General features: G+C 47.0%; 49 protein-coding genes, 1 tRNA gene and 1 pseudogene (1 of these 51 only partly in view). 21 read left to right on the forward strand and 30 right to left on the reverse strand.

Annotated features, from left to right (window positions below):
• Both HNQ56_RS17070 and HNQ56_RS17075 read left to right on the forward strand, forming a co-directional pair.
• Positions 1-824 (forward strand): LPXTG cell wall anchor domain-containing protein (locus HNQ56_RS17070; protein ID WP_429148750.1); only part of this gene is annotated, 824 nt, incomplete at its 5' end.
• Positions 825-1000: 176 nt separating this feature from the next.
• Complete coding sequence (locus HNQ56_RS17075; RefSeq protein ID WP_429148751.1) at positions 1001-1471, forward strand: hypothetical protein; 471 nt, start codon at positions 1001-1003, stop codon at positions 1469-1471.
• Positions 1472-1541: 70 nt separating this feature from the next.
• On the opposite strand, the gene HNQ56_RS17080 is transcribed toward HNQ56_RS17075, so the two are convergent.
• The 5 genes from HNQ56_RS17080 to HNQ56_RS17100 form a co-directional block, all read right to left on the reverse strand.
• Positions 1542-3695: a CRISPR-associated endonuclease Cas3'' gene (locus HNQ56_RS17080; protein WP_429148753.1), complete on the reverse strand. Its 2154-nt coding sequence runs from the start codon at positions 3693-3695 to the stop codon at positions 1542-1544.
• The gene (locus tag HNQ56_RS17085) at positions 3692-4564 is read right to left on the reverse strand and encodes a type I CRISPR-associated protein Cas7 (protein ID WP_429148755.1); all 873 of its coding nucleotides are present in this window, start codon (positions 4562-4564) and stop codon (positions 3692-3694) included. Before HNQ56_RS17085 ends, HNQ56_RS17080 begins: the two co-directional genes overlap by 4 nt.
• The gene (locus HNQ56_RS17090; RefSeq protein ID WP_429148757.1) at positions 4557-6680 is read right to left on the reverse strand and encodes a hypothetical protein; all 2124 of its coding nucleotides are present in this window, start codon (positions 6678-6680) and stop codon (positions 4557-4559) included. Before HNQ56_RS17090 ends, HNQ56_RS17085 begins: the two co-directional genes overlap by 8 nt.
• A complete protein-coding gene (gene cas5 / locus HNQ56_RS17095; protein WP_429148759.1) occupies positions 6673-7275 on the reverse strand; it encodes a CRISPR-associated protein Cas5 in 603 nt (200 codons plus the stop codon). Before cas5 ends, HNQ56_RS17090 begins: the two co-directional genes overlap by 8 nt.
• Before the next feature lie 84 nt (positions 7276-7359).
• Positions 7360-7485, reverse strand: a complete 126-nt coding sequence (locus HNQ56_RS17100) for a helix-turn-helix domain-containing protein (RefSeq protein WP_429148761.1) — start codon at positions 7483-7485, stop codon at positions 7360-7362.
• A gap of 771 nt (positions 7486-8256) precedes the next feature.
• On the opposite strand from HNQ56_RS17100, the gene HNQ56_RS17105 reads away from it, so the two are divergent.
• Positions 8257-8850 (forward strand): hypothetical protein, encoded by a 594-nt coding sequence (locus HNQ56_RS17105; protein ID WP_429148763.1) that lies wholly within the window; start codon positions 8257-8259, stop codon positions 8848-8850.
• A 115-nt stretch (positions 8851-8965) separates the two neighbouring features.
• Here the strand turns inward: HNQ56_RS17105 and HNQ56_RS17110 are convergent, their stop codons facing one another.
• From HNQ56_RS17110 to HNQ56_RS17120, 3 genes are all read right to left on the reverse strand, one after another.
• Positions 8966-9769 (reverse strand): ExeA family protein, encoded by an 804-nt coding sequence (locus HNQ56_RS17110; protein ID WP_429148765.1) that lies wholly within the window; start codon positions 9767-9769, stop codon positions 8966-8968.
• Positions 9769-11106, reverse strand: a complete 1338-nt coding sequence (locus HNQ56_RS17115; protein WP_429148766.1) for a DDE-type integrase/transposase/recombinase — start codon at positions 11104-11106, stop codon at positions 9769-9771. The genes HNQ56_RS17110 and HNQ56_RS17115 overlap by 1 nt, the downstream gene beginning before the upstream one ends.
• A 118-nt stretch (positions 11107-11224) precedes the next feature.
• A complete protein-coding gene (locus HNQ56_RS17120) occupies positions 11225-11812 on the reverse strand; it encodes a DUF6431 domain-containing protein (RefSeq protein ID WP_429148768.1) in 588 nt (195 codons plus the stop codon).
• A gap of 277 nt (positions 11813-12089) precedes the next feature.
• On the opposite strand from HNQ56_RS17120, the gene HNQ56_RS17125 reads away from it, so the two are divergent.
• From HNQ56_RS17125 to HNQ56_RS17140, 4 genes and pseudogenes are all read left to right on the forward strand, one after another.
• The gene (locus tag HNQ56_RS17125; RefSeq protein WP_429148770.1) at positions 12090-13715 is read left to right on the forward strand and encodes a DNA primase family protein; all 1626 of its coding nucleotides are present in this window, start codon (positions 12090-12092) and stop codon (positions 13713-13715) included.
• 273 nt (positions 13716-13988) lie between these two features.
• The gene (locus HNQ56_RS17130) at positions 13989-14888 is read left to right on the forward strand and encodes a phage major capsid protein (RefSeq protein ID WP_429148772.1); all 900 of its coding nucleotides are present in this window, start codon (positions 13989-13991) and stop codon (positions 14886-14888) included.
• Between the two features lie 75 nt (positions 14889-14963).
• Positions 14964-15167, forward strand: a complete 204-nt coding sequence (locus HNQ56_RS17135) for a transposon-encoded TnpW family protein (protein ID WP_429148774.1) — start codon at positions 14964-14966, stop codon at positions 15165-15167.
• A 57-nt stretch (positions 15168-15224) separates the two neighbouring features.
• Positions 15225-15668, forward strand: a pseudogene (locus HNQ56_RS17140) (recombinase family protein); the annotation flags it as partial.
• Here the strand turns inward: HNQ56_RS17140 and HNQ56_RS17145 are convergent.
• The 4 genes from HNQ56_RS17145 to HNQ56_RS17160 all read right to left on the reverse strand — a co-directional run bounded on the left by HNQ56_RS17145 (position 15557) and on the right by HNQ56_RS17160 (position 18732).
• Positions 15557-16429: a hypothetical protein gene (locus HNQ56_RS17145; RefSeq protein WP_429149044.1), complete on the reverse strand. Its 873-nt coding sequence runs from the start codon at positions 16427-16429 to the stop codon at positions 15557-15559. The pseudogene HNQ56_RS17140 and the gene HNQ56_RS17145 overlap by 112 nt on opposite strands.
• 57 nt (positions 16430-16486) lie before the next feature.
• Positions 16487-16825, reverse strand: coding sequence for a hypothetical protein (locus HNQ56_RS17150; protein ID WP_429148775.1), 339 nt, complete (start codon positions 16823-16825; stop codon positions 16487-16489).
• A 126-nt stretch (positions 16826-16951) separates the two neighbouring features.
• Positions 16952-18133 carry a helix-turn-helix domain-containing protein gene (locus HNQ56_RS17155; RefSeq protein ID WP_429148776.1) on the reverse strand — a complete coding sequence of 394 codons (1182 nt, stop codon included), beginning with the start codon at positions 18131-18133 and terminating at the stop codon, positions 16952-16954.
• Positions 18134-18384: 251 nt separating this feature from the next.
• The gene (locus HNQ56_RS17160; RefSeq protein WP_429148778.1) at positions 18385-18732 is read right to left on the reverse strand and encodes a helix-turn-helix domain-containing protein; all 348 of its coding nucleotides are present in this window, start codon (positions 18730-18732) and stop codon (positions 18385-18387) included.
• A gap of 115 nt (positions 18733-18847) precedes the next feature.
• Between HNQ56_RS17160 and HNQ56_RS17165 the strand changes: the two genes are divergently transcribed.
• Entirely contained in the window at positions 18848-19393 is a 546-nt protein-coding gene (locus HNQ56_RS17165; RefSeq protein WP_429148780.1) for an SLOG family protein, read from the forward strand.
• 63 nt (positions 19394-19456) lie between these two features.
• On the opposite strand, the gene HNQ56_RS17170 is transcribed toward HNQ56_RS17165, so the two are convergent.
• The 7 genes from HNQ56_RS17170 to HNQ56_RS17200 all read right to left on the reverse strand — a co-directional run bounded on the left by HNQ56_RS17170 (position 19457) and on the right by HNQ56_RS17200 (position 26235).
• A complete protein-coding gene (locus HNQ56_RS17170) occupies positions 19457-19873 on the reverse strand; it encodes a hypothetical protein (RefSeq protein WP_429148782.1) in 417 nt (138 codons plus the stop codon).
• A gap of 204 nt (positions 19874-20077) precedes the next feature.
• Positions 20078-20404, reverse strand: a complete 327-nt coding sequence (locus HNQ56_RS17175) for a hypothetical protein (protein ID WP_429148783.1) — start codon at positions 20402-20404, stop codon at positions 20078-20080.
• Between the two features lies 1 nt (position 20405).
• Complete coding sequence (locus tag HNQ56_RS17180; RefSeq protein WP_429148785.1) at positions 20406-20915, reverse strand: hypothetical protein; 510 nt, start codon at positions 20913-20915, stop codon at positions 20406-20408.
• A 275-nt stretch (positions 20916-21190) separates the two neighbouring features.
• Positions 21191-21263 (reverse strand) — tRNA-Ala (locus HNQ56_RS17185).
• 75 nt (positions 21264-21338) lie between these two features.
• Positions 21339-22844 carry a DUF1846 domain-containing protein gene (locus tag HNQ56_RS17190; RefSeq protein WP_429148787.1) on the reverse strand — a complete coding sequence of 502 codons (1506 nt, stop codon included), beginning with the start codon at positions 22842-22844 and terminating at the stop codon, positions 21339-21341.
• Positions 22845-22996: 152 nt separating this feature from the next.
• On the reverse strand, positions 22997-24805 hold the full coding sequence (locus HNQ56_RS17195; RefSeq protein WP_429148789.1) for a glycoside hydrolase family 2 protein: 1809 nt from the start codon (positions 24803-24805) through the stop codon (positions 22997-22999).
• A gap of 35 nt (positions 24806-24840) precedes the next feature.
• Positions 24841-26235, reverse strand: coding sequence for a glycoside hydrolase family 43 protein (locus HNQ56_RS17200; protein ID WP_429148791.1), 1395 nt, complete (start codon positions 26233-26235; stop codon positions 24841-24843).
• 560 nt (positions 26236-26795) lie between these two features.
• On the opposite strand from HNQ56_RS17200, the gene HNQ56_RS17205 reads away from it, so the two are divergent.
• The 5 genes from HNQ56_RS17205 to HNQ56_RS17225 all read left to right on the forward strand — a co-directional run bounded on the left by HNQ56_RS17205 (position 26796) and on the right by HNQ56_RS17225 (position 32798).
• Positions 26796-27776: an ArsR/SmtB family transcription factor gene (locus HNQ56_RS17205; protein WP_429148793.1), complete on the forward strand. Its 981-nt coding sequence runs from the start codon at positions 26796-26798 to the stop codon at positions 27774-27776.
• Positions 27777-27801: 25 nt separating this feature from the next.
• Entirely contained in the window at positions 27802-29571 is a 1770-nt protein-coding gene (locus tag HNQ56_RS17210) for an extracellular solute-binding protein (RefSeq protein ID WP_429148795.1), read from the forward strand.
• Positions 29572-29672: 101 nt separating this feature from the next.
• Positions 29673-30629, forward strand: coding sequence for an ABC transporter permease (locus HNQ56_RS17215; RefSeq protein ID WP_429148796.1), 957 nt, complete (start codon positions 29673-29675; stop codon positions 30627-30629).
• A gap of 61 nt (positions 30630-30690) precedes the next feature.
• Positions 30691-31629 carry a carbohydrate ABC transporter permease gene (locus HNQ56_RS17220; RefSeq protein ID WP_429148798.1) on the forward strand — a complete coding sequence of 313 codons (939 nt, stop codon included), beginning with the start codon at positions 30691-30693 and terminating at the stop codon, positions 31627-31629.
• A 539-nt stretch (positions 31630-32168) separates the two neighbouring features.
• A complete protein-coding gene (locus HNQ56_RS17225; protein ID WP_429148800.1) occupies positions 32169-32798 on the forward strand; it encodes an SOS response-associated peptidase in 630 nt (209 codons plus the stop codon).
• 16 nt (positions 32799-32814) lie between these two features.
• Here the strand turns inward: HNQ56_RS17225 and HNQ56_RS17230 are convergent, their stop codons facing one another.
• From HNQ56_RS17230 to hcp, 5 genes are all read right to left on the reverse strand, one after another.
• Positions 32815-33534: a DNA-methyltransferase gene (locus tag HNQ56_RS17230; protein WP_429148802.1), complete on the reverse strand. Its 720-nt coding sequence runs from the start codon at positions 33532-33534 to the stop codon at positions 32815-32817.
• 78 nt (positions 33535-33612) lie between these two features.
• The gene (locus HNQ56_RS17235) at positions 33613-34425 is read right to left on the reverse strand and encodes a TdeIII family type II restriction endonuclease (protein ID WP_429148804.1); all 813 of its coding nucleotides are present in this window, start codon (positions 34423-34425) and stop codon (positions 33613-33615) included.
• Positions 34426-35061: 636 nt separating this feature from the next.
• The gene (locus HNQ56_RS17240; RefSeq protein WP_429148806.1) at positions 35062-35616 is read right to left on the reverse strand and encodes a hemerythrin domain-containing protein; all 555 of its coding nucleotides are present in this window, start codon (positions 35614-35616) and stop codon (positions 35062-35064) included.
• Between the two features lie 46 nt (positions 35617-35662).
• Entirely contained in the window at positions 35663-36280 is a 618-nt protein-coding gene (locus HNQ56_RS17245) for a hypothetical protein (RefSeq protein ID WP_429148808.1), read from the reverse strand.
• Positions 36281-36630: 350 nt separating this feature from the next.
• Positions 36631-38268: a hydroxylamine reductase gene (hcp, locus tag HNQ56_RS17250; protein WP_429148810.1), complete on the reverse strand. Its 1638-nt coding sequence runs from the start codon at positions 38266-38268 to the stop codon at positions 36631-36633.
• A 195-nt stretch (positions 38269-38463) separates the two neighbouring features.
• Here hcp and HNQ56_RS17255 point away from each other — a divergent pair, with 195 nt between their 5' ends.
• Complete coding sequence (locus HNQ56_RS17255; RefSeq protein ID WP_429148811.1) at positions 38464-39153, forward strand: Crp/Fnr family transcriptional regulator; 690 nt, start codon at positions 38464-38466, stop codon at positions 39151-39153.
• Between the two features lie 17 nt (positions 39154-39170).
• On the opposite strand, the gene metG is transcribed toward HNQ56_RS17255, so the two are convergent.
• Entirely contained in the window at positions 39171-40790 is a 1620-nt protein-coding gene (metG, locus tag HNQ56_RS17260; protein WP_429148813.1) for a methionine--tRNA ligase, read from the reverse strand.
• 773 nt (positions 40791-41563) lie between these two features.
• On the opposite strand from metG, the gene HNQ56_RS17265 reads away from it, so the two are divergent.
• The 5 genes from HNQ56_RS17265 to HNQ56_RS17285 all read left to right on the forward strand — a co-directional run bounded on the left by HNQ56_RS17265 (position 41564) and on the right by HNQ56_RS17285 (position 46666).
• The gene (locus HNQ56_RS17265; protein WP_429148815.1) at positions 41564-42763 is read left to right on the forward strand and encodes an ATP-binding protein; all 1200 of its coding nucleotides are present in this window, start codon (positions 41564-41566) and stop codon (positions 42761-42763) included.
• 207 nt (positions 42764-42970) lie between these two features.
• Complete coding sequence (locus HNQ56_RS17270) at positions 42971-43540, forward strand: glycerol-3-phosphate responsive antiterminator (protein WP_429148817.1); 570 nt, start codon at positions 42971-42973, stop codon at positions 43538-43540.
• Between the two features lie 2 nt (positions 43541-43542).
• Complete coding sequence (locus HNQ56_RS17275; protein ID WP_429148818.1) at positions 43543-44979, forward strand: NAD(P)/FAD-dependent oxidoreductase; 1437 nt, start codon at positions 43543-43545, stop codon at positions 44977-44979.
• A gap of 17 nt (positions 44980-44996) precedes the next feature.
• Positions 44997-46292, forward strand: coding sequence for an NAD(P)/FAD-dependent oxidoreductase (locus tag HNQ56_RS17280; protein ID WP_429148819.1), 1296 nt, complete (start codon positions 44997-44999; stop codon positions 46290-46292).
• 5 nt (positions 46293-46297) lie between these two features.
• On the forward strand, positions 46298-46666 hold the full coding sequence (locus tag HNQ56_RS17285) for a DUF1667 domain-containing protein (protein ID WP_429148821.1): 369 nt from the start codon (positions 46298-46300) through the stop codon (positions 46664-46666).
• 176 nt (positions 46667-46842) lie between these two features.
• Here the strand turns inward: HNQ56_RS17285 and HNQ56_RS17290 are convergent, their stop codons facing one another.
• The 4 genes from HNQ56_RS17290 to HNQ56_RS17305 all read right to left on the reverse strand — a co-directional run bounded on the left by HNQ56_RS17290 (position 46843) and on the right by HNQ56_RS17305 (position 52969).
• Complete coding sequence (locus tag HNQ56_RS17290) at positions 46843-48459, reverse strand: xylulokinase (RefSeq protein WP_429148823.1); 1617 nt, start codon at positions 48457-48459, stop codon at positions 46843-46845.
• 243 nt (positions 48460-48702) lie between these two features.
• Positions 48703-50202 (reverse strand): L-arabinose isomerase, encoded by a 1500-nt coding sequence (gene araA / locus HNQ56_RS17295; protein ID WP_429148825.1) that lies wholly within the window; start codon positions 50200-50202, stop codon positions 48703-48705.
• Between the two features lie 333 nt (positions 50203-50535).
• On the reverse strand, positions 50536-51591 hold the full coding sequence (locus tag HNQ56_RS17300; protein ID WP_429148827.1) for an AraC family transcriptional regulator: 1056 nt from the start codon (positions 51589-51591) through the stop codon (positions 50536-50538).
• 25 nt (positions 51592-51616) lie between these two features.
• Entirely contained in the window at positions 51617-52969 is a 1353-nt protein-coding gene (locus HNQ56_RS17305) for a hemolysin family protein (protein ID WP_429148829.1), read from the reverse strand.
• A gap of 373 nt (positions 52970-53342) precedes the next feature.
• Here HNQ56_RS17305 and HNQ56_RS17310 point away from each other — a divergent pair, with 373 nt between their 5' ends.
• Both HNQ56_RS17310 and HNQ56_RS17315 read left to right on the forward strand, forming a co-directional pair.
• A complete protein-coding gene (locus HNQ56_RS17310) occupies positions 53343-54779 on the forward strand; it encodes a sulfatase family protein (protein ID WP_429148831.1) in 1437 nt (478 codons plus the stop codon).
• An 18-nt stretch (positions 54780-54797) separates the two neighbouring features.
• Complete coding sequence (locus tag HNQ56_RS17315) at positions 54798-56240, forward strand: sulfatase-like hydrolase/transferase (RefSeq protein WP_429148833.1); 1443 nt, start codon at positions 54798-54800, stop codon at positions 56238-56240.
• Positions 56241-56375: 135 nt separating this feature from the next.
• On the opposite strand, the gene HNQ56_RS17320 is transcribed toward HNQ56_RS17315, so the two are convergent.
• Positions 56376-57671, reverse strand: the 3' portion of a protein-coding gene (locus HNQ56_RS17320; RefSeq protein ID WP_429148834.1) for a vWA domain-containing protein. Its footprint extends 180 nt past the window's final position; the window shows 1296 of its 1476 coding nt (coding positions 181-1476); its start codon lies beyond the right edge, outside the window; it ends in the stop codon at positions 56376-56378.

Below are 57671 nucleotides of genomic sequence, written 5' to 3' on the forward strand. Positions count from 1 at the left end.
CGCCTGATCCGACGCCTGATCCGACACCCGACCCGACGCCTGATCCGACACCCGACCCGACGCCTGATCCGACACCCGATCCGACACCCGATCCGACGCCTGATCCGACACCCGACCCAACTCCTGACCCAACGCCTGATCCGACGCCTGATCCGACACCCGACCCGACGCCTGATCCGACACCCGACCCGACGCCTGATCCGACACCCGATCCGACACCCGATCCGACACCTGATCCGACACCCGATCCCACTCCCGGCCCGACGCCTGAGGGCAATTTGTCACTATATTTGCGCAAGGTATTAACGGATGAGGCCGGGAACGCCATTGGCACCGGACTGCCTTTTACAGCACGTATTCTGGATGGAAGCGGGAATGTCGTCTCTCAGGTTAAGTTAATCGCCAATGGAAATATTGTGGAAATAAAAGGATTGCAATCCGGTGCTGTTTATGCCGTACAGGAAATGACGGGTGAACACTTTACATTAAAAGGCTATGATTACGGCGGCGAGACAATGGCAGAACGAGAATGCCTGATTTTTAGATCCACATCTGTGCGAGAGGATTCGTCCGGGCATATTTCCATAACGTTATATAATTTAAGCCGTCCAGAGGATGTGGAATCCATAGAAGACCCGGATGTTCCTCTGTTTCCTGGGTTCCCAACCGATGAGGAAATTATTGAAATTCCTTCGGAGGAGGTTCCTCTGGCAGGACTTCCCCCTACAGGAGACGATGGGCAGAGCATTTATATGCTAGCAGGTATCTTCGTATTGTCTTCTTTGGCACTGACATTGTTGCTTGCAAAAAAACGAGTCAGATAGCCTATTGACCGTTTCCCGAACGGCCATCAGCCAAAAATCCCGCGCATCTGGAAGCGTAACTGGCTGTTAAAGAAAGGTATGAAACATCCCCGTCCTTTTGACGGGGATGTTTCATACTGAGGTGTCATATATAAGCTGAATGTCAACCCCGTTGAACAAAGAGGTGTTTGTAGCATATGAAAAAAGAGCCTGCTAAGCAGCCGGATAGATTATACCATGCATCCATTGGCGTGTTGGTGATCGTTGTTCTTGTTTCCGGCGGTCTGCTGGTATCCAAATTTGTACAAAATCGACAGGAGCTCAGTGCGTTTGCACATTTAGCGGAACAGAAAGCGGCGGTGGATCTGTTAATGATGAATAAAGCCGAACTGCCATCTGGCATGGAGGCAGCGTCTTTTATCGAAAACACGCCGGAATCTGAACCAGAGATATCGGAGGATGCACTGTCGGAATCCCAGCCGCCCCTTTCTGTAGCGATTGATCCATATGACCAAAATAAAGACATGATTGGCTGGATTCGAATTGAAGACAGCGCCGTGGATTATCCCGTTATGTTTACGGGGGACGATTTTTATATAAACCACGGCTTTGATAAAAAGGGATCCAAAAGAAGCGTTCACTTAGGGATTGAAGAAAAACTTAAATAAACAGCTTCAAGCGGGGCAAAAAAAGACCAGTCACAATCAAGTGTAAATGCTTGTTGTGGCTGGTTTCCTTCTATAATAAGGTCTTCATATATCCGAGAAACTGGTCGTATTGACCTTCGGAAAGTGACGGCAAGTCGCTATCATTAATGCGAAGTTGTTTTATCAGAGATTTACGAATGTTAACACTATCACGTTGCAGTTCCTGAGCAGAAACAAAAGCACCAGTACGTAGCTTTTCCGCCAAACCTAAGTCTGCAATAACGGTAATCGTATCATCGGGAATCACTCTGAAATTCCTTGCAACATCAACAAATGCGTGTCTACTTTCATATTTACATATTTTATAAGATAATCCGCCCATTTCTTTGCATTCCATGTCAAAACTTTCACTCACTGCATTTGTTATTGTAAGCCTTGAAAGTTTGTTGGATTGAATTTGCTTTTTAAATACATTCCTAGAGATTTCAAAAGCCGGGTTAAATCCAAAGCCATCAGCCGTTATAGAAAAACAAATCAACGAACCGTCATCATACTCGTTGTTTCTGCTTATTCGTCCTCCAAGTTGTAAATAACTTTGAAGAGAACGCAATTCGCAGAAACCGTAATGAAAGGAAAAGTCCATCCCACATTCTACACAACTCGTAGCAACCAGTGTCCAATCTGAGTTATAATTTGTGGTACGGTTGAGTCGGTGCTTGACTTCATTTATGACGATTTCTCTGTCATTCGGAGTAAGTGCAGTTGACAAATGAAGCACGTCGTGCCCGCAGTTTCGCAGAGTTATTGCTAACAATGCGGCTGTACGAACTGTATTCAGCACAATCAGCCGTGAACCATGATATTGGCTTATACAGTTTATAAGCTCATTTAAATTTTGGAAATGGGGCACATCCTGCATTAGAATGTTAAGGTGAATTCGGTTATTTTCAAACTTCTCCAATTTCTTGGACATCTCGCCTGACACCAAGGGATGAACTTTGGTGTCAGAAATCTTTATAAAACTTGGATTCTCCCAAAACTTAAACGATGTTCCCGAGCAAAGACAAAAACGACAACCCCATTCTTTGGATAGTTCAGTAATCCATTGCCAAGCAGAGGGCAATAATTTTATGGGCAACATAGCATGACTTTCATCAATGATGATACCGCTGCCGGGTAGTTGGTGGAGCTTTCGTAGTTTTGAAGGGAGATTGCTTGCGATTGTTTCGAAAAACTGAACTGCTGTTGTCACTATGATTGGGGCGGTCCATGTGGTTGCCAAGTGACGAAGCTCAGGACTTTCAAAATCCGCTTGATGGTGATGCTCTACAACAATCTCCACTGGGTTTTCTCCGTCAAGAACCAATGCTTTTCGTAGGATATCAACTGTCTGAGAAATGATATTTGTATATGGCATTACAACAAAAATGTGACGTAAACCATTCTCGGAAGCCGATTTCAGCATATGCGCCATAACTGCTGTTGTCTTACCGGTTCCAACCGGACTATCACAGTACACGAGAAATTCTTCTGTAGCTACGTTTCTGCAGTAATCGTAGAGTTCACTGCGCAATTGATTGCGTTCTGACTGTGAATTGTCTGAATCCTTCTGTAAATCTCGGATATAACAATCCAGTTTCTTCAGCCGTTCTTCCCAACGTGTTTCAGGACGATACAGTTGTTTCCCCGCAGTATCCGAATAGTCTGCGTCAACAAGGCAGCTCAAGAGGATACGATACTCCATTGATGACAACTTCGGAGTAGTGTTGTCCGATGTTTGTTCAGTACTGAAGCCGGTTTCCTTACCATGCAAGTCCAGATACTCTTGGAGGTGTGTATCGCTGTCACCCATTGCTTCCGGAAAGCGAAACGGGGATAATTGTGTCTTTTGATCCATAAGATTAGGTAGCCCTGGATAATGATGAGCATAAACAAAAGTAGCCGAAGGATGTTCTGGTTTACAGCCGATCAGATGCTTAACACCCGCATCTCGATGCTCTATAGGAAGGTGTGCAGATTCTGTTTTGCCTGTAAGTACATCTTGATTTTTAACAGATAACTTACCCAAATCATGATAGATTGCTGCGTTTTTTATAAGTTCAGGATAATAATCCGTTTTATCTTGATTAACATAACGAAAAATATCTATTAGATTATTACACGCGCGATTAACCACCCCAGTTACATGTTCACCATATAACTGAGGTGGTTTTCCATTCCTTGCACTATGGGCTAGCATAGTCATAGCTTCTCCATCAGGTCAACAACAGGTGCCGTTTTTCCTTTCAGTTTGGAGTTGAGTTCCTTAATACTCTCTAGTAATGCTACCTCATCGTAATCTTTCCACGAAGTCGCTGGACCAATTCCATTGCCCACTCTTACGGGAGTCAGTGCCTCGATGATTTTGAAATCATTAAACGTACCGCGAGCGCGGTTATGTTCGACATAGAACGCATATCGAATGTCAACTTGTGAGCGAATATAAGAAGCCGTTTCTTTATAGACATGGGGAATCAGTTGCAGAAGCAATTCAATATCCTTCTTTGTACAGCGTGTTTTTTGTGCTGCAGTAGCGTTTATAAAAAACGGCATTGTATATAATCCGTAAGAAACAATTCGATATGCGAGTGGGGCCATGCCCTTGCTTTTGTCATCTTCCACTGGCAGTACTTTAGTGGTTGTCATACGCTCAATTCTAACTGGGTCAAGCGATACTCCTAATCCAAATTGAACAACCCCAGTAGAGATAAATGAGCCGGATTCACCTGATTGCTCTTCAAGAAATGTTGTTCCAAATACACGAACATCCCAGTATTTCTCCAGCAATTCATCAGCTGTTAATTTTTTAACATCAGTGCGCTTAGTGACCTTGCTTTCCAAAATATCATAGCGTGCTTCATTCAAGTCTAGTTCTTTGGCAAGCTCCTGCCAGACAGGAGAATCCTTTGCTGAAACCAAATCACGTAACTTACGTTTAAACGAAACTGGTGAAATTTCGCCGCGCCCATCCTGCCGCGTACGTGGGTCACTTTCTCTGTCGGGGTCACCATTAGGGTTGGAATCTTTTACATCAATTAAAAGTAGCCCTGTTCCTCTTTTGATAAAATTACTCATTGGATTTGACCTCCTTATCATTCTTCTTATCATATGGTATCGATGCCAAGTAACCAAGCAGTACCTGTGCTTGTTCAGCCGCATTAAATTGCTCCGGCAACCCTGAAGCTGCAATTTTTGTACTAACTTCGCCATACCGTGCAAGTATCCATTTTACCAGCCCTGTCCCTTCTCCCGTAGCAGTGTTTGCCCATGCTAAGTAAATTTTCATTCGATCACGCAGACGGTTTAGACCTTCAATGGGATTTTCGGATGCAATGGCCAGCATTTCGTTCCCCATCAATTGTGTAGGTAGCGGTGCTGCTTTATTTCCGCTGTTTCGTACCTGAATGCAGTATTCCTTATGTAGTAAATCAGAAAGCTGCAAAAACTGCCCGACATTAAAAGGTGTCTCTAGCATATAATTCTCCTTTCTGACGCCTAAGCGCCATAACAAAATTGATATCAATGAAATGGATACTGTAACCCGCTTTGCCAGAATATGTGATTCACTTGTTGATGGAAGCGCATATTCCAGATTTAGCTGTTGCCCTACATCCCCAAGCATTTGAGCTGTTTTTTTAATAACCCTACACAAAATATCATAGAGAAAAACATCATCTTGTAACACAACGTTTTTTTGCGGCATATAAAGGCTATAAATATCGTGCAGCGAGACCGCACTTTGCTTCATAGGCTTTGACGAGCCGGAACGTGTATAATTAATTTTTAACAATTGGCAAATATCGTTTGGTCCCGGGCAAATAGGCTTGTACTCAACTATTTCATTCTTTTCACGTACACGTATTTTAATATTTGAATGATTTTTTGCAGCTTCTGACCACAAAAGAATATTATTCCTAAACTGCTTGACTGTCAGTGTATTCTCATAAACAATTTGCTTTCGCCCAGGATCCAGTGTTTCTAACAAAATCAAGTTAATTTGGAACTGCGGGTTCTTATTAATCACAGATTTCATGTTTCCCAGGACTTGCCTACATAGAGCATCAAATGCGGATTCGGTTTCCTCCCTGAGTTCTTCCCCGGATTCGTAATCAGAAGGGTCCCCCAGTATTTGTGCCAGATAAGCATCATTTAGTGGATCAACCGGCAAGTAGGCCAGTAGCAGATTGGGCTTTTCGCTGTTGCTGTCACTCATCGCTTTCCATGATTTGTTCTCTCGATTTCTATCGGTAAGAAACGCAATTGCATCATTGATTGCTATGACCTCGTTTTTACCAGCCTGATAGGCACTAATGCCGCTCAATTTATAACGTGTCAGGCAGGGTATGTCCACATTCTTTGAATATAAATATGTAGGTCCTAGTAAAGGAATTTTTGGCTTGGGATAATTTTTCTCAATCTGCAGACATGGCTTTCCAGTTAGTGGGGACACAATATGTTGGTCTTCAGATTTAATTTTACTTTTATTTTCGCTGTTCAGCAGGTTGATCAGAGCCTGCTGAGTTACAGATGATGCTACTAAGTTGGTAAAATCAGCGGTTTCATACACGTCGTAATAAGTCATACAACTGGCTACATATTTTCTTGTTCTATCATCGAAATTTCCTACTAGCAAATCTTTGATAAAATCAACTTCGGCTCTGCTATTAGAGGTAGCAATCTTTTCATAGAGAAAATTTACCAACACTTTGTTGAAATCAGCACATCCTGAAGCATCTGGAAATACACAAATTAACTGTCTTAACGCTGCCAATTCTGGCTTTTGTGAGTCTATAACCTCTGCAAGCTCATTCAATGTCCAGTCGACAATTTTAATGTCCAAACACTCAGGATTAATGGCATTATAGTTCAGTGTACTTAAATAACTGATTTTTTCACTTAACTTTGCTTTTTTCCATTCTAGATCATTGATTTTTACACTTTCTGTTATTGCGAGAAGAGGCTTTTGAACGCGGATTGCCGGAAAACTGTTGTGGTTTCCATTGCTGTGTTTCCATAACGCCGTGGTTTCTTCTTTTGACAGAAGCCTAGCTTCTCGAGGAAACCCCTCCTTATCAAGTTCGATTAGCAGGCAGAAAGCTTTTCCCACATTGTTTACATTCGGATGTGTTATGGATTGTAACAAGCCATAATGTTCTAATGCCTTGCTCATTTCATATAACTCGTTAAGCATAAAACATCACGCCTCCTTCAACTTTGACATCCTGATCAAATCGCGGAAAAATCTTTCCCTCCGTCGGCCGATTATACATCGTACTAAGCATAGATGGAATTGTTATATTGATGGATTTATCAGCAGTTGTCGTATCACGAATAGGACCCAAATAAGTCGGAACAAATTCTTTCCACCCAAGGAATGGCGTTGTGTGGAATTGACCAACTGAAAGTCTGCGCATAAACACGTCCTGTAATTGATGCTGTGGATTTTGCCCGCTTTTGGGTGGGTAATATCCTAAAATCACTCCGTAAACCTTATAACAGACATTCTCAAGCACAGTTGCAAACAATTGAAAATTCACTGTTCCGCTTTTTCTCAATGGTCCGCCATAATTAGTTGAATACTTGTGGAACACAATAGGGGAGCAAATCTCTACACGTTGCGGTTCAAAATATGCATTTTTAGAAAATGCCACAGATTCAAAAACACTTTTCAGGGCGGATTTTGTCGGTGCTGGATAAGATACCGGCGATGAACCAGTATCAGGCCTTGTGAACATTGCTGCTGGTCCCTCAATTTCAAATGAAACAGGGTAGACTTTCTCAATCATTTTTTTCGCCTCCTCTATTCAGTAATATTTAACAACTACTCATGTCCTACAAACAGCACTCTAACTTTTAAGCAAATACTATTTTTATCCAGTTGAGTCTGGCACTAATTCCATAATATCTTTAAAATCAACGCCAAGCGCCGTACAAACCTTTACAAGAACTTCCATGCTGACATATAATTTCCAAAACTTTTTATAGCTAACGGTCATCTTGGCCACCTCTTTGTATTTTTTTCCATTATAGCACATTTTCTTCAAATATAACATCATAATTCTGTGTTTGCGAAGGAATTATACAATGTTAACAAAAATAATGATAGTTGTATATGCCTTTCATTTTTCGCTTTTATCCAATTTGATACTTTTAGAAAAAAAAGTCGAAAAGTCTAATTGAAAAATCCAAAACTACAGCATTTCAGCCGTCTTTACTGAGAAAAAAGACAGGCTGTTTTTTATTTTAAGGGGTTCGAATCAATAGAATTCTTCGCTTATGGATGAGGAAGAAAAATATTTTTAGAAAATCCTCAACTAATATGCCCTACCAAGGCTATAAGGTGAGGGGAAAATACTTTGCATGGCCTTCCGAGTTAGCTGTTTGTTGTGACATTAGCTAAGGGGTTAATCATTTCGGCTATTAGTAGAGGAAAGCAATACACAGAAATATTTGTTTCGGTATCCAAACCGCAAGCTTATGTCCTGTAGATGGTGAGAAAAAATAACCTTCAAAACAGACCCTGTCGATTTGACTTTCTCGTGAACTATCAATGAAAGCATAGTTTTTCTCTCACTGCTCCTTGACAACTGAATACCCCGAAATGCAAGAGATACTTCAAGGTGAATATGCCATGACGATAATTCCGAGCGTATTCCTTGAAAGATAACGAGGTTGTGTCAAACAAGGCAAACCCTCTGGAACCGTAGCGTTTCGGGTCATTAATAACAGGCAAGGAGGTGAAATAACTGAATACACAATATTATAACTTGCCGCAGATGCTTAAAGATAAGCCACAGTTTTGCTGTTGGAAATATGAAGAGCGAAGTGGCAGAAAAACCAAAGTTCCCTATAACCCGATAACAGGAAAAAGGGCAAAAGCAGATCAAAAGAGTACATTTAAAGATTTTAGTTCGGCCGCAGCTGCTGTAAGTAATTATGATGGTATCGGATTTTTGGTAGGTAATGACATATGTGTTATCGACTTAGATGATTGCTTTGATAGCAGTGGTAAGCTTAAGCCTATTTCCCAAAGTGTTGTAGACGCTTTTAGTGGTTGCTATATGGAATACAGTCCATCCGGTAAAGGGCTGCATATTTTCTTTAAGGCCACTGGCTATGACTTTGACAAAACAAAATACTATATCAACAACAGAAAGCTGGGAGTTGAGGTCTATGTGGCTGGAGCAACAAATCGCTTTGTTACCGTAACAGGCAATGTATTTGTAGATGGTGATATACCAGAGAAATCGAATGAGCTTCAGATGATACTAGACAACTATATGCTGCGCCCTAACCCTGTGAAGCAACTACTGGATACAGAAAGCCAATCCTATTTGTCTGACTGTAAATCGTCAAATTAAAACCGACATGAATCAGATTAAAACAGGCAAATATACATCTTTGTAGTCATTTTATTTTGGAGCATATTCAGATTATGCAGGTAAATCTTCAAATTAAAAAGGAGCCAAAGCTCCTTTATATATCACTTTCCTGATGCGCCTGGTAGATGATCTCATCATCAACCACATCTGTTTTCCTGGCACAGGCTGCTATCAGGGATGCTGTTGCAAGTTTGTTTACCATCCGGGGAATGCCCTTAGTCAGGGTATACATGGCATCAAGAGAGCCTTGGGTGAAGATATTTGTATCCATAGCACCAGCCAGCTTAAGGCGGCTGGTGATGTATTCATCCAGTTCCTCCCGGCTGAGTCCCTGCATGTGATATTTCGTTCCAATCCTCTGTTTCAGTGGTTGATTGACACCAAGCTGCAGACGGTTTCTGAGAGGTGGCTGCCCTGCTAGGATCAGTATGTAGGGGTTCTCGGAGTCCATCTTAAAGTTAAAGAGGATACGGAGGTCATCAAGGACACCGTTACTTAGGGATTGTGCCTCATCAATAATGATGACTGGGGTAATACGCTGCTCATGATAACTGGTAGAGATCAGCCTTTGAAGCTGCTCAAACATACTGATCTTTTTGTAGGAGGGCTCCTCGCCAAGCTTCATTATAATTCCGCGGTAGAAGTCCATTACCGTGACAGTGGAAAGCGCATAATAGCACGGTTTATACAGGCCGGGGTTCAGTCCGTCGACAAAACGTCTGAGGGCAGTAGTCTTACCAGTACCGGCTTCCGCAGTAAGAAGAAAAATACCCCGTGCTGATTTTATGTATTTAAATCTGGCATCCAGTTCCTTTGCGTCCTGCCCGATAAATAAATCGGAGGTAGGAAGCTCTTTGGTGAACGGATTTGCCTTAAGTCCGAAATGCTGGGTAAACATCACATCACCTCCATATCAGCATAAGAGATGGCATTGACGGGAGGAAGACCTGCTACCTCCGGTAAAGCAGAAGGGGAGGTTCCATTCTTCTCTGCCCGTGCTTTTCCTGCCCGTTTTATATGAGCATTATCGTGGAAGAATACTCTCTTTGCAGTTCCGACCGGTTTGTCCTCACGATAAAGGAATACTTCGCTTATGCCGTGATCCAGCTCATCCGGGTCATATTTTACGGTAATTCTTGCTCCGGCGAGGGAAGGGGCGGTCTCATACAGGTTGCCATGCAGACTTAGGGTTGCGTCCTGTTTGATTTTACGTTCTGCCTTTACAAGGAATTTCTCATTAAAAACGGATAGATCGGAGACAAGGGAAATACGGTCGGACTGACGGAGGAAGGCTTCCAGCGGAGTCAGTCCATCCAGGGCAGAATGAGGCTTTTTCTGATAATCATCAAACAGCCATTTGTGGAAACGGTCGTTGAGTTCATTTAGATCATTTAAGGTATCGGCTTTCAGTGTGGACAGGAACCGGAGGCGGCAGCTTCTGAAGAAGCGTTCTATCTTCCCCTTTGATGTCGGGGTATATGGTTCCGCGCGCAGGAGTGTCACACCGATGTTGGCACAGAGATATTCGAAGGCCTGGCACCGGTATATCTTGCCGTTATCCGTATAGAGAAGCTTAGGTATTCCTCTTTTTAAAAGTGCCTCCTTGAAGGAATGGCGCAGGCTCAGGATATCCTGTGACAGATAGAACTGGGCATGTGTGATAAGGCGGCTGGAATCGTCAATGTATGCCATGAGGTAAGTCTGCTGCTTGCGTCCGTTTACCCGGATATAAGGGCCATACATTACATCGGTCTGCCAGAGCTGGTTTACTGTTTCATGGGAGAAACGACGCAGTTCCTTCTGCCGTTCATCCGCTATGGATGCCTTACCGGTACGGTTGTAGAACCTTGTAACAGTGGACAGGGAGAGATCTTTTCCCGTGATAATACCTTCGTTAAGAAGAAGGTCGTATATTACGGTAATGGGTGCCCTCGGATAATCCAGACGTTTGCGCAGGAGGATATCCTCCAGTTCCGATGAGATTTTGCGGGTTCCGCCTTTATCTGCACGTGCTTTGGGTTTCAGGGCATCCAGACCTTCCCGGACATAATCGGTATACCAAGATGCTATTGTTTTGGGTGAGTATCTGCGCATACCATAGTGTGGCATTTCAATTGGGTTATCCGCAGCCATGGCGCAGTATTCACCGATGGAGGTTACCTGTCCGTTGATAATCGGACTGATAATCGAAAACTTTTTAAGCGCAATTGCACTTCTTGCTGCATCATCAATCATAATGAAAAACTCCCTTCAGGTTTATGAAGAAAGTTTACCATTAAAGCCCTGTGGGACACAGGAAAATCAAGTGTTGCAGGGATTTAAAACAGGGCATTCACAAAACGGCAGAAAACTGTTATACTCTAAAGTGAAGTCGAGTCAGATATGAGTGCCCGTTTCTTTGAAACAGCCAGAGTGATACATCAGGAGGGGTCCAAGCCGTATGATGTATCAGGGAGAGCACCTGTCTGGCTCTTTTTCTGTCCTCTTTTTCATAAATAAAGTTCTTCAGTTTCAGGACATGGAGGAGTTCCATGGACAGGAAGTTAAGGTTTGAGATAAAGCGTTTCCGATAGCGGTAAAGGAGCTGCCTTGAACATTCGACCTTATAGTCATGGACAAATGATGAAACACATGCAGAAAGAGTCGATGTTCTATTGAAGAACCTGGAAAGTACACGGATAATAAAATCGGAGGAATAAGCCCTGCGGGGATGGCAGAAAAAAGGGATAGAAGAAACCGTTCTGTGGCATACCGGACAGATATGTCTGCGGATCAGAAGGATACCGTAGAAATCCACGGAAATATAGTAACGTCTGTAAAAGCCGTGCTTCTTCAGATGACTTTTCCTGCAATGGGGACATAAGGTCAAAGTAAGGTCAGGGAAAGAGAAGGATTTGCCTGACCGGTGGTAATCAGGGGCTGAAACTTTAGGGTTAAACATGATCTGCAAGTTTAGTAGTTCCTTTCGATGAATATACAGACCACAGTATAACAGATATGCTATAAAGTGACAAAAGGTAATCACATTCTACTGGAATGAAAACTTACAATTGGAAAAACAAAATGACTATAAAAGGATGATTTTGAGATATTAATTTAAAGATTTACAGTCTGACAAGTCTGTTATTGAGAAGGCTTTAAAATCGGTAAACGGAGAAAGGTTCAAAGCATTATGGCAGGGAGATACATCAGGCTATCCTTCCTCAAGTGAAGCTGATTTGGCACTTTGCGGTATGCTGGCATTTTGGTGTGGCAGGGATATTGGACAAATGGACAGACTTTTCCGGAAGAGTGGTTTAATGCGAGATAAATGGGATAGAGTGCAGTCTGGCAGTACTTATGGAATGATAACCATAGAAAAAGCCATCGCAAATGTTACCGAAATATACAAACCAGGTGGTAAGCGTTCATTAGCCACAGAAGATTTTAATGAATGCTCCCTTGCTAACTTTAAGCCTGAGAGTAATAATCGCTACCCATGGACAGATATTGGGGCAAGCAGGCTGTTTGCTGATTACTATAAATCTTTTGCCCGCTATGTTCCCGAAAGGAAGATGTGGTTTTGCTATGAGAATGGCATTTGGATTCCCGATGTCGGTAATCTCAAAGTGATGGAAATGTGCAAATCATTGGCCAACCAACTACTAGCCTATGCTTTGACTATTCAGGATGAACATCAAAGAAAGGCATACATTGACTATTGCCGAAAGTGGCAGTCAAGAAGATACCGAGAAACGGTGCTGAAGGATGCACAGAGCGTATATCCCATATCAATGGCTGAATTCGACCAAGACCCGCTTGTGCTCAACTGTGCCAATGGAACATTGTTTTTATTATCCATGGATTTTCGTCCCCACAACAGCGAGGACAGACTTACAAAGATAGCTGGTGTGAAATATGACCCGGAAGCAAAAAGCGAGCGCTGGGATAGATTTATTCATGAGATTATGAGCGGAGATGAGGAAAAGGCAAAATTTCTCCAAAAAGCCTTTGGCTACAGTATCAGCGGAGACACTCGGTATGAATGCCTGTTTGTTCTCTATGGTGCTACAACTCGAAATGGTAAAGGTACGCTATGTGAGAGCGTTCTTAAGGTATTAGGCAGTTATGGCTGTACCGCAAGGCCAGAGACTATCAGTCTGAAAAAGAACAATAATAGTTCAAGTCCAAGTGAAGATATTGCCCGGCTTGCAGGAGTACGCTTTGTGAATATCTCCGAACCTAGCAGAGGACTTGTCTTAAATGCTGCACAGGTAAAAAGCATGACGGGTGGTGACACCATCAACGCAAGGTTTCTACATGAGAATTCTTTTGACTTTTCGCCAAAGTTTAAGCTGTATATCAACACCAATTATCTGCCCGTCATTACGGATATGACGCTGTTTTCCAGTGGCAGAGTGGTGATTATTCCTTTTGAACGACACTTCGATGAAAGCGAGCAGGATAAAAACTTAAAACGTGAATTCGCCAAACCGAAGAATCAGAGTGCTATCCTCAACTGGCTAATTGAAGGCTACCAACTGTTGAAGAAGGAAGGCTTGACTTTGCCCGAATCCGTTAAGACAGCAACGGAGGCTTACAAGCATGATAGCGACAAGATAGCATTGTTCTTCGAGGATGCCTTGGAAGAAAGTCCTAACAGTGAGGTGCGGACATCCGAAGTGTATGCCCGGTATCAGCGCTGGTGTAGTGCCAATGGCTGTTATTCGGAGAATGCAAGAAACTTCAAACAGGCATTAACAGCTATCGCCCGTGTAGAACGGAAACGACCACGTTCTGGTGGTGGAATGACCACAATGCTTATCGGATATAAGCTGACTGAAGAAGAATTTTTTCTTATTTAAACACAGTGTAGCAGCTTGTAGCAAGAAAAACAGGTTATATAAAAAATTGCTCTCGTATAGAGAGTTTAGTTTTTACCTGCTACATCTTGCTACAAAGCTTAAAACCACTAAAAACACTGGATACAACTCCATGTGTTAATACCTGCCCATAGGGGAGGTCAAATCTCCACACCTTTTCATCTGGACAACGGGCGTGGGGCAACGCGTAAAAAAACGCGGTTTCAAACGGGGTATATACCCCACAATCAATTTTAATTTAGGAGGTAAACGATTATGGCAACATCAACAACCTATAACAGAGCGTTCTGGAACGTTATGAAAGGCAAAGACGAAAATTATCAGAATTTGAACGAGGGCTATGATAATGCCGGAGCATATGTCGCACCGGACGAATTCAGAGAAGGCTTCAATGTAGCTTTGGCAAAGGAGAATCTATTCCGCAGATTTGCTACTGTTATCAATCTATCTTCTGCAGAAGGTAAAATTCAAGCGGTATCTTCAACGGGTACAGCAGATTGGGTTGAAGACGGAGATCCAATCCCCGAAAGTGCCGATACATTTACACAGTTTCTGGTGAAATCATACAAGCTGGCATCTCTTGTCAAGCTAAACCGCTCATTTGTCACCGATATGAACTTTAATCTTGAAAAATATCTGATAGGTGATTTTGCGAAGCGCTTTGGCAAGGCTGAGGAAAATGCATTGCTAAATGGAAATGGCACAACACAGCCAACAGGTATCCTTACGGCAGACGCGGATGTAACTACAGCAGATAGCGCTACCATTTCTTTTGATGAGATGATCTCTCTGTACTTTTCATTAAAAGATGAATACCGAAATAATGCTGTGTTTATCATGCACGACAATACAGCCATGCTTCTTAGAACTCTTAAGGATACAAGCGGCAGTTATCTGTGGAATTCTTCGGATAACACCATCTTCGGAAAGCCTGTAGTTACCTCTCCATATATACCTACAGTATCAGCAGGAGCAAAAAGCATAGTATTCGGAGATTTATCATACTACTGGCTGATTGAGCGTCAACCACTAACAATAAAAAAATTAAGTGAGTTATATGCATTGCAGGGGCAAATTGGATTTTCTGCTTACGAGAGATTGGATGGCAAGCTAATTCAACCAGACGCTCTGAAAATATTACAAATAAAAGCTTAAATAATGGATTAGGCACTGAGTCATCAATTCGGCTCAGTGCCAGTTCCTTCAAAACATCGGACAGGAGGTCACGATATGGAAAATCAAATTAACAGCCGCACAACCAAATCTGATATCGGAGGTACGGTCTATGTGGTGGAATCACGAATAAGTGATTCAGCAAAGGAAAGTGCATATTCCAAGCTAAAACGACTAATTACAGTCAACGCAAAAAGCCTTTCAAAGTTATCAGATAGTTCATATAAACCCACGGAAATCAACTCGACTTCTTCAAGGTAATACGGTAATATACATAGTGCTAAACCGCTTGAAGACTGTCGGAAATGGAGGACAAAAATGAATAGACAGTCAACATTTAGCACTATACGTAAATCAACATTAGCATTTGAAGAAGCGAAAATTACTGCTCTGTACTGCAGGCTCTCACGCGATGATGAGCTTGCAGGAGACAGCAACAGTATAGTAAACCAGAAGGTAATTCTAAAAAAATATGCTGAGGACAACGGTTTTCGCAACATCGAATTTTATGTGGATGATGGGGTCAGCGGTACAACTTTTGATAGACCAGACTTTAACCGCATGATTGCTGACGTGGAGAACGGTAGAGTCGGAACGATAATCATCAAGGATATGTCCCGTTTCGGTAGAGATTACCTTAAAGTAGGCTATTACACAGAGATTATGTTTCCTGAAGCAGATGTACGATTCATTGCTATTAACAACGGTATTGATAGTGCAAACCAAGCAGACAGTGACTTTACACCGTTTCTTAACATTATTAAGGTAATGGTTTTCAGCACGGCGGAGGGGTGGGATGTGATTTCAAGGGCGGGACGGAATGAGCAATTATACGAACTATACGATGCTGGGTCGCCGGACGACACTGCGCCGGGCGACAAGAACCACCACCAGTCGGCGGCGTAATACCCCCGCAGGGAACGATACAGGGGAGAGGGAGTATTGTAAAAAACCGTATCCTGCCCCCAGGAAGCGCCGTTTGTCCCCAGGAAGTTTTTAATATAGCTCCGGTCCTTGGCCAGGATTTGGTCCCATTCGTTGTTGGCCTGTGTCACCGGAATATCCCGGCCGGTGAGCTGGCTGCCCGCGGACAGGGAGCGGAGGATGTAGGAAACGCCGCCGTTTTGGTAGTCCCTGCCGAAGATCAGGTTCTGGCTGTTCAGGGTGTTCCAGGAGACCTGCGTGGTCACCGGGTATTCCGCCACGAACAGGCTGCGGTCGCTGGGCGAGGCGCTGGCAGCGGTCGAGGCCGAGAAATCGCCGTTGGCGCTTGGGTCCAGGGAATAGGCGTTGATGGTTCCCACATAGGTGAAGGGCGCCCATCTCAGGCTGGTGTCGGGCAGCCAGTCGTTTGCGGTGCCGGGAAGGCTCTCCCCCGACAGGTCGAAATAGTAGGTATGGCCGGGGGTCAGGCTGCTGTACTGCTCGGTTACGCCGCCCTCGGCGTGCGCCGTTGCCGGCAGCAGCGCGAAGGTCATGGCCGCCAGCAGCAGGCTGAAAATTAGTTTTTTTGCCGTTTTCATATTTTTAAGACCTCCTTACATTGAACTGTGATGAAAAAATCATCCTTTGCTTTCATGTCATTCTTTTTCCTCCTTCAGTGATTCAGGTTCGCGCCGCCGCACATCGCACATACAGACGCCGATGGGGTCATAGGGCGTCTGCTCCCGGTAAAACCAGCCGCAGCCGCCGCAGTCGCTGGGGGGCGCCTCCCCCGGTATGGCGGGTTTGCAATGGGGGCAGCTCTCCTGCTCCGCCGTGGCGAAGGGGCGGCCCTCGCCGGTATATTCCGGGCGTTCCTCAAAATCGGGGTAGGCCGGGTAGCTCTCGTCAAGCTGCTCGTCGTACTCAAGGTAAACGGGAAACTCCCGGCCTCCCGCCCGGTACACCTTATAAGGCTCCTTTTGCTCCAGGCGCATCCTTTCACGCTCCTTTCCGGGGCGGGGATATAAAAACCCCTATGATAGCTTTTCATTACTATCATAGGGGCAAATACCTGTTTCCGGTAGTGACTTTTCACCCTCAAAAAGTCACGTTTTTTTAGCTCATAAAATGTATTTTGCAAGCTCCTCCCGGCCGGATATATATAGCTTTTCGTAAATCTCCAGCATGATGTTCTTGAGCCTGCCCACGGAAATACCATGCTGCCTGGCAACTTTGGCGTAAGGAACGCGCTGCGCCACAAGCAAAGCGAGGTGATATTCCCGCAGGGTCAGCATAAGCGTGATATTATCCTTCGTAAATTGGTTATGAAAAGTGATCCAGTTTTTCCAGGTGCGGTTCCATTGTCCGAGAACCGCGTCACGGCAGGCGGGAAACTCCCGTTCCAGACACTGCTCCATCAGACCTCCCAGCGCGGTAACGACCTCCGCGAAGGGCGTGATAAAGCCGTGGGGCAGACAGATACGCATGGCGGAAAGCAGCCAGCGCCGGGCCTCGTCGTCCTGTCCGAGACAATGGCAGGCGACGGCACAGGTCACCCTCAGATAAATATCGGTCGTCGTGAATCCCTGCGGCTGTGCGGACAGGGTCAGGGCGGTCTGCGCCACGGCCAGCATGGCGTCATACCTATGTAAGCAGTGAAAATACTTCGCCCGCAAATAGAGGGCGTTGGGCTTCGCTTGCGGAGCGAGGGCGCTGAAATCTCCCTCCTTCAGCCAGTCGGGGGCCATGTTCGGCGCAATGATGCTCACGGCGGCGGTGGCAAGGGCCTGCTCCGCAAAAGCGGCGGCGGCACTGCCCTTGTGGATCTCCGCGCATTTTTTCAGATAAGCGTCGATCTCGGTGTAGGCGGGGTAATCCCCCAGGCTGACGGCCGCCGCAATCGTTATCGGGCAGGCGCGAAGCCGGGCCGCGTCGTCTCCCCGGGTTTTCTGAAAGCAGGCCATGGTCGTTTGAAAATCTCCCCGCAGATAGGCTATTTCGCCCTCGTATTGAAGCCGCATCCTTTCTTCCTTCACGGTATCCAGAACCGCGTCCGGCCTGTCGTGCGGCATGGTGTCGGGGGTAAACGCCAGAAGACGGGTAAGCTCGTCCGAAAGCGAGGGCCGGGGAGCCGGCTGCTCACGGCGTCGTTTATCGGCAGGCCGCCCGGCATGCTCCGGTATCAGCCACAGATTGCCCCTTTTGACAACGCCCTCGATTTTATTTTCCGCGCAGTATAAGGTTATAATCCGGGTGCCCAGCCCCCATTTCTCCGCGGCCTCCTTCACGGTCAAATAAAGCATACCGCCCACCTCCTTCATCCGTAACTATACAATCAATATACTACTTTTATTTGCATATTGCAATTAAAAGAAATATACAAAAATAAATTGAAAATAAAAAATTGCCGGATGGTTTCTTTACCTCTGTCCGGCCAGCGCCCTGTTGCCGGAGCAATATGTATCTTTCACTTGGCAGACTGCGCCCATATAGAGCGCAAAAATAAACGGGCAGGCGTTTCGTGCCTGCCCGCTCATTTTATGTACCGCATGGCTCAGTTCTCTAATCTCCGGCGCATGCTTGTTTTAAGCGTCTTTGCCATGTCCGCGATAACCCGGATCTCCAGCTCGTCACAGTCGTCAATCGTCCTTGCGAGCTCGCCCTGGAACACAGCCTTGGCCTTGATGATGCTGTCGCATACCAGCTCGTCCAATGAAACCCCAAGCGCGTTTGCGATCTTCACAAGCGCGGGGAGGCTTACCTTGGTATTGCCGGTTTCAATATGGCTGGTATGGGTGGTGGACAAGCCGGCAAGCTCCGCCAGCCGCTCCTGACTCATATTATCCCTTCTGAAACGTGCTTCCTTAATCCGCGCGCCTATGGCGCCGTAATCTAAAACCACTTTAACTCACCGTCCTTGATTTAACTCAACACTTGTATTGTAGAAACACTTGGCTTACAATGTAACGGCGTGTATGCACACCGCGACCGTGTACTTAAATCAAGAGGTGAAAAATATGCTGACAACTTCCTGTGCCTTCACAGGACATCATCCCATGCGCTTTCCCTTTGGCTATGACGAGGAGGACGATCTATGTTTGCGTATACGAAATGCCATGCTCGTGCAGATCCTTGCTCTCTATGAAAACGGGGTAACGGACTTTTACTCGGATTGCGAGGTCGGGCCTTCCATGTGGGGAGCGGAGCTGGTGATCAGGCTGATGGAGAAATGCCCGCAGCTCCGGCTGTTCTGCATCCTGCCCTTTGAAGAACAGGCAACAAAATGGACGCCGGAGCTGCGGGAGCGGTATTTCGTCATCCTCGAAAAAAGCACCTCCAACCACCTGGTCACCACCCGCCCCACCAGGGATTGCCGCGCCCGGTGCAACCGTTATCTCGTCGACCGCGCCGGTTTCATCATCGCGGTCTATCAGAACGGCGAGGTGGCGCACCTTGAACCTGCCGCCCATCTTATCACATACGCCAGAAAAAAAGGACGGGGAATCATCACGATTGATCCGAACACGGCTGTCGTGACTCCCATCACCTTAAAGGTGGAGTGATTTTTATGTTTTTTACTCTGCCGTTGAGAATTCTTAGAGTGGGAGCTTCGCCTTCACGGTCCATCATGAACCCTCCCATGGTTCACAATAGGTGATATTGCTCTTGTTGTACATGTAATCGTGATTGGTGTAATAATACATTTCCAACTGGCTGTAAACGCCGGGCGACAGGGAGCGGGTAAACGTAATGCCGTTGGTAGTCGTGCCGTAGTCGAGCTGGTCCCACTGGCCGGTCAGCGTCATGCCGCCGCCTGAGTTGGGGTCAGCCACAAAGAAAACAATGGCAGCCCAGGATGATTCGGCTCCGGTGGAGTCAACGGCTTTGACTCGGACAGTGTTCTTGCCCAGCGGATAGGCCGAGCTGGTCTGCGCCGGCCGCCCCTCCCAAACATAGGTGATTGCGTCGCCATCGGGATCGGTGCTGGAAGCGGTGATGGTGATCGCCGTGCCGGGAGGCACCGCGTTGCCGCTGCCCGTCACTGATCCGGGCGCGGTCCATCGCGTCCTGTATCTCATCCCGGCTCGCGGGGAGATTCAGGTAAGCGCCTGCATAACCGGCCGCGTCATACAGGTCCGACCGCATGAGGGTCACGACCATCACTTTTTCTTTCTCTGACATTTGATCATCTCCATTCGGTTGAAATACAAAAAGAGCCTTTCAGCTTCATCAGAAACCAAAGGGCGCTACATATTTAATTGCATACCCTGGTCAGGGTACAGGATGGCGTAGCGGGAAGTTTGGACGCAGGCGACGTCCTGACTTTCTATGAGCTCCGGATGATTCTTGATCCATTCCAGATCCTCGGCGGTGATATCTTCGGGTTCGCCCTCGCCCCAGCGGTAGGATTTCACGATGACCGTGATGTAATCGAAGCAGCCGCAGTCCTCCACCAGTTCTCTGTAGAGCGTGGAATTCTGAATGTCCTCCACTTCGGGGACGCCGCTCACGATTCCGGCGTCGCGGATGCCGGTGTTGGTTTCCAGCCCGACCAGCGAGAATACCTTGCTCAAGCTACATCCCTCCCAGCACAGGGTCTCCGTATTCGGGATCGGAAAAGCTGTTTTTGAATTCCTGTTCCGGCTTGACGGAATAATTTTTGCCGCTGTCCCAAAAGCTGACGTAGATTTCACCGTCCTGCGTTTTAATAGGACGCTGTTCGAAGCCCTCTCCATACCCATCAGAGTTCTGACCGTACACATAATCCAACAGCTCGGCCGTTTCCTCTCCGGACAGAGGTTCCGTCAGTCCCGCGGTCATGACGCCCCACAGCTCTCCGTCGTGGACCTCCACCGATGGGTACAGGCTGTGGACCTTTTCTTTCAGAGGGCCGTCGTCAAGATATTCCGCAAGGCCGCGGTCGTTTTCAAAATGCCGGTTCTCCCTGGCGATGGCGGCGAGGATCGCGTCCTCATGTGCCACAGCTTCCGCGGGAGTGATTTCCTCCGCAAAGTCATCCGACCCGTATTCGGGATAGGTGACGATCTTCAGAGGGAAAAAGATACGCATCATCTCGTTTGCCATTTTGTTTTCCTCCGATCTTTTTGTTTTCAATGTGACGCGATTTTGAAAAAGGGCATAAAAAAAAGCGGGCGTATCTTCGTTTGAAAATACGCCCGCTCATTATGCCTGTTTTCCGTATTCAGTTGTTTACGGTGGTTCAAATCCCTCCAGTATGCCGAAAATAGCCGATGTCATCTGTGAAATTAAGGGGTGAAAAATCGAGGGTGAAAACCCCCGAAAAGGCAGATGCCATGCGGCTTTGACCGCATGGCATCTATATACACCTAAAATTTTGCTGGACCCGGTGGGGATCGAACCCATGACCTCCGCATTGCGAACGCGGCGCTCTCCCAGCTGAGCTACGAGCCCATATATAATGCACATAAATCATTATAAAAGATGCCGGGATATCAGTCAACAAAAATATTAATCCGGAGTAAAAAATTAAATATAATATAAATTCTCGGAAGGATATACCGCATCACAGGTAACATCAATTCCAAGCTTCTTTAAAATCTGCTCATCATTGCGGTTCAGCATTACGGTGCAGTGAGCCTGCACGCCGGAAAGTGCTGATAATTTATCGTAAGCCAGCTGGGCCGTGGGATTTGTTACGGCACAGATGCTCAGGGCAATGAGGATTTCATTGGCATTCAAACAGGTGATCTTGCTGCGCAGATCCCGTTCCTTCAGGGTCCGGATGGTATTTAAAATCAAGGGTGACAGCAGGAAGATCTCATCCCCGATTCCGGCCAGGTATTTGATGGCATTCAGCAGCGCGGCAGAGTTGCAGTCCATGGTTGCGGAGCCCTTGCCGGTAATTATGGTCCCGTCCTCAAGCTCAAAGGCAATTACCGATACGGTTTCGTTATCAGAGGAGGCTTCTTTTAGCTTGGCGGCATACTCCCTGGCGGGAAGAACACAGCCCCGGTCCTCCTGCTTCAAGCCGACTTCCTCCAGAATTACCTTCATACGGGTAACGGCTTCCTCATCCAGCAGACCCTTCTTAAAATCGCAAATAGTCGAAAAATAGCGGCGGATGATCTCCTGCCGGGAGGCTTCAATCACCGTGGCATCATCGATAATACCATAGCCCACACGGTTTACACCCATGTCGGTGGGAGACTGGTAGATGGATTCCTTGCCGGTAATCTTCTCAATAATGCGTTTGATCACCGGGAACATCTCCAGATCCCGGTTGTAGTTCACACTGACCTCATGATAGCGCTCAAAATGGAAGTTATCAATCATATTGACATCCTTCAGATCCACGGTGGCGGCTTCATAGGCAATGTTAAGGGGGTGCTTCAGCGGCATATTCCACACCGGAAAGGTCTCAAACTTGGAATAACCGGCATTGCGTCCCCGTTTATATTCGTGATAAAGCTGGTTCAGACAGGTGGCCAGCTTACCGCTGTTGGCGCCGGGCGCGGTCACCACCACAATGGGCTTCGTGGTCGTGATATAAGGATTGATGCCATAACCGTTCTCGCTTACAATAGTATCCACATCGGCAGGATAGCCGGGGATGGTGGCGTGGGTATATACCTTAATATTGCGGCGCTCCAGCTTGTTAATGAATACAGTGGTAGCAGGCTGCTTGCTGTAGCGGGTGATTACCACGCTGTTAACCTCCAGGCTGTAGCTGCGCAGGTCGTCCAGCAGACGAAGCACCTCCATATCATAAGTAATACCAAAATCACCGCGGATTTTATTCCGTTCAATATCGCCGGCGTAGACACAGATGATGATCTCAGCCTGATCCTTCAGCTTTTGAAGTAATTTGATTTTAGCGTCCTCGTCGAAGCCCGGCAGTACACGCTTGGCATGCTTGTCCCCGATCAATTTTCCCCCGAATTCCAGGTAGAGCTTATCATAGTGATTCACCCTTTCCAAAATAAACTGGGACTGCTCATCAATATATTTTTGCGGATCAAAACCGATTTTCATACAACATTATCCTCCTTTGATTATACACCATTATTATATAATAATCTAAAATTTAAAAATGTCAAAGGACTTTTTTGTTTTTCGTAGAATTGCACTATAAAAAGGCCTGAGGCAAGCAATGGCCTCAGACCTTTTGGTGAAGAAAGATGATTCTAATCCCGAATTACAACATTATGACGGTATTGGCTGTTAATCTCCCGAATCTTTTCGGGGGAACATTTCGGCTCCCGATGATAGGTCAGAAGCCCGTTGCTTTCCTGTTCCACATCGGAAAGCTGGGTATAGCAGAAGCCGTAAATATAATCCGATTGCATAATATTATCAATGACAAAGCGGTATTGCTTTAAGAACTCCTCTTCACTGTCCGCACTGGTGTAGCCCCAGCTGTTCTGTTCCGAATTGTTGTAACGGATTCCGCCGCATTCTGTAATGAGAATGGGCTGTCCTTCGTATTTATAAGGCGGAGCGAAGATGCTCCTTCCGGCGGAGCAGGGGGAGAGCATGACGGGAAGCTCCCTGGTAAAGCGCTGGAAGAGCTTTTGTTTGCCCGGCTCCTTTTCTGTGCCATGAGAATAGTTGTGAATGGCACAGATATCGGTTTTGGTAAGCTCCCATCCGTCATTATTGATCACCAGCCTGGAAGGATCCAGGGCTTTCAACATATGATACACAGAAACGGTATAGTCCTGCTGGAGCGCGTTTCGCCCGATATCGGGAACCGCCCAGCTTTCATTAAAGGGAACCCAGGTTATGATGGAGGGGTGGTTGTAATCTCTTTCAATAATCTCCATCCATTCCTTCATATAACGCATGACAGCGCTGTCGGTAAAGAGGCAGGCGGCGGGAAGCTCTTCCCAGACCAGATAGCCCAGCCGGTCCGCCCAATAGAGGAATCTGGGGTCTTCCGTCTTCTGATGCTTCCGGCATCCGTTAAAGCCCATTTCCTTCATAATCGTAATATCATACTGAAAGGCTTCATCGCTGGGGGCCGTCAGGATTCCTTCGGGCCAGTATCCCTGATCCAGAACCAGCTTCTGATAATAGGGATGGTTGTTCAGATAGACCATTCCGTTTTCTGTATGAATCTTTCTCATGCCGAAATAGCTTTCTGCCCGGTCCAATTCCCTGCCGTTTTGTTTCAGCACAAAGCGGATATCATAGAGGGCGGGATTTTCGGGAGTCCAGGAGCGGTTGGCGCCGTGGGTGTTGGTGTGAAAGATCTTATCTCCTGCCAGATGGATACTCCTCTTAAATACGGTGCTGCTGGAAACGGAGTAGCAGTCATTGGAAATGATCTCTTCGCCAAAGGTAATTACCGTCTCCAGGGTCATGCCGGGAAGCAGTCCGCTGAAGGTGCATTCCAGATTCAGAATATCCTGATCGAAATCGGAAGTCATTTTAATTCTGGTGATATGGATGGGATCCACCGGCTCCAGCCAGACGGTCTGCCAGATTCCGGAGGTCCTGGTGTACCAGATTCCGGCGCTTTTCTCCTCCCAGAACTGTTTTCCCCTGGGAATGGTCTCGTCGGCAGCGGGATCCTCAACATAGACGGCAATACTGTGCTCTGTCAGGGAGCTGTCGAGACAATGAGTGATGTCAAAGGCAAAGGAGGAGCTTCCTCCCTCATGCTCTCCGCACAGGGCTTCGTCGATGTAGACCCTGCAGCGGTAATCCACACCGCCGAAATGCAGCAGGATATTCCGATCCTGCCATTTTGCGGGAAGGGTAAAGGTCCGCCGGTAAAAGCACCGGTTATGGACGGAAGTGTCCTGTATCCCGCTGAGCTTGCTTTCAAAACAGAAAGGAACCTCTATCTTTCGGGACAGGGGATGGGAGAGCTTCTCCCAATGGCAGCTTCTGGCCTGATCCAGATCATCAAAGTCAAAATCCCAGGTGCCGTTCAGGCATTGCCATTCCTTCCGGACGAATTGGGGACGCGGGTATTCGGTACGTAACATAAGTAAAACCTCCTGGTTAAAAAATGGTTGTCAAATTAATTCTGTCTTAATAGCATGATCTCGGAGAGAGCGATTTCTTTTTTGCCCTCTCTTGGCACAAGGATCAGCTTCACTTGAGTGACGGTTTGTTCAGAAAAGCTCAGGATAGCGCTCCGCTCTTCCGGATCCTCGGAAAGCAGGCATTCCTCCGTAATCAGGCTGTCGTCAAAAACTGCCTTTACAGAAGAAAAGTCTCCGCTGCCCCCGGTGCCCTTGTAGACAAGGATATGGGAAAGAGTAACGGGTTCCTGGAATTCCAGAATAATTTCCGCCGTATCTGCGTTAACCGGAATCCTGCAATCGTAATGGGCGTCCTTCTTGTGCAGGGTAAAGATGTCATCGCTCAGGAGAGCGCTGTCCGGGATATCGGATACAATCTTTGCCTCCTTTGCCAGGTTTGTGAAGGAACCGTCGGCAGGAACGGGCTGTAAGCATACAATCGGGCCGTTAACCCGCAGCTCGCCGGTATCGGTAAAAAGAACCCGGCCAATATTGACCTTGCGGTTGCCGCCGCCGGTTTTCGGATCCACATGGGTATGGTAAGCCATCCATAGCTCGCTGCCGTCCGGCGATACGGTAAAGCTGTGATGTCCGGGACCGGATATCACCTTAGAGGTACCGGCGGTAAGAATGGGGTTGTTTTCATATTTTTTGTAAGGCCCCAAGGGGGAGGAGCTGGTGGCGTAGCCGATGGAATAGGCTTTATCTGCGTAGCAGTTGGCGGAATAGGAGAGGTAATAGGTGCTGTTGCGGACCATAATCTCCGGCCCCTCATTCCAGAGGGGATTTGTTGAGGACAGCTCCCATGGCTGGTCAGGGGTGAGCAAAAGCACCGGCTCCCCTACGATGGAAAGCATGTCGTCGCTTAAGGCGACTCCGTAAATCTCACTCTTTCTAACGTTTCCGATTTCATTCTCAGAACAATCCCTGGAGAAATAGAGATATTTGGAGCCGTCCGCATCGATCAGCACGTTGGCATCGATGGCGGCATAACCCAGGTCAAAAAACGGACGATTTTCTACATCCAGAAAAGGTCCCTGGGGCTGGTCGGAAACCGCAAGGCCGATACGAAGGCTTTCGCCTCCGCTTCTGGCGGTATAGTACATATAGTATTTATTGTTATATTCTACCACTTCCGGTGCCCAAAAGCTATCGGTACACCAGGAATCGGATTTTTTCACATAACATAGCTTTTTGCCGGACCAGTGAACCAGATCCTTGGACTTCCAGCAGTAATATCCGCTGGCTGCCGAAGTGCAATATAAATAGTAGGTATCATCCGAAGCCTTTAAAATAAAAGGGTCACCGATCTGTGTGATTCCCAGATCATTTTGAAAAAACAGGCCTTCTTCGGCAGGGGACAAATTGATGGTGGTATAGGTTTTTTCCATAGGACTGCATCCTCCTAATAAAAATAATACGACACAAAATGCCAAAAAGCAAGAAAGCCTTTGGCGGAGTATTTTCATAATGTAATCGTTCCTCCTTCTTACAACTTATATTACAGGAACAATAATGCATGTTCCTGTAATCGGGGTGTGTTATACAGGTGCAATTGTTCTTGCAATTTACATTATATTACAACAAGCTCCAACAGAATTGTAGAATTATCTCATGAGAAAGACGTAAATTACAACAATAAAACTGTAGGATATAAAATACAGTAATTTCCGTGGAGCTTGTTAAGTAATAAGTTACATTAAAATCAATAGGATTACTAGCTAAAAAACATCCAAAATACAAGAGTATATTTTGTGCAGATTGACACCTGCAGGTAAAATAGCTGAAAACACAAAAGGAAATAAAAAAATATATGAAAAATTAGTCAAAAAAAATACAACATAAAAATTGTAACAAATGATTGACTATATTCCAAATAAGTGCTATATTGGAATTATGAGAGACGTTAAATTACATGAATAATGTAATAATCAAGAAAGGAGGAATGTGTTTGAAGATCAAAAAGAAAAGGATTGCACTTGACTTTGATAACAAAGAAAAAATCGTACAGGTGGGAAAGGCGCTGTCTTCGGATATAAGACTTGATATCTTAAAGCTTTTGATTGATAAGTCGGCGAATATCAGTGAAATAGCAGCAACCTTCCAGCTTCCGCTGTCGTCTGCAGCGCTGCATGTTAAGGTATTGGAAGAAGCGGGTATGATCACGGCCACGGAGCAGCCGGGGCTGAGAGGAGCCCAGAAGGTATGCGGGATTGCGTTTGAGGATATTTATTTTAATGCATTCCGTCATAAGATGAACCGGGACAATACAAAGATTTATCATTTTCCCATGGGGATCGGTAACTACTATAACTGCGCGGTGAATGAGAACTGCGGAATCATCAGCGAACGCTCCTATCTGGGAGTGGAAGATTCACCCTACGGTTTTTATGCGGAGAACCGCCATGAAGCCCAGCTGATCTGGTTCATGTCCGGATACCTGGAATACCGTTTCCCTAATTATATGTTAAAGAAGGGCAAGATACAGGAATTATCCTTTTCTTTTGAGGTCTGTTCGGAGGCGCCGGGATATCAGAACGACTGGCCTTCCGATATCAGTGTATGGGTTAATGAGAGGGAGATTGCAACAATTTATTCAAAAGGAGATTTCGGAGGCAGGAGGGGGCATCTGAATCCGGATTGGTGGAGCGATACCATGACCCAGTACGGGGTACTGAAGAACGTGACCATCAACGGACAGGGCTGCTTTGAGGACCTGGTGAAAACGTCGGATGATACCATTGATACCCTTGGAATCTGTGACGGCTATTATATCAGCTTCAAGATCGGAGTAAAGCCCGATGCCAAGAATCTCGGGGGAATGAACCTGTTCGGGGAAAGGTTCGGCGATTTCGCCCAAGGCATTGTCATGAGTGTTCGGATGGACAGCAGCGGAGAAGAGGACGAACCTGAGACGGAGGAAGAATTTTAGAAAGTATGAATTTATGGAGGATTCGATGATTATGACGATTAGGCTTAAGAAATTGGTAAGCTGTCTGTTGGTTGTTGTATTGGCATTTACGATGCTGGCAGGCTGCAATAAGAGTGATACGAAGGATGCGAATAAACCGGGCACGGAAGCAACCAAGGCACCGGCACAGGATAAGAATGAAGACCCCGCCAAGCCTGCGGAGGCCAATCCCCTTGCTTCAGGGATCAGAGGAAATACCGCACCCAGCGAGGAAGAGAAGGCTATGGTAAATGATACACTGGAAGACAGCTATCTGGGAGATGTTTTTGATACGGTAATACCCAATGACTATTCCGCCTATCCCATGGACGCTACTCTGGATATTTGGATGCCCTCCAACTCCATTCTGGCTTCCGTATGCGATGATCTGAATAACCAGATGGTATTGGATCAGATGGAGAAGCTGACCGGAATTAAGGTTAACTTTATTGTTCCTCCCTTGGGAGAAGAAGCTACTAACTTTAACATGATGATAGCCTCCCAGGAGCTTCCTGATATTATTATTGATGCCGGAAGATATGTAGGCGGTATTGCAGCCGGTGTGGCAGAAGGCGCTTACCTTCCTTTAAATGATATTATTGAAGAAAAGATGCCTAACTATTCCGCATGGCGTAATTCCGATGAAGAAAGACGTGTGACCTCCGTATTGGATAACGGAACCATCGGTGCAGTGTACGGTCTTGCGCCCTATAATGAATGGTGCTGGTTCGGCATGCTGATCAAGCAGGAAGCTCTGGACAAAACAGGCATGGCGCCTCCGGAGACCATTGACGAATGGCATGATTTCCTGGTGGCCTGCAAGAAGGCGGGATACAACGAGCCTCTCAATTATGGTTCTACATACGGACAGATTTTTACCGGTATTATTAATGGTGCCTATGGTGTATGGGACTGGGTCTATGTGGATAAGGACGGCAAGGCGGCCTGGGGTCCCGCGGCACCCGGTGCAAAGGATTATCTTACCACAATGCGGCAGTGGTATGCAGAGGGTCTTCTGAACAAGGACTGGGCTACGGCAGACTTTAACCAGAGAATGGCAGAAGCAGCCTCCAGTGACTGTGCAGCTATGATGGATTCCCCGGATACCATGTGGGGATACTGGAAGCAGGATAATAATATCGATTTCGTAGGAGTATTAAACCCTGTATTAAAGAAGGGGGATAAGCCCCAGCAGACCTATAAGAACTTCAAGTCCACCGGAACAATCGCAGCCATTACCACACAGTGCGACAATCTGGACGCAGCCTGTGCCTTCCTTGATTTTGCCTATACCAAGAAGGGCTGGGAGCTTCTGAACTTTGGTTCTTACGGCGATGTACATCTGGTTGATGACAAGGGTATGCCTTATTTCCCGGAGGACGGACTGATGTATAATGATCCCGATCAGCAGCCCTTATCCAATCTGATCTGGAAATACCGCATCCATGTATTCTCCAATATCCGTGACGAGCATAATTCCAACCCTCTGATTACCGCAAAGGGCAGCTACTCCGGTGATATCCGTGAATACTGGACCAGCAATACCGATGATTCCGTGACTATGCCTCCTATAAGCTTTACCTCTGAGGAAAGCGCAAGAGAGGGCGAGCTTGGCACCATACTTTCTACCATGAGAAACGAATATTTTGCAAAGATTATTATGAATCAGCTCCCGGTCAGCGCCTATGACGAGTTCCTGGAGAAGGCAAAAGCCCAGGGCATGGACGAATTTGTCTCACTGTGGCAGTCCGCTTTGGACCGTTATAATGCAAGATAATTTATAATTCACAGGATTTTAGGGGAGAGCCTTCGGGCTGTTCATGATAACAGCCGGAGGCTCTCCTGCTAAATGGAGGTAGAAACAGGGGGGTGCCATTTTTGGGTAAGAGAAATGGGAAGGAAATTGTAAAAAGGAAAAACAGCTTGACGATGGGAATGGTGCGCAAGGATTTTAAAAAGAACTATTTTGCCTATCTGCTTATAATACCTGTTTTGGCCTGGTACATCATTTTCTGCTATGGGCCCATGTGGGGCATTGCCATAGCCTTTAAGAATTACAAGCCCCTGCTGGGCTTTGAAGCGAGCCAGTGGGTGGGCTTTAAGTATTTTGCGGAATTTTTCAGAGGACCTTTCTTCTTCAGGACAGTAAAAAATACGCTGATGTTAAATCTGTGGGGTCTGGCCTTTGGCTTTACCACGCCTATTCTGCTGGCGCTGCTGTTGAATGAGGTGCGGGGAAAGTTCTTTAAGAAGACGGTTCAGACCATTACCTATATGCCCCACTTTATTTCCCTGGTGGTCATTGCGGGTATTATTCATATCTTTACCCAGTCGGGAGGGGTTATTACCGAGCTTGTAAACTTTATCACAGGGACGGAGCATTCCTCCTTGCTGGGCTATTCCAATATGTTCCGGCCGATCTATACCTTCTCCGGCATCTGGCAGAATGTGGGCTGGGACAGTATTATCTATCTCTCCGCCATGAGCTCCATCGATCCGGGGCTGTATGAGGCGGCGGATATTGACGGAGCGGGACGTTTGAGAAAGATGTGGCATATTACTCTGCCGCAGATACGTCCTACTATCATTATTCTCTTCATATTTGCCGTGGGCGGTCTGATGGGCTCCGGCCATGAAAAGATTATTTTGCTGTATAATTCATTGACCTATGATACTGCCGATGTTATCGCATCCTATGTCTACCGGAGAGGCTTGCAGGAAGCAAGCTACGGCTTTGCCACAGCGGTGGGGCTTGTGAGTGCGGTGGTCAACTTCTTCCTGCTCTGGATGACCAATAGGGTTGCCAGGAAATACTCGGAGATCAGTATATGGTAAAGCGGGCAGGCTGCTTTTGCAGAGTGGATTTGGAACAAAGTGAGAAAGGCGTGATATTAATATGAAGAGTACAGCTTTAGGATATAGGGAAAAACACTCAATTGGCAGACGGAAATGGAGCAATGTGATCTTTAATCTGTTTAACTACGGAATTTTAACCGTGTTTACGCTGGCATGTCTCTATCCGATTCTGCATATTGTATTTGCTTCCGTCAGCGAGCCCAATGCACTGATGCAGCACAGGGGTCTGCTTTTAAAGCCCATTGGTTTTACTTTGAACGGATATAAGCTGATTTTTAAGGACAACAGTATTTTCACGGGCTTTCGCAACACGGGAGCCTATGTTTTGCTGGGAACGCTCATCAATATGCTGATGACGATAATGGGGGCCTACACACTTTCCAGAAAAGAGCTGCTGTGGAAGACGCCGATCATGCTTCTGATTACGGTAACGATGTTTTTCGGAGGGGGACTGATTCCCTGGTTCCTGCTGATGAAGCAAATCGGACTTTACAACAATCTTCTGGCCATGCTGCTTCCTACGGCGTTGAACACCTGGAATATGATTATCCTGCGCACGGGCTTTCAGGCGGTGCCCCAGGAATTGGAGGAAGCGGCGGTAATGGACGGGGCATCTCAGGCCAAGATCCTGCTGAGGGTCATCCTTCCTCTGTCAAAGCCTGTGCTTGCGGTAATTCTGCTGTATTATCTGGTGGGCAACTGGAATTCCTGGTTTAATGCCATGGTTCTTCTGAAGGACAGGGTGAAGTATCCCTTGCAGCTTCTCTTGAAGGAAATCCTGGTAACCAATGATTCCTCCACTGCAACGGTTGGAAGTGCGGGAGGAGTTTCTATCAACAGTGTGCAGGGAGCAACCGCTTACCGTGAGCTTGTGAAATATTGTGTTATTGTAGTTGCGACTGCTCCGATTTTGATGATATATCCATTTCTTCAAAGGTATTTTGTGAAGGGTGTGTATGTTGGGTCTATTAAAGGATGAAAGACGGCGTTCCTGCACGGTTCGATGCAGTTACAGGAAGCGGATGATGTTTTCTGTTAATGTATGCGCCAATATAATTATAGTAAGAGGCTTCCGTCTGTAAGGTCTTGAACAGGTGCGGAGCTTCTTTTCTATTAGAATAAAGTGTAAGAAAGGGAAAAGAAGGGAAAGAGAAGATAGGAATGTATTTAGATAGTTTAAATGAATGGACAATCGGCGGATATCATGATATTTTAGATTTAAAGTATATTATTTATAGAAGGAGATTGTGAAGAATACTATGAGGAAAGTCAAAATATCGTTACTTATCTCTGCGGTTTCCGTTATTATTTGCTTGGCAGGAATTATCGTTGCTGTAATGAACCTAAGATACTCAGCAGTTAACGGAACGCCGACAGGGAGTGCTCTTACTGTATTTTTGTGTATAATTGCCATCCTTTGCTCAAATTTAACTCTGTTCATAATAAATATAAATAAATACAAAACGGGGCGAAAAGACAAAAAGAAAAGATAAGGAGAAAAAATAGGGAGGATATCTTATGTGTGGCAGATATATGTTTATGTTGGAGAAGAATGATGAAATCATAGAGTTGCTGGAGCAGCTGGAAGCGGAAACCTATGAAAGAAAGGTTAAGACCGGAGAGATTCGTCCCACGGACCAGGCATTGATTTTGATTTCCACGGATCAGGGGATAATACCGGCAGCCGGGATATGGGGATTCCCCCAATTTAACGGAAAAGGCGTTCTCATTAATGCAAGATCGGAAACAGCCTTTGAGAAGAAGACCTTTCGGGATAGCATGATAGACCGCCGCTGTATCGTTCCCTCCACGGGCTTCTATGAGTGGGACGCTGGGAAGCGGCAATATCTATTTAACATGGAAGGGGATAAGGTGCTGTATCTGGCGGGACTTTATAACTTTTATAAGGGAGAGCTGCGTTATGTCGTCCTGACTACGGAGGCCAATGAATCCGTGAGGGAGATTCATGACCGGATGCCCGTGATAATACCCCGCCAGGAGATTACTGCCTGGCTGACGGATCAGCAGGCATCCGCCGAGCTTATGAGAAGGACTCCTCCGCAGCTGGCGAAGACCGTCAAGAGCTCCGGGAAAGGGACTGGAAGGGGGAACTACGGCCAACAATACCGGATGGATTTGTGGCCCTGAGAATCAGGCAAGGATGCTATTTGCAGTTCTTCATCCGGTTTTCACATGCCTCATAATAGGTGTCATCTATCTCAATACCGATAAAACGGCGTTTCATTTCTACGGCAGCCACTCCGGTGGAGGCGACGCCCATGAACATATCCAATACCAGGTCATTCTCGTTGCTGGCGATTTTGATGATCTGCTTCAGCACCGAGAGGGGCTTCTGGGTGGGATGCTTGGGATTCTTCAAGCGTTCGCTGCCCATGCAGATAGGGCTCTCAATGAAATTATGCATCTCGTTCTGCTTGGAGAAATTCCAGGTATGTCCCTTGTTCCACATGCATACAATCAGCTCACAGCTGTTTAAGAAGGAAGATTTGCGAATGTTGGGAACCGGGTTTGTCTTATGCCACACCATGAACTGGAAGGTATCGAATTCATTGTCGAAGACCTCATGCCATTTGCCGATCAGGTTATAGCTGGTGAAGATAAAGATGTTGCCGGTGGGGGACAGCACCCGTTTGAATTCATCCAGGAAGTCAATGGGAGTGAGCTCTTTCAAGTCCCATTTAGCCACGTCGTTGTTGATCTCGCTCCTCCAATCGAATTTCATATTGCCGGTGGAATATTTGGCCAGGTTATAGGGGGGATCGCAGAGGATGAGATCGATACTTCCATCCGGGATTTCCTTTAACTTCTCCATGCAATCACCGTGCATCAGCAGGTATTTATCTATGGTACTTACGTCTATCATAAGGGGTTCTCCTCTCGTTTCTATGGGAAGTAAATATAGTGAATGCATGAAATCAAACAGAAATCGTACCGCCTGTATTCAGGAATGAAAGTATAGCTGCTTGATCCGGTCCAGGGCGGACTTCATGTATTCGGCGCTGATGCGGTATTGGTCGGAGATAATCCGGTAGCCGTCGGGATCATCGCATACAAAGTTCCAGTAAGCTTTGCCGATCAGCAGCTCTTCGTCCGCAAAGAAGGTCTGAACCCGTTCCTGCCGCCAGGGGGTATCCTCGCCGAATTTGTTATAGGCGGTGGCGAAGTAAATACGGACGGTTTCGTCATTGCGCAGGGAATTGCGGAGGATGAAGAACTCGTTCAGAAGGGCGATTTTCTCCGATTTGGCCTTCTTATTATCCAGATCGCCGCCGGCTTTTAATTCAATTAAATAATGGCAGCCCTTCTCCTCGTCATAGAAATAATTATCTGTCTCATGGGAGGTGAGGTAACTGGTGAGGTTGGAGGGAATCAAGCAGTTGAAATTCATGTAATCCTCCACCCTTGGCCGGGCATCCCGTTTCTCATAAGCGGTCATGAGAAAGTCAATGTGCTGGGTCTGCTGGGGGAGGAGATAGGATTCGATCCTTCCCCGGACCGTGTAAGAGATTCTGGCAATGGCATTCCCCATGTTCTCCAGCACCTTGCCGAAGGAGCTGTCGAAGGAGCGGACGAAGGCGGAGTAAAACATGAATTCCTCGCCCAGCTGGGATATAAAAGCGTTGTTTTTCTTGGCGTTGATAACTCCCTGGGGATCATCTACCTCTTGGCGGTAGCGGCTTTCCATGGTATCAACAAATTGCCGTATATGATAATCTGTAATGTCTCTGATCAATTGTTCCTTTTCTATGTTCATGGAAGGACTCCTTTGTTATGTACGAGCGGGTATAACATCTGCGGATTAGGAAACAAGAGCCATGTCTTTTCGTTCACGATGCATTCACTTACGTTGGCTATGGCATTGATTCTGGCAAGCGTGATCAGCACCGGACCCGTCATGGACTAATCTGCTCATCCTGGATATTATAACATGTATTTTCATATCGGGGAAGGGATATATGAACAAATTTTCGTGTATGAGAAATTTGGGTAGAGGATAAAAGAAGCGGATTATTCTTGAGGTTGAATCCTTTACAGATCTGACCTCTACAAAAATTTGACAGTAAAAAATTATGTATTATGATAGTTCTAATCTATTTGGGGAAATGGAGCCTGTTTTATGAAAATTGAAAATCCGGTAATAGGTATTTTATTAATTATAATGATATATATGGGGTTGGGGATACTGTACGGGAAATTGATGCGTTTCATGGGAGGATTTATTCATAGTCTGATACAAAAGATTAGAAGCAGTCTGAAATGAAATGCTGTGATCCCGTAAAATGAGAGGATATACGAGGAATGGGACTAAAAAAATCTGCCCCCGGAAACGAATGGACTAAGCTTTGTTTCCAGGGGCAGGAGTGATTCGGGTATATGATACACAACTAATTTACCGGTATTTCTTCTCCATCTTTATGACCAGCTGCTCATAATAATTCTTTGTATCTTTTTCCAATGCAGCCTTCTCGAATTCCGCAGTATCCTGGTTGACCTGATTGATAATGTCGGGAGAGAGCTGACGCTGGGCGAAGGTATAGACTACGGTATCTTCCTTCTCAATATGGCGTTTCAGCAGATGAGTATAGCTTACGGCATTGGCGATAACGTCCAGGCGGCTTTCTTCCTCTCCGCCCTTTACCCGGGCCAGGGCTTCCCTTAATTCCTGTATGAAAAGGCGGCCGGAATCATGCTCTACCAGCATGCCGTGGGTAATTAATTTATTTCCCAGGGCGCCGAGATGGGTGACCATTTCGTGGAAGAGTATCTTCTCCTCCTTGCCATGGTGGTGGGCATCGGCATAGCTTCGGATAAAGTCGATCATCTGGTCAAAATCCTCGTAATTGATCTCTTCTCCTTTCAGAATGCCGTAGCAGGCTTTGCGGACAACTGCAAGCATGCGGAGTATATATTGATGTTCTTCCATCATAAGTTTAATGCTATCCATGGTTTACCTCCTGTTTTCTAATTTTCTAAAGGATGCAGGTGTTTTCTTAAGCGGCATAAATCCGGTAAGTGACCGCATCGGTTTTTTCAAAGGAGTAGTAGAACTCCCTCAGAAAGCCTCTCATCCAAGCTTCTCTTAGTTCATAATAATCTGCAATATTACCGCCCAGCTCCTCCCAATAAGGAGAGTGGACGCAGAGCTTTCTAATCCAGACAGCCTCCGTGCTGTTTTGGGAAACCAGCTGGTTGGCGCGGTCACAGGGCATGCCGTCCAGAAGCTGATCCGACAGCAGGGTGTAGATATGGCTGGGGCTTGGCTGTTCTTCGGCTTTACGGACGATCTTTGCCTGGTTATTGCCGGCTTCCCACAGGAGCTGGAGAAGCTGCTCCCGGAGCTGGGGAGCTATTTCTAATAATGTGGTCACGGTGTAAGCATATTTATATTCAACCTGGGAGACGCGCTCCTGCAGCCACCCGTGGATATTGCCCAGGTCAATCATTTTATCCAGGGGCTGATTGATATATTCACCATAGCGGGAGTCGCATTCCGCCCGGAGATCCCGTCCGTATGAATCACCCAGCGGATAGAGCCTGTCCGTGATATCTTGCTGAATATTAATTTTATTGTAGAGCCAATAATGAATTGGGCCTAAAAATGCACTCATGTTCAAAACCTCTTTTCTATTGATGTAAATAATGTAAAATAAAGAATCCAACTAAGTATTACAAGGAATATATATAATAAAAGTAATGAATATTGTTTTGGTACCAGTTAAGTATAGTATAGACAGAACAAGAAGACTGTAGCCAAAGCTACAAATAAAAAAGGAAATCAGAGAGCAGCAGAGCAATAGATGCAATCAGGCAACCTATGGGCTCTATGGGAGCCTTCGGTTGCCTGATCTATCTATCATTATTTAGGAGAGGGTGGGCATGATCTTATCATACATGGTGCCGATACATTAATCATGGTACTTATCCGCTTTAAAATGCTAACCTGCAAATATTTTACCTATTATGCAGTGAATAACTTAATGTCGTCCTCTACCGTTCCAATTCCGGCAATACCAAAGGTTTCAACGAGAACCTTTGCCACATTAGGAGAAAGGAAGGCCGGCAGTGTGGGCCCTAAGTGGATGTTCTTCACGCCTAAGTAGAGAAGGGCAAGGAGAACGATAACGGCTTTCTGCTCATACCATGCGATATTGAAAGCAATCGGGAGCTCGTTGATATCCTGAAGCTCAAATACCTCCTTCAGCTTGAGGGCAATGAGAGCCAGGGAGTAGGAGTCGTTACACTGACCCGCGTCAAGCACTCTCGGAATACCGTTGATATCACCCAGATTTAGCTTATTGTATTTGTACTTTGCGCAGCCTGCGGTCAAGATTACCGTATCCTTAGGCAGTGCCTGTGCAAATTCGGTGTAATAATTTCTGGACTTCTGACGTCCGTCACAGCCAGCCATAACAAAGAATTTCTTAATAGCGCCGGACTTGATGGCACCAACTACCTGGTCAGCCAGAGCAAGCACCTGGTTGTGAGCGAAGCCGCCGATGATCTCACCCTTCTCGATCTGGGTAGGTGCAGCGCAAGTCTTGGCCAGTTCAATGATCTCTGAGAAGTCCTTATTGCCGTTCTCATCCTTTTCAATATGAGCACAGCCGCTTACGCCGGATGCTCCGGTGGTGAAAAGTCTGCCTTTATAGGAAGCGGCCGGGGGAACCACACAGTTGGTTGTCATCAGGATCGGTCCGTTAAAGCTCTCGAACTCTTCCTTCTGCTTCCACCAGGCATTGCCGTAATTGCCTACAAAGTTGGAGTATTTCTTGAAAGCAGGGTAGTAGTGGGCGGGAAGCATCTCGGAATGGGTATAAACATCCACGCCGGTTCCCTGAGTCTGCTCTAACAGTTGTTCCAGATCCCTCAGATCATGACCGGAGATCAGGATACCAGGGTTGGTTCCTACGCCGATATTAACCTTGGTAATCTCAGGATTGCCGTAGGTGCTGGTGTTGGCGGTGTCAAGGAGCGCCATACCGTCCACACCGAATTTGCCTGTCTCCAGGGTAAGAGCAACCAGATCATCTGCGCCTAAGGTATCGTCCAGAGTTGCGGCAAGAGCCTTCTGCATAAATGCGCAAACCTCTGCGCTGTCATGCTCTAATTCGTTGGCATGCTTTAAATAAGCAGCCAGACCCTTTAATCCATAGGTGATCAGCTCACGAAGGCTTCTTACGTCTTCATTTTCGGTGGCAAGAACTCCGACAGTAGTGCTCTTGGCATCTAATTCTTCTCTTGTGGAGCCCTTCCATAAAGCTGCTTCCGGCAGAACGGAGCGATCAGCCACCTTGCTTAAAAGAGCTTCCTTCCGATCCAGGGTCTCTAATACTCTCTTATAGAAAACCTCGTTATCAAAATTTGCGTTTGTAATGGTAGTGAACAGGTTAATCGTCACATAGTGGTCGATCTCAGCCGGGATTGCTTCCCCCTGCGCTCTGAGAGCAGTCGTAACTGCGCTTAAGCCCTTAGTCACATAGATTAATAAATCCTGCATTCTGGCAAGATCGGGAGTCTTACCGCAAACGCCTGAAATAGTACAGCCGCTGCAATTGGCTGTCTCCTGACATTGATAACAAAACATTTTGTTCGCCATTTAATACCTCTCCTTTTATAAATATGATTATGAAAAACATTTGGTTTTTTGCATCATCTTACTGCATTGATTTTTAAGAACAAGTTGAGTATAATACAAATACAGAAAAGAAAATGTAGCTACGGCTACAAAATGAAAAAACTATTCATTCTGCACATAAATTTCTGCACATAGATTTGAGAAAGAAGGGTTGCCATGGAGAATGATCAAGAGGTGTTAAAAAAATGCGCTCTGTTCCGAAGGATTGAAGAAAAGAATCTGGGATCGCTGATTCAGTGCTTGGGAGCCCAGGTCAAAAGCTTCCAGGCGGAGGATTATATTTTCTTTGCCGGGGATGAGATCAACCACATCGGAATCGTGCTGTCGGGTGTGGTCGAGGTTATGAAGGAAAGCCTGGCAGGCAACCGGCATATCGTGGCGTTTCTGGGATCGGCTGACCTGTTTGCGGAGGGAATCGTCTGCACGCTGCGGCGCATCTCCCCGGTAACGGTGCGAGTTAAGGAAAGTGCCAGAATCATGCTGATACCCTATGAGAGGGTAATCAAATCCTGCGGAAACAGCTGCAGCTTTCACATTGACTTAATCCAGAATATGATGGTGGTTCTGGGGGAGAAGAATGTGAATCTGAACCGGAAGCTGGAGCTGCTGACTTTAAAGGGAATGAGGGAAAAGATTGCCGGATACCTGCTGAATGAAGCGGCAGAGCGGGGAGCCGGGATGTTTCAGATTATGTTAAACCGTACGGAGCTGGCGGATTATCTCAATGTAGCCAGAACCTCCATGTGCCGCGAGCTGGCCCGGATGAAGGACGAAGGACTGATCGACTTTTACGGTAACAGCTTTAAGATTATGAATAAGGAAGAGCTGGCCCGGTGCCTGGAGTAGGGGCCAGCCCTTTCTTTTTATCGCTTCAACTGTTCCAGTTCATATTCTACAATCTTCTTATCCAGACGTTCAAACAGAAGCTCCGGTTTAGGGATGTGAAAACCGCTGCCAACAAATTGTGGTTGCCACCGGGTGTCTAATTCCAGCCAGCCGTGTACCTTCTCCGAGGAAAAGGGCAGATAGGGCGCAAGCAGGACAGATAAATTGGCAATCAGCTGGACACAGTTAAAAAGGGTGTTCTGGCAGGCCGCCGGATCATGCGTTCTTGTGTCCCAGGGCTTCTCTGTGTCAAAATATTTATTTCCAAAGCGCACAAGCTCAAATATCTCGTCCAGAGCATCCCTCAGATTGGTTTTTTCAATCTTCCCGCCGACGCTGGAAAAGGCTCTGCCGATCCTTTGTTCTATATCCCCGTCCAGGGTTCCTTTCGGAACAATACTGTCAAAATACTTTTCTACAAAGGCAAGGCTTCGGTTGATGAAATTGCCGTATGCGCCCAGAAGTTCGCTGTTATGGCTGTTGAGGTATTCCCGCCAGGAGAAGTCCGAATCCCTGCGTTCCGGTCCGCTGGCCGTGAGATAATAGCGCAGGGAATCCGGGTGATACCGGCCAAGGATATCCTTCAGCCATATGGCCCAATTACCGCTGGTGGAGATTTTCCTGCCCTCCAGGGTCAGATGCTCGCTGGACACAATCTCATCCGGAAGATGCCAGCCTTCCCCGTTGGCAAAGAGCAGTGAGGGAAGAATAATGGTATGAAAAGGGATATTATCCTTGCCATGGACATAGTAGTGCTTCGCGTCCTCGCCCCAGAGCTCTGCGAAATCTTCCCCGCGTTGGAGGCACAGCTCATGGCTCTGGGAGAGATAGCCCAGCACATTTTCCGCCCAGATATAGATTTTCTTGTCCTCATAGCCTTCCTTCGGCACATCAATTCCCCAGTTAAGATCCCGGGTAACGGCACGGTCACGCAGCCCCTCGTTAATATAACGGCTGGTAAAGGCAATCGCATTTTTGCGCCAGTGAGGACGGGCTTTTAGAAAGGACTTAAGCTTATCCTCCAGCTGGGAAACGGCAATAAATAAATGCTTGCTTTCCTTGAAAACGGGAGTACAGCCGCAGACGGAGCAGGTCGGACTGATTAAGGCTTCCGGCTCCAGCACCTTGCCGCAGGCATCGCATTGGTCTCCGCGGGCTTCCTTGCCGCAGGAGGGGCAGAGGCCGTGAACAAACCGGTCGGCAAGAAAGCTGCCGCAGGTTTCACAGAAGGCTTGAGGAACGGATTTTTCATAGAGATAGGGGCTCTGGTACATTTTAGCGTGAAAGTCTCTGACAAAGCTCTGGTGCTGCCGGGAGGAAGTCTTTCCGTACAGATCATAGCTGAAGCCCAGCTTGTCGAAGCAGTCACAGAATTCTTTGTGGTACAAATCGCTGATTTCCTGGGGAGTGCGGTTTTCCTGCTTTGCCCGTATGGCGACCGGCGTACCGAAGCAGTCGGTGCCTGACACGAAATACACCTCATCCCCTTTGGCCCTGTGGTAGCGGGCGAGAATGTCGGCGGGCAGGAGCCCCGCCAAATGTCCGATGTGCAGCGAGCCGTTGGCGTAAGGCCAGGCGCTGCCGATTAAAATCTTCATAAATAATACCTCCATTTCCACGCATTTTGCTGCGCATAGGGGGTTGAAACTGAATCTCAACCCTTGAGTCTGATAACGGTAATAAAACGGTATCCAAATCCCTTGCAGACATGTCACGGTCCTGAGTGTAATCAGCCAGACAATGCGGTCTGTTTTGCTATCCACCAGCAATTTGGATAAAAAAATAGCCCTCCTCTCCGAAAAATTAATTTCGGGGACGAAAGCGCCGCTTCGTGTTACCACCCCAATTCGCCCCTACCTCACGGTACAGGGCCTTATCAGCTGCGGGCAAGAAATGGTTTGCCGATAGCCTGGCACGATAACGGGTGCACCCGTCGCAGCCTGTAAGAATTCCCATTCTTAGTCGGTGCGCAGCTCCAAGACCATGTTCTGCAAATTCTGACCTTACCCGTTCTCAGCCCTCCGGGTTCTCTGTAAAAGCATCCTTTGCGTACTCTTCTTTTCAATGCATTTGAAATATCATACTATATTATATAATATTGTCTGAGATTATATCATAGGAAGAAAAAAGAATCAAATAAAAATTCGTAACCTGTGCGTGCTTTATATCCGTGGGTTTTTACCTGGAATTGCTTTTAGGGAAGGGGTAAAAAGTAAACTCAGCTTGCAAATTCCTCTGATATGAATAAAGAAGAAAAAGTTGTTGATAATTAGTACAAGTACTTTTCCGCATTAAAAAGTTATTACAATTTTGACAAAAATATGCTATGCTACTTATAGAAAGAATTTATCCATTGAAAGGGGCGGTTTCCATGAAGTTAATAGAGCGCAAAGGATATCTCCGGCAGCTTGCCATGTGGCGGGAAGAAGAGATGATAAAGGTAGTCACCGGCGTACGCCGCTGCGGCAAGTCAACACTGTTTGAACTGTATATGGAAAAGCTCAAGGCCGAAGGGATCAGCGATGAGCAGATTGTGTCCGTCAACCTGGAGGATATGGATTATGCTGAGCTGCTGGATTACAGAAAGCTTCACGAATATATAAAGACCAGGCTTGTTCCGGACAAATGGACTTATGTGTTTATTGATGAAATACAGGAATGTGAGGAGTATGAAAAAGCGGTGTCCAGTCTTTTTCTAAAAAAGAAGGTTGATCTGTATATCACCGGTTCAAACGCCTATATGCTTTCCGGCGAACTGGCCACCAAACTCACCGCCCGCTATATTGAGATCGGCATGCTCCCGCTGTCTTTTGCGGAATATGGAGAAGCGGTTGCTATACCTGATAAACGTGACCGCTTTGCGCAATATATGAACATGGGCGCGTTCCCGTTTACCGCCCGTTTTGCTGACAATTCACTTGCGCATAGCCAATACCTTGAGGGCGTATACAATACCGTTCTTGTCAAAGATATCATGAAGCGTAATAAGCTGAACGACATTACGCTCCTAAAGTCTATTGCGAGTTTCCTTGCCAGCAATGTGGGAAGTCCGGTATCAGCCAAAAAAATTGCCGACACGCTGATTTCAAACGGCAGACCGACCGGGGTTGTCACGGTGGAAGCCTATCTGGAAGCTTTGTCGGACAGCTATCTGTTCTATCATGTTCAAAGATACGATATCAAAGGCAGGATGCATCTCAAATCGGAAAGCAAGTATTATATCTGTGACACCGGATTGCGCAATATGATACTCGGCACCACGAACAGAGATATCGGGCATCAGATAGAGAACATCGTATATCTTGAACTGCTCCGTCGTGGATATACTGTAAATATCGGCAAAGCGGGACGGGGAACGGAGATTGATTTTGTCGCCGTGCGTGATAAGCAGACCGAGTATTACCAGGTATCCGCAAGCGTACTGGACGAAAGCACACTGGATCGGGAGCTTACACCCTTGAAACAAATTAAAGATAACTATCCCAAATTTCTTCTCACCCTTGATGACTATCCGGCAGATCACAGCGGCATTAAGCAGCTGAATCTCATAGACTGGTTATTGGGGAAATGACGGTTACGCCAAATCAATTATTTGCAGAAAACAGCATTGCGAAATGAGCTGATTTATGCTATATTAAAGATAGAATATTGGTATGCGGAGTCTGGAGAGAGCATAAGCAAGTAGGTAGAGATACCTGTTTGTTATTGTGCTCTCTTTTAAAATGTAAAAATAGAAACCCTCACCGTTGATGGGGGCTTCGGGATGGGAGGCTTCAGGATGAGCGAAGGTCTTTATGAAATGGTGGAGTCCGGCCCTGTTATTGCGGCCATTAAAGACGAAGAAGGTCTGAAGAAATGCTGTGAACTAGAGGAAATCCGTGTGGTGTTCATTTTGTACGGGGACATTCTGAAGATTGAGGAGATTGTTAAAAAGGTAAAAGAAAACGGAAAGGTAGCTATCGTACACGTGGATCTGCTTTCCGGGCTTGCGTCGAAGGAAATAGCAGTGGACTTTATCAAAAGGAATACCGTGGCGGACGGGATTATATCCACGAAGCCTGCGCTGATCCGAAGAGCCAAGGAAATCGGACTTTATACGGTGATGCGGTTTTTCCTCCTTGATTCAATGGCATTTGACAGTATTGAAAAACAATTGTCCCAGGTGCGCCCGGATTTTGTTGAAGTTCTTCCCGGAGCCATGCCGAAGGTTATTAAGAAGCTTTGTGAAAGCCATAAAACTCCTATTATTGCAGGAGGACTGATATCGGATAAGGAGGATATCATGAGCGCGCTCAACGCAGGGGCCATAGCGGTATCTTCCACAAATGCAAAGGTTTGGGGGATGTAGATATGCGGTATGATGTGATTATTATCGGGGCGGGAGTTTCGGGATGCGCCGTTGCCCGTGAGCTATCCCGCTATGAGCTTAAGGTGTTTGTACTGGAAAAGGAGGAGGATGTCTGTTCAGGCACCTCCAAGGCGAACAGTGCCATTATACATGCCGGATATGATGCCGAGGAGGGAACCCTCAAGGCAAAGCTGAATGTAGAAGGAAACCGGATGATGGATGAGCTGTGCCGGGAGCTGGAGATTCCCTTCAAACGCAACGGTTCCCTTGTGGTATGCACGGATGAGAACGATTTGGAGAGGTTAGATCGCCTGTATCAAAGAGGGCTCAAAAACGGAGTAAAGGGTCTTAGAATCATAGGACGAACGGAGCTTCTATCCATGGAACCCAATGTGTCGCAGGAAGGGATAGCGGCACTTTACGCCCCGACGGCAGGCATCATTTGCCCTTTTACTTTAAATATTGCCATGGCGGAAAATGCCTTCGAAAACGGAGCGGAATTTTCCTTTCATACGGAAGTAACCGGAATAGAAAAATCTCAGGAAGGCTATCAAATAACCACAACAAAAGGAATTTTCACTTCCCGGTGGGTTGTAAACGCGGCGGGAGTCTATGCGGATACCATTCACAATATGATAAGTGAAAACAAGATAAAAATCAATCCAAGAAGAGGCGATTACTATCTTCTTGACAAATCTGCGGGAGATCATGTTTCGAAAACCATATTTGAACTTCCAGGGAGATACGGAAAAGGAGTTCTGGTGGCTCCTACGATCCATGGAAATCTGCTTGTAGGTCCTACGGCAATCGAGGTTTCTGATAAAGAAGGGACGGATACTACAGCCGAAGGAATGTCACAGATCAATGGAAAAAGCAGGCGTACCGTCAGAAACCTTCCTCTTAATACGGTAATTACCTCCTTTGCAGGGCTTCGGGCCGATGCGGGGAAGGATTTCATGATCAAAGAACTGCAAGAAGCGGAGCGGTTTATTGACTGCGCCGGAATAAAATCGCCGGGCCTTACCGCCGCTCCGGCCATAGGTAAAATGGTGGCGGACATGATAACGGAAAAAGCAGATCCAAAGAAGAAGGCCAATTATATATATACAAGAAAGGCTGTACCGCAATTAAATGAAATGAGCTTCGAGGAGCGTAAGGCGCTCATCAATCAAAATCCCGCCTATGGCAATATCATTTGCAGGTGTGAGATGATCTCGGAGGGAGAGATTGTAGACGCAATCAACAGGCCGTTAGGAGCAAGAACCCTTGACGGGGTCAAGCGGAGAGCCAGGGCTGGCTCAGGCCGCTGCCAGGCAGGCTTTTGCATGCCCAGAACCATGGAGATTATTGCAAGGGAGCTAAACTGCAGTATCGAAGAGGTAAGAAAAAACGGTATGAATTCCAACATAATTCTCGGTAAAAATAAGGATAGTCTGTAGACAGGGAGAATAGCACAATGAAAAACGTAGATATTGTGATAATTGGCGGCGGCCCTGCGGGACTTGCTGCGGCGATAGCAGCAAAAAATAACAAATGCAAAAGCGTCCTCATCCTTGAACGGGATAAGGAGCTGGGAGGGATACTGAATCAATGTATCCATAATGGATTTGGCCTTCATACCTTCCAGGAGGAGCTGACCGGGCCGGAATACGCAGCGCGCTACATTGAGCAGGTGAAGGAGCTTAACATTGAATATAAGCTGAACACCATGGTTATTGAGATAAATAAACAGAAGCAAATTACAGCAGTAAATCAGAGGGACGGACTATTCCAGATCGAAGCGAAGGCGATTATACTCGCAATGGGATGCCGGGAACGCCCCAGGGGAGCCCTTAATATACCGGGCTTTCGTCCCGCGGGAATATTTTCGGCGGGCACTGCCCAGCGTCTTGTCAACCGGGAAGGATATCTTCCGGGGAGAGAGGTGGTTATCCTGGGTTCCGGCGATATTGGGTTAATCATGGCAAGAAGAATGACGCTGGAGGGGGCAAAGGTAAAAGTCGTTGCAGAGATTATGCCTTATTCGGGAGGGCTCACCCGAAATATCGTACAATGCCTCGATGATTTTGGAATACCGCTGAAGCTAAGCCATACACTGACTGAGATTCAGGGGAAGGAAAGAGTTACGGGAGTCACCATAGCCCGGGTGGATGAAAACAGAAAGCCGATTCCCGGGACGGAGGAATATTACCCGTGTGATACCGTGCTTTTTTCGGTAGGGCTTATTCCCGAAAATGAGCTTTCCAGAGGTATGGGTATCGCTTTAGATCCCGTTACTTCAGGGCCGGTAGTGAATGAACAGCTTGAAACAAGCATGGAAGGGGTATATGCCTGCGGGAATGTACTTCACGTACATGATCTGGTGGACTATGTGTCAGAGGAAGCTGCCCTGGCCGGTGAACATGCCGCCAGGTATGTAACCGGAGAAAGCAGGCTTACTTCTGGAAAAGAGATACCGATTTGTCCCGGTTCCGGAGTCCGCTACACGGTTCCTCAATCTCTCTCCCCAAAAGCAGTGAGTGAGAAAACAATGAATGAGAAAGCAGCGGACGGGGATGTGACGATTCGTTTCCGGGTCGATGCGATCTATAAGAATGCAGCTATCGGTGTATATTTTGATCATGAGCTGGTATTAAAGAAAAGGAGCCCCATACTTACACCGGGGGAGATGGGACAAATAAAACTGAGCGCCCGGAAACGAAGGGAATATCCTGATCTGAAGTCTGTCACTGTCAAAGTGGAGGGGAATTAACCATCATGGAGAAGAGAGAATTGATTTGTATCCGATGCCCTTTGGGATGCCGTATGGAGGTTGCCCTGAAGGAGGGTGAGATTGTCAGTGTGACAGGAAACTCCTGTAAGCGAGGGGATTTATACGCCAGAAAGGAAATTATAAATCCCACCCGTACTGTCACCAGTACAGTATTGGTGCAGGGAGGGGTTGACAGGTGTGTCTCTGTTAAAACCCGCTCTGATATCCCGAAGGATAAGATATTCGACAGCGTCAGAGCTCTGAAAGATATTAGAGTATCTGCTCCCGTTTGCATAGGGGATGTGATCCTTGAGAACGTATGTAATACTGGAGTGGATTTTGTAGCTACGGGAAATGTAGCTACGGGAATATAGCTAAAAGGAGTGTAACGGAGGAAAGTATGGCTGTGGGTAATGCGCCCAAAAAGAGGGCTTTAGTGTTTCACAGACACAATAAAACTGGTTCTCTTGATGAAAAAAGAGAACCAGTTTTATTTCCTTTATTAACCTAAATATATCAGTTTGTTTTCTTAAAATCAGAACACAATGATTTATCTCAGTGAATCTACCGCTGCACGCTCAATGGCAAGTCCTGCTCTGTAGCGTTTCATGAATGCATCATAGCCCTCCACATCTTCGGGAAGAGGAGCCAGCTTCGTGCCTGCGCTGTTGGAGAAGACCTTGCTGCCCAGGAAGGAGCTAAGAGTTTCGGAAGTCTCCTTGCGAAGCATGTAAGCGGCTAATAACGCCATACCCCAGGGGCCGCCCTCACCGGCAGTCTCCATAACGGATACGGGGGTGTTCATGGCAGCAGCCATGATGCGCTGCCCCACACCTGCTGTCTTGAAGAAGCCGCCATGTCCGTACATATTCTGAATCTGAACCTGCTCCTGCTGGGTCAGAATATCCAGGCCGGTTTTCAATACGCCGAGGGAGGTCATGAGATGCACTCTCATGAAGTTGGCCAGATTAAACTGACTCTCAGGGGTGCGGACAAATAAGGGACGGCCTTCCTCAAAGCCGGTAATATGCTCGCCGGACAGATAATTGTAAGCCAGCAGTCCGCCGCCGTCCGGTGCTCCCTCCAGAGCCTTGCGGTACAGGGTTCCGTAGAGCTGGTTGGCGTCTAATTTCATCCCCGTGATATCGGCAAATTCCTTGAAAACGGATACCCAGGCATTCAGATCCGAGGTACAGTTATTGCAGTGCACCATGGCTACCAGATCCCCGGAAGGAGTGGTTACCAGATCGATCTCAGAATGAACCCTGGACAGCTCCTTTTCCAGCACCACCATGGCAAATACGCTGGTTCCGGCGGAAACGTTGCCGGTGCGGACCTTTACGCTGTTGGTGGCGGTCATTCCGGTTCCCGCATCACCCTCGGGAGGGCAGAAGGGAATGCCGGAGGCAAGCATACCGCTGGGATCGAGAAGACGGGCGCCTTCCTCAGTCAGTGTGCCGGCGGACTCGCCTGCCACAAGAACCTTGGGGAAGATATCTTCCAGCTTCCAGGAATAGCCATTGGGCGCCACCAGCTCATCAAACTGCTGCACCATTCTGTGATTATAATTCTTTGTTTCGATATCGATGGGGAACATTCCTGAGGCTTCCCCTACGCCCATTACTTTCTCTCCCGTGAGCTTCCAATGGACATAGCCTGCCAGGGTGGTCTGAAATGCGATATCGGCCACATGAGCTTCCTGATTCAGAATCGCCTGATAGAGATGGGCAATGCTCCAGCGCTGGGGAATCTGATATCCAAAGAGCCCGGTCAGCGCTTCGCTGGCCTGTGCCGTCATGGTATTGCGCCAGGTGCGGAAGGGAGTCAGAAGCTCTCCGGCTTTATTAAAGACCAGATAGCCGTGCATCATGGCGCTCACGCCGATGGCTCCGACAGCCTTAAGCTCCAGGCCGTACTGTTCCCGGACATTCTCACACAGCGCCTGGTAGCTGCTTTGCAGACCGCTCCAGACATCCTCCAGGGAATAAGTCCATACATTATTGATAAAACGGTTCTCCCATTCGTGGCTTCCCGAGGCGATGGGCTGATGGCTCTCATCAATGAGGACGGCCTTGATTCTGGTAGAGCCCAGCTCGATTCCCAGTGCGGTGCTGCCGGAGGCAATAGCCTGCTTTCTTACAGTAATATCTTTGTTTTCCGAATTCAATTTGATTAACCCCCAATTCATATGATGTATTGATTATATGATTAAAGCGTCAAAAGGTACTGCGCACATTTCCGGATATAATATATTGATATGCAAGCCTGCTTGCAATAGCAATATATTGTATCTGGAAAGCACCGAAGGTGCTTTTGACGCTTTAATCATTATATCGAATATTAACAGAAAACGCAAAAAATAATTTGTGCTATTATTTCTTGCGTTTTCTTGATGATATAAACTTATAGCCTACCGGTAAGCAACCGAATTCCAGCGCATCTCGTTCTTTAGGGCACGGATATCGGTGTTCTTGTCAATGACAATGTTTTCAATACCCATTGCATCGGCCCAGTCCACCATCTGATCCACGCTCAGATCATAGGAGAATGCGGTATGGTGAGCACCGCCGGCAAGAATCCAAGCCTGCGCGCCGATCTCCAGATTCGGCATGGGCGTCCAGAAAGCAGTGGCAACGGGAAGCTTCGGCATCGGCTTCTCCACCTTCTTGCATTCCACCTCGTTGATGATGAGACGGAAGCGGGTGCCCAGATCCACCAGGGAGGTAGCCACACCCCTGCCGGTCTTGCTGGTGAACACCAGACGGGCGGGATCTTCACGATCACCCATGGAGAGAGGCTGCTCCTTAATGGAGATCTTACCGTCAGCAATGGTAGGACAGATTTCAAGCATGTGAGCCTGGAGAATACCCTCCTTGCCCGGAACAAAATTATAGGTGTAATCCTCCAGGAAGGAGGTTCCCTTGGCGTTCTTGACGCCGGCGGTCATAATCTTCATCAAACGAACCATAGCAGCGGTCTTCCAGTCGCCTTCGCCGCCGAAGCCGTAGCCCTTTTCCATCAGACGCTGGATGGCAAGTCCGGGAAGCTGTTTTAATCCGCCCAGCATTCCGAAATGGGTTACGATAGCATGATAATTGCGCTCTGTGAGGAAGCGTTCAAAACCGATCTCGATTCCGGCCTGCACCGCAACATGCTCGCGGAACTCCTTCTCATCCCGGCCTTCCAGCAGGATATCATATTTGCTGTAGTATTCCTCTACCAACGCGTCGACATCCGCTTTGCTCACATTATCTACATATTCAACCACGTCATTGATATTGTAATGATCGATCTCCCAGCCGAATTTGATCTGGGCTTCCACCTTATCGCCCTCGGTAACGGCAACATTGTTCATGTTGTCGCCCACGCGGCAGACACGGATATGGCTGGATTCAATCACGCCGATGGCGGTGAGCATCCAGGATGCCAGTTGCTTCTGTACGCTTTCCTTTGCCCAGTGGCCTACTACCACCTTACGCTCAATGCCCATGCGGGTTACAATGTGGCCGTATTCCCGGTCGCCGTGAGCAGACTGATTCTCATTCATGAAATCCATATCGATGGTGTCATAAGGAATTTCCTCATTGAACTGGGTATGGAAATGAAGCAGGGGCTTGCGGTACTCCTGTAAGCCAAGAATCCAGGACTTGGCGGGGGAGAAGGTGTGCATCCAGGTGATGACACCGGCGCAGGCGGGATCTGCGTTTGCCGCATTGAAGGTCTTACGGATTACCTCGTTGGTAATCATGGTAGGCTTCCAGATCACCTCGAAGGGGAGCTGGCCGGATTTGTTCAGCTGATCCACGATGATTTGGGAGTGCTCGGCAACCTTGGCCAGGCAGGCATCGCCGTAAAGATCCTGGGAGCCTGTACAGAACCAGAACTTATAATCTTTTCCTGTTTGTAACATATAAAATACCTCCTTTAATTGATAGATGGTGTTAGGTTTCGTCTATACCTGCGCTGCCCAAAGGGAGTGCGCATATTGGCATGTAGTGCCATAGTATAATCAATTATAATGATACTATACCATCTTATCAAGAAAGGAGGCGGACAGCAATCTCTTTATCCTACTGAATGAACAGCAAAAGTTACCTATTCCGACTTTATAAGGCAGATAACAATAAAAAAGAATCAACATATAAGAGGGCAGATGGCGCTCATACCAGTATTTCGGGAGGATTTGCGGGTAAAATGCATAAACATACCGGTAGGAGGATGATGGTCTTCAAAGCAGACCGGGTCATAACTCCCCGGACTGCTTCATAGCCCGGAATCTGGCGGGTGTCATACTATATTTTTCAATAAAAATCTTATAAAAATAGCCCTTGTTACGATAGCCGCACTGCTCAATAATTTCGTCAATCCCCAGTTCACTTTCCTCCAGAAGCTCCCTGGCTTTCTCAAGGCGGAGCCGCTGCAAATATGCGCTGTAGGTAACTCCCTCCCTCTTTTTCAGAAGGCGGTTGAAATAATCTTCATTATAGTGAAATTTATGAACCAGCTCCTGAATAGTAATATCTGCGGCATTTTCCCGAATATAGCGAAGCACCTCGTCGGCAATCAGGACGTTCATCTCCTTGGTCTGCTCCCTGGAAAGGCTGAAATCATAGGCCAGGCACAGATGCCAGAGAAGGCGCTTGATCAGCCCTCGGCAGACGTATTCCGAGCCCACATCCAGGTTTTTCAGCTCTTTTAACAGGCTTCCCAGAATCTCTTCAATCCGCCCATCGGTTTCATCCTTCGGCTTCAAATGAAGAAATTGCTTGACTTCCTTCTGCGACAGAAGGGCCGTTCCGAAGAATTCCGCCAGGATGCCCTCGGGAATATTCTCCCGGAGCACCTTATGGAAGACATAATTGGAGATGCCCAGGAAGACCACCCTGGCATTCTGTCCCCCCAGATAGTCCTGATGGGTACAGTTGGTATCGATGAGGCAGCATTCCCCCTTGCAAAACCAGACATCCTTCCCCTGAATGTTCTGGCAGAACTCGCCCTCCAGAACATAGGCGATCTCCAGATAATTATGGGTATGGCTCTGGGTCCTGCGGGCATCGCCCAGCAGGTAACGGAAGGCGGCCGTATGATCCTGGGAGAGGCTAAAGGCGTTCAGCTGACCGTCCTTCATCTCCCAGCCGATAAAAAAAATCTCCACGGGATCTTTTTGCGGAAAGCTCTTGATCTCCGTATATTTACTGTCATACTCCGGACGCATGAGCCGGTTGGTCATCTCGTTCTTCTCTGTTACAGACCGGCAGCTGCGATACAGATCATCTAAAATCTGACGAAAGGAGTTCATGGCAGCATCCCCTTTCTATCTTACGTTAGGTTGCCGAAGTGACCGGATTGGTTTTCGATTTGGTGTCAGCCAGGCATACCAGCGCACTTTCCAGGCGGTGATCCTTAATGTTCTGAACCTTAATGACCAATCCGAATTCCTCCACCTCGGGAGTGCTTCCATCATCAGGAATGGTTCCCAGAACACCGAATACGAAGCCGCCGAAGGTGTCATAATCATCCTCCGGAAGCATTACCCCGATAGCGTGGGACACTTCATCCAGAGGAGTGGTACCCTGGATCATCCAGGTATTGGAATCAATACGTTCAATAGGAGGCAGCTCTTCCGGGGCTGTGATGTCATCCTCCAGATCACCCACCAGCTGCTCCAGCAGATCGTTAATGGTTATAATACCGCTCATACCGCCGTATTCGTCCAGCACCACGGCAAAGTGGCTGCGGGATTTCTTCATGTTACGGAACAGCACGTCGGCTTTTACCGATTCAGGAACGAAATAGGCAGGCTGGACGGCATTTTTCATTACATTTTCCCGGGATTTATCCTTCATACGGAAATAGTCCTTGGAATTCAGGATACCGATGATATTATCCGGGCTTTCCGAGCAGATGGGGTAGATGGAATGCTTGCTTTCGTGAATGGTCTGCTCCCATTGCTCGTCGCTTTCATCATTCCAGAGCAGGGACACCTCTGTTCTGTGGGTCATAAGTTCTCCGGCAGAGATATCGTCGAATTCAAATATATTCTGCAGCATATCCTTTTCATCGGGATGAATCGTACCTTTTTCACTGCCTGCATCTATCATCATACGGATTTCCTCTTCCGTATTCTCGTCTTCCTCGTCATGGGGGTTAATGCCAAGCAGGCGCAGCAGGCCGTTTGCAGAAACAGTCAGCAGCCAGACCACCGGGGCGAAGAGCTTTGAAATAAAGTAAATCAGCTTTGACATACCCAGTGCCAGCTGCTCGGACTTCTTCATGGCAATCCGCTTGGGAACAAGCTCTCCCAAAGTCACGGTGAAATAAGTTAATATAAGGGTAATTATGATTACTGACAGGGTACTTAGGACGGACACAGGAATAGGAACCCCCATGGACACCATGGCATCCACCAGCCGTCCTGAAAAGTTGTCTGCCGCAAAGGCACTTCCTAATAAATTTACAAGCGTAATACCGATCTGGATCGTAGCAAGAAAACGTCCGGGCTGCTCCAGCAGCTTCGTCAGCCTGACGGCCCGTTTATCCCCGCTTGCGGCAAGCTTGGCAAGCTTGTTATCGTTCATAGAGATAACCGCAATTTCCGCACATGCGAACAACGCATTTAAAAGAATTAAGAAAAGCTGTAATATAATCTTTCCTATGATTGGCTCACCTTCTGGCAAAAAAATAACCTCCTCTGATTAGTCCCATCTGTTATGGGAGCTTTGATCTTTCTGTTATTATAAATGTTGTAAAAAGGAAATATGTATCTGTGTACGGGTGTTATTTGTAAGCACTACAAAAAGGACAATATTATTATTGTCCTCCTAACGGGCGTTTATATTAATCATTAAATATAATGTGCCGCAATAACACGGGCTGGCGTCTTCGTCCACGGAAATATACCTATCCTTTCCTTTTGCTTATTATAGCAAAGAGAATCGGTTCAGTCAAGCCATACTAAAGAATATACCATAATATCATAAGATATTTCTATGTTATAGAGATTGTCTTTGGGATATACTGAAAGAAAATCAATGAAGGATGGGGGAAAATATGAGTAATATTGTATATCTTTTAACGGATCAATGGCGGTATGACTGTGTTGGGGTGAACGGCGCCAAGGTGTGCCTGACACCAAATCTGGACCGCATTGCAAAGGAAGGGACCAGGTTTTCCTGCGCTTATACGGCAAACCCTCTCTGCTCACCGGCGCGCGCATCCATATTGACGGGGCTGTACCCCCATCATCATGGGCAATTGACGAATACCGGCAATTTTAACGGAGTATTTGATAAGCAGGTGCTGGAGAAGAAGGGCTTCCCCCAGTATCTGGAAGAACAGGGCTGGAATACCGGTTACATCGGCAAATTCCATCTGAGGGAAGAAGGAAGCCGGCAGCAGTGGCATTTTAATGACTGGAGAAAGGAAGAGGATTTTGTCCGGGAGCTCAAGGAGCGGGGAATCTCCTATGATTTTGGAATCAATGAGGTGCAGCCCCTGGAATGGGGCGGAGAAGCGCCCTTCTGGGGGCCGTCGGTGTTAAATGAGAAGGATCATCACGATGCCTGGGTGGCGGATCAGGCTTTGGATATGATTGATCGGTTTTCAGAAGAGAACAAATCCTTTTTCCTCTGTGCCGGTTTTCATGGGCCGCATTTTCCCTATGCCGTACCGGAGCCGTACTGCAGTATGTATGATCCGGAGCTGGTGGAACGATGGGCGAACTTTGACGAGACCTTTGAGAATAAACCGGAGGTTCAGCAGAAGGAGCTGATGAGATGGAACACCGCCCATCTGACCTTTAAGGATTGGCAGAAGGTAGTGGCTGTGTATTGGGGATATTGCAGCTATATCGATGCGCAGATCGGACGGATTGTTGAGAAATTGAAGGAAAAAGGGCTTTATGAGGATACCATGATTGTATTCTCCTCCGATCATGGGGATATGCTGGGAGCGCATCGGATGTTCAACAAGGGCTTTAATCTGTATGAGGAGGATAACCATATTCCCTTGATTGTGAAGCTGCCGGGTAAGGCCGAACAAAAAAAGGAATGCAGCAATTATGTAAGTCTGGTGGATCTGGCCCCTACCTTCCTGGAATTTGCAGGTACGGCTCCGGATAAGGAGCAGCCTATGGACGGAAGCTCCCTGCTGCCTTTGATGAAGGAGGGAGAAGAGACATCGGAATGGAGAAAGAAAATTCTGGTGGAGTTTAACGGCTATGAGAGCACCCTTGTCACCAGCCGGATGATACGGAATGATAAGTGGAAATTTATCTACAATCCCTTCTCTGTGGATGAATTATACGATATGGAATCCGATCCCGGAGAAATGAGGAATCTGGCGCCTCTTCCCGCTTTCTCCCACGTGCTGCGCAGATGGAGGGAAGAGATGTTTGAAATACTGGCCCAGGCGGGGGATTCCATTGTGGAGCTGTCCCTGTGGCAAAGCAATTCCTACGGGCTGATTTTATCTCCGAGAGAAAAATAGAGAAAGGAAAAGAGTGCTATGAGAAAACCGGATATCCTTTGGATTGTGACGGATCACCATGCCTATTATGGGCATACGGGCATACAGAGGCCGAATTTTGAACGGTTGAAGGAGGGGGGCGCATTCTTTGAGCGTACCTACTGCGCATCCCCTTTATGCTGTCCTTCCAGAAAAACCATGCTCACCGGTCTCTACCCGGCCAGACACGGGCAGATTAATAATGCGGTTAAGATTCCGGGTGACCAGCCGGAGAACTATCTGCAGGCACTTCAAAGAGCAGGTTATCAGAACTATTATTTTGGAAAATGGCATGCGGGAGGAGGATGTCCGGAAGATTATGGATGTGCGGGAATCTCCTATCCGGAGTATCACAATCCTTATCGTCAGAAGGAGTATCTGGAGTATATTAAGAAAAACCGGCTTCCGGCAGCGTCCATGTTTGTGGAAAAGAATATGTGCGAAGAGGGCTGGATTGATGATGCGAAGGAAGGGGAAAGCTATGCTTTTCATCGCGATATGCTGAATGAGGTTTTGGCCGGAATTCTGGAGGGACCGAAGGAATGCCATGAAGCATTTTATTATGCGGATGCGGCGGTCAGCCAGCTGGAGGAGATACACCGAAGAAGGGAGGAGGGAGAAACAGCTCCTTTTTCCTTGAGAATCGATTTCTTTGGGCCTCACCAGCCCTATCATCCTACCAGAGAATTTGTTGAATTATATCCTCCGGAGAAGATTCCGGTCTATCCCAGCTATGAGGATCTGCTGAAGAAGAAACCGGATACTTACCAATTTGAGACGGGAAGAGGCATAAGCGAGAAGAAAAGGCTGAAGCGCCCCGGAAGCTGGACTTGGGCTGACTGGCAGCTCATTCTGTCCAGATGCTACGCTCATATTACGCTGGTGGACGAAGCCGCCGGGTTGATACTGGACAAGCTGGATGAATTGGGTCTCACGGAAAACACCATGGTACTGTGGACCTCGGATCATGGGGATGCAGTTGCCTGCCATGGAGGGCATACGGACAAGCAGGCCTACCTGCCGGAGGAGGTTATGAGAATTCCGCTGGCAATCCGGTATCCCGGCGTGATTCCTCCTCATTCTGTATCGAAGGAGCTGATATCCAACACAGACCTGGCTCCCACGGTTCTTGGGGCAGCAGGAACAAGCTTCCTGTACAGGACGGACGGAGATAACCTTCTTAAGCTGTTTACAGAGCCGGAAGCAGGGTGGAGAAGGGCGGTATACGGTGAGACTTATGGTCATGCCTATCCCTGTGAAGGAAAGATGATAGCGGAGGAACAGTTCAAATATATATGGACGAAAAACGATATCGAAGAGCTGTACGATCTCTGGGAGGATCCTTATGAATTGAATAACCTGGCAGGGAAAGAAGAGTATCTTGAAGTTCTGGAACGGATGAGAAGAACCTTGAAAGATTATGTAGAGCACATTTCTTCGTAATTATTTCTTCGTAATTTCTTCACGGAAGGAATAAGTTAATGATATGGAAGGCTGAAGAAGAAAGGAGATCCGGGGTTATCAAAGGAGCGGTAATCCCGGATATCTTTTAAGCTCGTGAAAGCCTTGTCTCTTTTGTCAGATCTTCTCCTGGTTATTCATAGAGTAGCCTCCGCTTTCCACATCATAAGCATCCAGAACGGAATCTTTTACTTGGATGCCATGGAGCTTTTTAACCGTGCCATAGGGCTCCTTCAAGGAAAGCCCGTCTCCTCTTCCGGAGATAATCCAGAGGACGGGATACCCTTTGGGGATGACTTTCAGCCTGTCCTCTCCTTTTCCATCGGTAAAATAGATTAACAGATTAAAATGATTCTGGTTAACGTATTCAAAAACCGGACTGAAGCCGGTGCCGCCCTGGGTGCTGCTTCGGTCCTTCAGATCCCGTTGGTTCTTCACCTTATAGATACGCCGGATCTTATCATCACATTCGATGATGGAAATATCATGGCTGTAATTCTTAACAATATCAAGGATCTCTGTCATGGCCTGCTTAAATTCGTCCTCATGAATGCTTCCGCTGATATCCACGGCAACGGCTATCTTTGCTCTGCGGTTTCTGAGCTGGCCTCGCAGCTCCAGGCGGTCCGGCTGCCGGCGGTCCCTTCGTGTAACCGTCTTCTTCTTGCTGCCGGTGATGGTTCCCATCAACCGGTTCAGATAGAGATTCCAGGGCAATTCACCTCTGCTGTTTTTCAAAGAGGATAATATGGTCTCCAAATAAGCCGGAAGACCTCCCTTTTCCGAAAGCCGTACGGCCTTTTCCGTGAATTCCTGAAGGATACCGGCCTCGATATTGTCCGATTCCGCCCAAAGATCATGGGTTCCGGCGGGATCGTATCCGGTTTTTATTCCCTGCCGGGCGGCGCTTTCTATTGTCGGTTCTTCCTCCGTGTCTTGTTCTGCTTCCGGTGCTTCCTGCTTCGTCCTTGCTGCTTCTTTTTCTGTGTCTTCCACGCCGGGGCGAGTTACATCGGCAAAGCTCATAACTTTTTGAAGTTCCTCAATGTAATACTCAAATGGGGCATAGGGCGCGAGCCGTAAACCATAGTGTGAATTTACCCATTCCAGAGTGGTGGAGTAGGGCGGAACAGGGTCCAGGTATTTGTTGACCGCAATATCCATAGCCATATTAACGGCTAAGGGGTGGTATCTCTCGTGGAATCCCCTGGCCCGAAGAAGATGCATGGACAGGATATGGAGGATTTCGTGCTTGATGGTGCTTTCCATCTGCCTGAGATCCATCCTCAGGAAGATCAGGGGATTGAAATAGATTACATACCCTGCGTTTTTAAAATTAACGGCAGCAGGGCTGCTGATATCAAAACGCAGTTCCCTTGCCATCTGGAATAAAAAATACCCATAGAAATTATC

Source organism: Anaerotaenia torta (genome assembly GCF_050433395.1).
In the GTDB taxonomy this organism is placed as follows: domain Bacteria; phylum Bacillota; class Clostridia; order Lachnospirales; family Lachnospiraceae; genus Mobilitalea; species Mobilitalea torta.

Excerpts from the sequence above, each read along its gene's own strand:
- HNQ56_RS17075 (WP_429148751.1), top strand. The coding sequence starts at position 1,001 with ATGAAAAAAGAGCCTGCTAAGCAGCCGGATAGATTATACCATGCATCC.
- HNQ56_RS17080 (WP_429148753.1), bottom strand. The coding sequence starts at position 3,695 with ATGACTATGCTAGCCCATAGTGCAAGGAATGGAAAACCACCTCAGTTA.
- HNQ56_RS17085 (WP_429148755.1), bottom strand. The coding sequence starts at position 4,564 with ATGAGTAATTTTATCAAAAGAGGAACAGGGCTACTTTTAATTGATGTA.
- HNQ56_RS17090 (WP_429148757.1), bottom strand. The coding sequence starts at position 6,680 with ATGCTTAACGAGTTATATGAAATGAGCAAGGCATTAGAACATTATGGC.
- cas5 (WP_429148759.1), bottom strand. The coding sequence starts at position 7,275 with ATGATTGAGAAAGTCTACCCTGTTTCATTTGAAATTGAGGGACCAGCA.
- HNQ56_RS17100 (WP_429148761.1), bottom strand. The coding sequence starts at position 7,485 with ATGACCGTTAGCTATAAAAAGTTTTGGAAATTATATGTCAGCATGGAA.
- HNQ56_RS17110 (WP_429148765.1), bottom strand. The coding sequence starts at position 9,769 with ATGTTTACCCAGCATTTCGGACTTAAGGCAAATCCGTTCACCAAAGAG.
- HNQ56_RS17115 (WP_429148766.1), bottom strand. The coding sequence starts at position 11,106 with ATGATTGATGATGCAGCAAGAAGTGCAATTGCGCTTAAAAAGTTTTCG.
- HNQ56_RS17120 (WP_429148768.1), bottom strand. The coding sequence starts at position 11,812 with ATGTTTAACCCTAAAGTTTCAGCCCCTGATTACCACCGGTCAGGCAAA.
- HNQ56_RS17130 (WP_429148772.1), top strand. The coding sequence starts at position 13,989 with ATGGCAACATCAACAACCTATAACAGAGCGTTCTGGAACGTTATGAAA.
- HNQ56_RS17135 (WP_429148774.1), top strand. The coding sequence starts at position 14,964 with ATGGAAAATCAAATTAACAGCCGCACAACCAAATCTGATATCGGAGGT.
- HNQ56_RS17145 (WP_429149044.1), bottom strand. The coding sequence starts at position 16,429 with ATGAAAACGGCAAAAAAACTAATTTTCAGCCTGCTGCTGGCGGCCATG.
- HNQ56_RS17150 (WP_429148775.1), bottom strand. The coding sequence starts at position 16,825 with ATGCGCCTGGAGCAAAAGGAGCCTTATAAGGTGTACCGGGCGGGAGGC.
- HNQ56_RS17155 (WP_429148776.1), bottom strand. The coding sequence starts at position 18,133 with ATGCTTTATTTGACCGTGAAGGAGGCCGCGGAGAAATGGGGGCTGGGC.
- HNQ56_RS17165 (WP_429148780.1), top strand. The coding sequence starts at position 18,848 with ATGCTGACAACTTCCTGTGCCTTCACAGGACATCATCCCATGCGCTTT.
- HNQ56_RS17180 (WP_429148785.1), bottom strand. The coding sequence starts at position 20,915 with ATGGCAAACGAGATGATGCGTATCTTTTTCCCTCTGAAGATCGTCACC.
- HNQ56_RS17190 (WP_429148787.1), bottom strand. The coding sequence starts at position 22,844 with ATGAAAATCGGTTTTGATCCGCAAAAATATATTGATGAGCAGTCCCAG.
- HNQ56_RS17195 (WP_429148789.1), bottom strand. The coding sequence starts at position 24,805 with ATGTTACGTACCGAATACCCGCGTCCCCAATTCGTCCGGAAGGAATGG.
- HNQ56_RS17200 (WP_429148791.1), bottom strand. The coding sequence starts at position 26,235 with ATGGAAAAAACCTATACCACCATCAATTTGTCCCCTGCCGAAGAAGGC.
- HNQ56_RS17210 (WP_429148795.1), top strand. The coding sequence starts at position 27,802 with ATGATTATGACGATTAGGCTTAAGAAATTGGTAAGCTGTCTGTTGGTT.
- HNQ56_RS17220 (WP_429148798.1), top strand. The coding sequence starts at position 30,691 with ATGAAGAGTACAGCTTTAGGATATAGGGAAAAACACTCAATTGGCAGA.
- HNQ56_RS17225 (WP_429148800.1), top strand. The coding sequence starts at position 32,169 with ATGTGTGGCAGATATATGTTTATGTTGGAGAAGAATGATGAAATCATA.
- HNQ56_RS17230 (WP_429148802.1), bottom strand. The coding sequence starts at position 33,534 with ATGATAGACGTAAGTACCATAGATAAATACCTGCTGATGCACGGTGAT.
- HNQ56_RS17235 (WP_429148804.1), bottom strand. The coding sequence starts at position 34,425 with ATGAACATAGAAAAGGAACAATTGATCAGAGACATTACAGATTATCAT.
- HNQ56_RS17240 (WP_429148806.1), bottom strand. The coding sequence starts at position 35,616 with ATGGATAGCATTAAACTTATGATGGAAGAACATCAATATATACTCCGC.
- HNQ56_RS17245 (WP_429148808.1), bottom strand. The coding sequence starts at position 36,280 with ATGAGTGCATTTTTAGGCCCAATTCATTATTGGCTCTACAATAAAATT.
- hcp (WP_429148810.1), bottom strand. The coding sequence starts at position 38,268 with ATGGCGAACAAAATGTTTTGTTATCAATGTCAGGAGACAGCCAATTGC.
- HNQ56_RS17255 (WP_429148811.1), top strand. The coding sequence starts at position 38,464 with ATGGAGAATGATCAAGAGGTGTTAAAAAAATGCGCTCTGTTCCGAAGG.
- metG (WP_429148813.1), bottom strand. The coding sequence starts at position 40,790 with ATGAAGATTTTAATCGGCAGCGCCTGGCCTTACGCCAACGGCTCGCTG.
- HNQ56_RS17265 (WP_429148815.1), top strand. The coding sequence starts at position 41,564 with ATGAAGTTAATAGAGCGCAAAGGATATCTCCGGCAGCTTGCCATGTGG.
- HNQ56_RS17270 (WP_429148817.1), top strand. The coding sequence starts at position 42,971 with ATGAGCGAAGGTCTTTATGAAATGGTGGAGTCCGGCCCTGTTATTGCG.
- HNQ56_RS17275 (WP_429148818.1), top strand. The coding sequence starts at position 43,543 with ATGCGGTATGATGTGATTATTATCGGGGCGGGAGTTTCGGGATGCGCC.
- HNQ56_RS17280 (WP_429148819.1), top strand. The coding sequence starts at position 44,997 with ATGAAAAACGTAGATATTGTGATAATTGGCGGCGGCCCTGCGGGACTT.
- HNQ56_RS17285 (WP_429148821.1), top strand. The coding sequence starts at position 46,298 with ATGGAGAAGAGAGAATTGATTTGTATCCGATGCCCTTTGGGATGCCGT.
- araA (WP_429148825.1), bottom strand. The coding sequence starts at position 50,202 with ATGTTACAAACAGGAAAAGATTATAAGTTCTGGTTCTGTACAGGCTCC.
- HNQ56_RS17300 (WP_429148827.1), bottom strand. The coding sequence starts at position 51,591 with ATGAACTCCTTTCGTCAGATTTTAGATGATCTGTATCGCAGCTGCCGG.
- HNQ56_RS17310 (WP_429148831.1), top strand. The coding sequence starts at position 53,343 with ATGAGTAATATTGTATATCTTTTAACGGATCAATGGCGGTATGACTGT.
- HNQ56_RS17315 (WP_429148833.1), top strand. The coding sequence starts at position 54,798 with ATGAGAAAACCGGATATCCTTTGGATTGTGACGGATCACCATGCCTAT.